Raw genomic sequence first — 56,932 nt, 5'->3', positions numbered from 1 at the left:
GTACAAATGATTTCTTTAGACACGACAACATCTCACTGACCATAAATGACATTAATGACAAAACTGCAGATATCTCATATAGTATTGCAAGTGAGCCTGCTTCGAGTTCAAGTAGTGCCAAATCCATCAATTTAAGTGGTAGGAAAACAGCAACCATAAAGGCTCAACGTGGTGGCAATATTTCGATTGAGCTTAACGATGCTGATAACGGTGTAACTATTACTATCAATGGCGGTGAAAAAAAGCGCGTTGCAGGCCGTGGTGAAGTTGACGCCTTGGTTGTATCTATTGAAACACAAAGCGATGATGGGACTATATTTGGTGGCAAATATTCCAAGCATTGTGTGATGATAGAAAAAGCTCAATAGAGCTTGCATAACCAGACATTAAACGTTTGCTAAGCTTAAATTGTGTGCCGATGTTGTCAGATGTAGCTATGTAACAAGTTTGTCAAATGGAGCTAACAAGTTGTCTTATGTGTTTCGGTGCATTGTGTAACATGGGTGTACTCTAATATTTGCAAAGACGTATCTTTGAAAGTGAGGAACTATGGGAAATACAGTTTTTAGTTGTCCAAAGTGTGGTACTGGTTTAGGTGTTGGCGATGCTCAATGTCCAGGCTGTGGTGTAAAAATCAACACATCCGCATATGCTGCGTATCAGGCAGCGCCAAAGCAGTCTGCGGCTGAGCAAAATCAAGCGACATCTTCAAGTTCTTCTGCTGCAGCTAACCCAGCAAATAATGCCAACCAAGGTCAGACAAATTCCCAGGCTACCGATTTTTCGCATGATTTTGAAAACGCTGCCAATCAAGCGGCTGCCAAATTTAACGATGTGATGTCTTCGCAAGAAATGCAGCAGGCAAAAGCTCGTGCAAACCACTTTTTAGGCTGGCTTGTTGCATCATGGAAGCGCCCAACGCAAGAGCTCAACGCACCCCATATGTATGGTGTTGTTTCATTTGCACTGCAGGCATTTATTGTTTCGCTTATGCATTTTATTTCGGTTTCTTCGGCTATCAATAACCAGTCAAGAGCTGTATCGGGTATTCTTCCCGAGTTTGGTGGGGCTGCTCATACGGTAGCTGGCGTAGCAAATAACTTTTTCTTTGATGTGTTTGTCAAAATGTTTTTTGTGACGCTTATATGCGAGCTTATTTTCCTAGCATGTTCATATGGAGCATATAAGATGACGCACAGCAAGTCTATAAGCTTTTTTGCGTACATTACTAAGGTTGCACAATATTGTAATTTGAACTTCTTATTCGTTTGTATTGCTTTTGTTTGCAATCTTATTTCGCTTTCATTTTTCAGCGGAATTCTGTTGTGTGTCATGGGACCGCTGTTCTTTATAGCCACTATTGTGGTAACAGCTAAAGATGCAGAACCCGCTCAAAAAGACATTATGCACGTTTCATTTTTAGTGATGCTTGGCTCTTTTGTGTCGTTTGTTATCTACTGCATTTTTGTTCTAAGCGTGCTCTTTGCTGGAATAAGTTCCGTAGCAAATAAGTTTATGCATCTATAAAACGGCTAAAGTCTGGGCTATTGCGGTTTGGCGTGCTCGTTGAATTGCTTTTAGATTCTTTTGCATTGGTGATTAGTAAAGCGTGTTACGCCCGTTGGGTGTAACACGCTTTTTTCTTGTTCAGCTACACGCAAGTGTCGCTATGTTATGTGCAAGGAGCGCTCGGTTTACGCAAGTGGGGAGCACTTATTTTGTGCACAAACCTTTATTTAATCAAGCTGGCTAAAATACGCATCTGCTTTTTGCGCAATTTCCTTCATAAGCTTGTTGGCATTGCCTGCTCCAATATCACATAACGCGACAATGACATAGGGATGCTTACCTAAAACGATGCCCCCATCGTGACGCATTGAGCGCAAAGAACCTGTTTTATGTGCAAATGCGCCACTTGATATGCCTTCGGCCATTCCTTCGTTGTCTGTTTGTTTGCTTAAGTACTCCAAAGCCTTGGCGCACATGGCACTGCTTGCAGCCGTACCATTTTTAATTTTATACAAAATGGTAGCTGCGTCACGTGCACTTATCCAGTTTTCGGTATTAGTATTAAGCGCCATAAGTTGTCTATTCAGCGAAGTATTCTTGCGCCCCAAAGCTTGAACGCGCTCGTTTATAGCGTCTTGCCCCAGCTTGTTGATAAGTACGTTTGTTGCTGTGTTATCGCTGTACATAATCATGTAGCGACACAATTCGTCATACGTGTATGATGCGTGGCGCTCTGTTTGTATAAGGCCGGTTCCTCCAACTACGTTCATGTTTTTAAGCGCAACTCGGTCCGCAGGGTCCAGTTGTCCATTGTCAACTGCATGCATATATTCGCATAATACTGCTAGTTTAATCATTGAAGCAGATACAAGCGCTTTATCTGAGTTTACGTGGCAATAGTTTCCGTTAGAAGCGTCGATAATACACACCGAAACGGATGAGCCGTATGGTTGTGTAAGCTCCTCAATTTGTTGCTGAAGCTCTTTGATTTCTTGAGGCGCACTTTGCTCGGCTGAATTCTCATTTGTTTTGGCGGCATTCGCGCTGTCTGTGTTGTCTGCGTTTTCTGCAATTCTATCTTGTACGATTTGTGCTTTTGGAGCAACGTCTGAAGCGTTTTGCACCAATCTGGCTGATTGTTCTGCATTACAAGAAAATACATATACGAGGATAAGCACCAAAAGTACAATTGCTAAAACTGTAACCGCTAACGCGTGCTTGTGAGTAGTGCACCAGGTTTTCAGTTGGTTTGGCTTGTTTGTCTTTGTCCTTGCACTCGCGCTTGTATCTGTGCTCACGCCTGCGTTCAGGCTTGCATCTGCACCAGCACTGGTTTCACCTGAGCCCACACCTACGCTCGTCGGTTGATTTTGTTTCTCAGTCATACAAGAGCCTATCTACCTGCTTGGAGTGTCAAACATATGCGGCAAAGAGAAATTAAACAAGGTGACTAGTCTCTTTGCCGGCATATCTTTCTTAACATATTTTTTATAGCGTTACTTTTACCGTTATGTTTTAACGATTTCGCCAATTGCGCATGCCCAAAGCTAAACCTTTAAATACAACCAAGGGCTGTAGTCGCCGCGACCTTTAGCGTAGGACTTGAATAGCTCGTTGTTAGCAGCCTCTACGCCCTGAAGAGATACGCTGGCATGTGTGCACTTGTACCACGGGCAGTTACGCTCAAAGTAGGTCTGTAGCCCTGCGTTTGAAAACGCATAGCCCTTGCGAGCAAATGGCTCGTTCCAAGCAATACAGAGCTCTGCTGGAGTCAGGTTTTTAGCTGTAATTTCTTCCGCGGTGTATGTGTGAGTATCTGAATCGGCGAGTACGTAACCATTTGCGTCGCGTCTTACCGAACCCGAAAGTGTTGTCCCCGTTGAGCTTACACACTCAAGAGTTACGCTGGCAGCTGACGATGACGAGCTAATTTTTCCGCTATACGTGGGCTTAAATGTTCCATATCCTGCATCTTTGAGCGCTTGTATCGCGTCTTTGGTGGAAGCTTCGTCTTTCCATGTGCCGACGGTAACGGCGTATTTCTTGGTAAACTTTGCTTCGGGAATGGTTGCGGTATCAACGGTTATAGCGGTAAAGCCGTGAGAGGTAAAATCGTGCGCGTGATCATCTGCGTCTTTTTTGTCGTCGCTTTCGTAAACCCATATGCCCCAGAAAGGCTTGGAAGGATTGCACGAGATAGAAAGCGTGGCAGTGGCTTTACTTGAGCTGTTGTCCGACTGATCTGCGCTGCTGTCTTTCGAGGTTGCGTCTTGGTTAGCTTGTTCTTGTTGTTGATTTTGCTCTTGCTGAGTGTGAAGATACCAAAATGTACCAGCGGCAATCGCAGCAATACAAACAAGCGCAACGATAAGCGAAATGATAATAATCTTTTTCTTATTTTTTTGCGCTGGAGTTTGTTGTTTGGGTGCGTGAGTATTGGCGGCCTGCACGTAACCTATGGTATGAGGCTGTGCGGTTGTCGAGTCGTTGGAAAGCGCGTCTGTTTGCGCTGTTAAACCTTGGTTGTTGTCTGCGAGATTGTTAGCAGAAGGCATTACCATGGTGGGCATCACGTCTGCTGTTGGGTTAACAGTTGGCTCAACAGCCGGCTCGGGCATTACACCAGCGTCGGGCATCACACCAGCCGCAGGATTAACAGCTTCGGGCATCACACCAGCCGCAGGGTTAACAGCTGGCTCAATCGCATCAGACTCTAAGGAATTGACCTCATGAGCATCCGCATTTTGCCATATATATACATCTGCGCTCGCAACATCTTGAACCGAGATCTCAAGCGGCTCCATTTCAAACGAAGCGTGTGCGTCAAGCGAAAGTGCAAGAGGCTCTTGTGGAAACACATAGTCTTGGCCATTGTGCGCATGCAAGGTAATGCTAGCCGCACATGAAGTTTGTGACACATCAAGCGGATTTGAAATCTTAAGCTGCAAAAACGTTTTGTGCGTTTGCGTATTGTTAAGAATTTGGAGTGCGTCACAAGTTAGTTTACATGGACTGTTTACATGAATATGATCCTGCATATTTGCCTGAGTTGCATCTAAACGATAGAGAACTTGCCACGGTGTACTCATGGGCTAGCCAAGCCTTTCTTTTGGTGTACAACAAACTTTCGTTGCACAATATGGTTCGATACTAATTTTGCTTCTTTAAGCAAGCAAAAGCACAGTAATCATTTGTGGCAGCACGGTTTGTCTGTGATAACCGTTTTGCCCACACAAATTACTATAGATAATACAACAAAACGATCAAAAATATGAGTTATTCGTGAAAGTTTGCGTTCAGTCCTCAAAGTTAGTAGACTAATAAAGCTGCATTTTTATGGATATTTAGCATTTTGTTGCTTGTCTTATCCTGTGTTAAAGACAACTGCTCGCAACAAATGCCAAGTTCAAGCAGCATATATACGTTGTGGTCCGCTGAGGAAAGTGTAGGGTGCACTTGTTAGCAGGCGTAAGGTTTTTTAGGCCTTATTATGTGCGTTTAATGCACGCATAAGCACGCAAAAACACGCATAACGCGCGCATGCTAACGAAACGTCTCATGACCACCGAAGGTTAGGAAAACACATGGTCACAACGATTCTTGGTCGCAAGATCGGTATGACACAAGTATGGGACGAGAACGATAACATCGTTCCCGTAACGGTAATTCAAGCCGGTCCCTGCACGGTGTCACAAGTTAAGACCAAAGCTACAGACGGCTATGACGCTGTTCAAATTGGCTTTGGTGACATTAAAGCTAAGCACGTTAACAAACCCTTGGCTGGTCACTTTAAAGCTCACAACGTTGAGCCTGCTCGTTATTTGGCAGAAGTTCGCGTTGAAAACGGCGAAGATCACAAATGCGGCGACGTTGTCACCGTTAAAGATTTTGCAGACGTAGCTGCTGTAGATGTAATTGGTACCTCAAAGGGTAAAGGTTTCCAGGGAACCATTAAGCGCTGGAACTTCTCTTGTGGTCCTAAAGCTCACGGTTCACGCAACCAACGCGAGCCGGGTTCCATTGGTCAGTGTTCATATCCTGCACGCGTTCGTAAAGGATTGCACATGGCTGGTCACATGGGCGATGAGCGTGTAACTGTAAAAAATCTTAAGCTTGTTCGTATCGACGAAGAGCAAAATCTTATGCTCGTTAAAGGTGCTGTACCTGGCGGCAAAAATGCTCTTGTCTCGATCCGTATGGCCTAAGGCCCAAAGCAAACCCTAGGCTACCAAGGAGATTAAGATGTCAAAGATTGAAGTAAAAAACGTAGAAGGGAAAAGCGCAGATACACTTGAGCTTTCTTCCGACGTTTTTGGTATTGAGCCCAATATCCCTGTTGTGCATCAAGTTGTTGTTGCTTACGAAGCATGCCTTCGTCAGGGTACGCACTCAACTAAAAATCGTTCTGCCGTTTCTGGTGGTGGTGTAAAGCCGTTCCGCCAAAAAGGTACTGGACGCGCACGTCAAGGTACAATTCGTGCGCCTCAATGGGTAGGCGGTGGCGTTGTATTTGGCCCCACTCCTCACTCACATGCACTTCGTAGCAACAACAAAGAGAAAAAACTTGCTATGAAAAGCGTTCTTTCTGGCAAACTTGCCGACGGCGAACTTATTGTTCTTGATAAATTCGCTTTTGAAAAAGCTTCTACTAAACAAGCTGCTGCTATTATCAAGGCTCTTGAGCTTCAAAATAAGCGCGTTACGCTTGTTGTAGACGATGATGATGTTGAAACCTACCTTTCGTTTAGAAACCTTCCTAAGGTAGTTATCTATGCTTCATCCGAAGTTAACACTCGTATTCTTGTCGATAATGCTGCTCTTGTTATGACTGTTGATGTAGCTAAACAACTTGAGGAGGCGCTCAGCTAATGACTTGTGCCTATGAAGTAATTATTCGTCCAGTTGTATCAGAGCGTTCGTTCGATTTGATGAGTTCTGGAAAGTATACATTTGAAGTTGCTGCAAGCGCTCCTAAAGAAGAGATTGCAAGCGCTGTAGAAAAACTTTTTAATGTACACGTTACCAAAGTAAACACAATGTGGGTTCAGCCTAAGACAAAACGCGTTCGTTATGTTGCTGGCAAAACCCGTAAGTGGAAAAAAGCTGTTGTAACGCTTGCCGAAGGCGAGCAAATTGAGGTATTTGCAAATTCCTCTGCAGCTTCTGAAGAGTAAACAAGCGCCCGCTTTTTAACAAAGCGGGTACTTAGTCGCGCGTTATGGATACGCGCGGCAACGTGGTAGTCCGGTGTCGATAAGATAATCCCTAGGCTTATCGGCCAACGGAAAGAAGGGAAGAAAAGTATGGCAGTAAAGCACCTCAAGCCTACGAGTGCTGGTAGACGTTGGCAAACCGTCTCTGACTTTGCAGAGATTACAGCCACCGAGCCCGAGAAGTCACTTCTTGAGCCACTTTCGTCTAAAGGTGGTCGTAACAACAACGGTCGCATTACTACTCGTCACCAAGGTGGCGGGAACAAACGCAAGTACAGAAGAATAGACTTCAAGCGTCGTAAAGACGATGTACCTGCAAAAGTTGCTACTATCGAGTACGATCCAAACCGCTCTGCTCGCATTGCACTTCTTCACTATGTAGATGGTGAAAAGGCATATATCTTATGCCCCGAAGGCTTGCACGTTGGAGATCAGGTTCTTTCTGGATCAAAAGATGTAGATATTAAACCTGGTAACACGATGCCTCTGTCCGAGATTCCAGTAGGTACGCTCATCCATGCTGTTGAGTTCCAACCTGGTAAAGGCGCAGCTATGGCACGTGCAGCTGGAACCTCAATTCAGCTCATGGGTAAAGATAACGGTTATGCAGTTTTGCGTATGCCGTCATCTGAGCTTCGCCGCGTTTTACTTACTTGTCGTGCAACTATCGGCGAAGTTGGCAATGCCGATCACTCCAACATTGTTGTTGGTAAAGCTGGTCGTCGTCGCTGGGCAGGCGTTCGTCCTACCGTTCGTGGTACGGTTATGAACCCTGTAGACCACCCACACGGTGGTGGTGAAGGTAAGAACCACACTTCTGGTCGTCCATCTGTTACACCTTGGGGTAAACCAACCAAGGGTTACAAGACTCGTGACCCGAAGAAGGCTTCAAACCGCCTCATCATTCGTCGTCGTCGTTCTAAATAGTTGGATACCTAAGTAAGAGGAGATTTACAAAATGAGCAGAAGTCTCAAGAAGGGCCCGTTTGTGGAGACTCGCCTCCTTGCGCGCGTAGCCGCTATGAACGAGGCAGGAAAAAAAGACGTCATTAAAACGTGGTCACGTTCTTCAACCATCTTTCCCGAGATGGTAGGACACACCATTGCTGTCCATGATGGTCGTAAGCATGTCCCTGTATATCTTACCGAGTCTATGGTTGGTCATAAGTTGGGCGAATTTGCTCCAACTCGTACCTTCCGCGGCCACAAGGCATAAAGGGGGTAAACGTTTATGGCTAACACTCAAGTTCAAGAGGTAAAAGCAACAGCTAAGTTTGTTCGCATGGCACCTCGTAAAGCACGTATGGTTGTTGATTTAATTCGCAACAAGTCTATTGACCGTGCTTTGGAAGCACTTCAATTCTCTACACGCGCTGCTGCAGAGCCTGTTACTAAGGTTTTAAAATCTGCTGTAGCAAATGCCGAGAACAATCACAACCTGCGCGCTCGTACGCTCGTTGTTAAAGCAGCTTATGTAAACGAAGGACCTACGCTTAAGCGTATTCGTCCTCGCGCTAAAGGTTCAGCTTCTCGTATTAACAAGCGCACGAGCCACATTACGGTCGTCGTCGCACCTGGAAAGGAGGCGTAGAGATAGTATGGGTCAGAAAGTACAACCAACCGGTTTTCGTTTGGGCATAACCGAGCAATGGCGTTCTCGCTGGTATGCAGGCAAAAATAACTATGCTCAAAATGTCGGTAGCGATCTTGAAATTCGTAAGTATCTCAAGAAGCGTCTTGCTTCTGCAGCTCTCTCTCGCGTTGAAATTGAGCGTGCCGGCGACAAGGTTAAAGTCGTCATCTTAACATCGCGCCCTGGTATTGTAATTGGTAAAAAAGGTACCGAGATCGATGATCTGCGCAAAGATGTTCAAAAAATTGCCAAGGTTGGCAAAGGCGACGTTAATGTCGAAGTTGTAGAAATTAAACAACCCGATCTCGACGCACAACTTACTGCTGACCGTATTGCAGAGCAGTTGGAAGGCCGTGTTGCATTCCGCCGTGCTGTAAGAAAAGCAGTTCAAGGTGCCACCAAGGCTGGCGCTAAGGGTATTCGTATTCAATGCTCTGGTCGTCTGAACGGTGCCGAGATGGGTCGTGTTGAGTGGTCGCGTGAAGGCCGCGTGCCTCTGCACACTCTTCGTGCCAAGATTGATTATGCACAAGCTACTGCAAGCACCACTATGGGCGCAGTAGGCATTAAGGTTTGGATTTATTTAGGCGAGAAACTTCCAGGACAAAGTGCTCCTAACCCTGCATTAGAGGGAACAAGCCGTCCTCGTCGTCGCAATGAGAGGAGGAGTCGCTAATGCTGGCACCTAAGCGCGTTCTTCACCGTAAAGTACAGCGCGGCTCCATGAAGGGCCATGCAAAGGGTAATACTGAGTTGCATTTTGGTTCCTATGGACTTCAAGCTCTTGAAGCTCATTGGATTACCAATCGTCAAATTGAGGCAGCTCGTATTGCAATCACCCGTTACATGAAACGTGGTGGTAGAGTTTGGATTACAATTTTCCCGGACAAGCCGATTTCTAAGAAACCTGCAGAAACTCGTATGGGTTCTGGTAAAGGTAACCCAGAGGAATGGGTAGCGGTCGTTAAACCTGGTCGTATCATGTTTGAAATCGACGGCGTGTCTGAAGAAGTGGCTAAAGAAGCATTGCGTCTTGCACAGCACAAGATGCCTATCAAGACCAAGGTTGTTGCCCGTGCCACGTCGGATGTGGAGGAGTAGACAACATGAAATACACCGAAATTCGTGAGCTGACCGATGAGCAGCTCGCTCAAAAACTCGAAGACGGTCGTTCTGAGCTTTTTAATCTGCGTTTTCAGATGGCAACCAGCCAGCTCGACAACACCGCTCGTGTAAAAGCTGTTAAGCGCGACATTGCGCGCGTTCAAACAGAGTTACGTGCTCGTCAACTTGCAGCATCTAAAGCTGCAAATAACTAGTTGCAGGAGAGATAAGTTATGGCAGATACCGAAAGCAGGAATGCACGTAAGGTCCGCACCGGTGAGGTCATCTCGCTTTCCGGCGACAAGACCATCACGGTGCAAATTACGTATCGTAAACACCATCCTAAGTATGGCAAAATGATGACTATCAGTAAGAAGCTTCATGTTCACGACGAGAACAACGAAAGTGCTGTTGGTGATAAAGTTCGCGTTATGGAAACTCGTCCTTTATCTAAAACTAAGCACTGGCGTCTTGTCGAAATTGTGGAGCGCGCTAAATAACGATTTGTGATGCCCATCTCGTTTTAGTGTGTACGTGCTACATACTAAGCGAGGAGGGGTTGGAGGAACAGCAATGATTCAGATGGAGACCATGCTCAACGTCGCTGATAACAGCGGTGCTAAGCGCGTCAAATGCATCAAAGTCTTGGGTGGCTCAAAGCGCCGCTATGCTGGCCTTGCCGACGTCATTATGTGCGCCGTGCAGGAGGCTACCCCAGGTGGTTCAGTAAAGAAGGGTGACGTTGTTCGCTGCGTTGTCGTTCGTACTGTAAAAGAAACTCGTCGTAAAGACGGCAGCTATATTAAGTTCGATCAGAATGCTTGCGTTTTGGTTGACAAGCAAGGTGAGCCTAAAGGTACGCGTATCTTTGGACCCGTTGCTCGTGAGCTGCGTGATCACAAGTACATGAAGATCGTCTCGCTTGCTCCTGAGACGCTTTAGAAAGTGAGATGCTCATGGCTAAATTGAAATTCAAAAAGGGAGACCAAGTTCAGGTCATCTCGGGTAAGGACAAAGGTAAGCGCGGCGAAATTCTTCGCGCTCTGCCTTCCGAAAACAAAGTTGTTGTTGCAGGCGTTGCAGTGGTTAAAAAAGCTCAAAAGCCAACGCAGGCAAATCAACAGGGCGGTATTGTTGAGAAAGAGGCTGCAATCGACGCTTCTAACGTTGCGTTAATTGATCCTTCTACCGACAAGCCTTGCCGCTGCGGATTTAAGGTTCTTGAAGACGGTACAAAGGTGAGAATTTCTCGTCAAACTGGTACCGAGATCAAATAACTTTATCTGCATATATGCATGTGAAAGCTCCGAAGCAATACGCGCTTCGGAGCTTTTTTGTTGATGGTAGTTGTTGTGGTTCTAGCTCTGCGGTACGTTGCCTAATTTTCGTATGTATGTCGCGAAAGTATATCTGTTCGAGTGAATGTTACACGAAACAATGCGGTGGAACGTATGCAGTGGAAACGTATGTCGTGTGGACGTATTCCGTGTGAAAGTACATATCGCCTGAACATATGACGTGTGAACACGCATTGTACAAACGTTTGTCTCAAGCATTACATTGCTTTGAACCTTGATTATCCTTCTACCAAAGGAGCGTTCATCAAGTGGTCGTATACAAAGTAGGCTATCCCCAATAAAATTGCAGCTCCCAACAGAGTACAGGTAACATAGGTGGTATCGCCACCAAAAAACTCGCCTAAGGGGTTGAAACAAACAAGAGCCGTAATTCCAATGCAAATATAACACAGGACAAAAAGTAGCAACGTCCATTTTTGTTTTTTGAACGCGTGCGCAATTTCGTGAGTATCATCCCAGCTAAAATTGGGATCGCCAGCATCAATTGCCAGAGCGCACACAGAAAGAAATACAATTGAGGCACACGGCATTATCAGCAACGCAAAACGTTCGGCCAAGGTCAGCGGCAGAAAAATGTTATACAGCACTTCTTCTATCGCAAGCGTAATTCCTATAGGAGTAGTTGCCGCAATAAGCTTTGCGCGCATAATGTCGCGCGCGTGCACAGGCATCGTTTGAAGGTGCCACCATTTGTTGCCCTCCAACGTGATAGCATACAAGCTAGCCGGTGCTAAGTTGGTATAAATGGGAATACACGCTACCACCGCGCACAATATGTGGCCTTCCATGTGGTTTATATAGGGAAATACACAGAGAAAGCTTGCTGCTACTAAACCAAAAAGCGGACCTATGAGTGCGTTCATTGCAACTGTCGAGCTGCGGCGCAGCAAGAGTCCGTCTTTTTTTATGAGTGCAACCATGCTTCGATGTTTCATTACAATTGCGTGTAGCAAGTTGTCCGCTTGCTTGTTTGCTTGCGTGTACGTATCGTTTGTGCCAGCTTCCTCAAAAGCAAATGAGCGCGTTTGCACCCTTACATCTTTAAGCGCAATGAGTGAGTCAAGATTTCTAGCAAGCCATGTAGAAAAAATCGTGTAGATAACCATAATTGGTACAGCAAGTTTGGCAAGGGCTAATATGTCACCCATGCAAGCTGCGGCAAAGATATCAACAAACGAAAGCACCGTGGTAATAGAGTCAAGATAAGGAAGGATAAAGCTTTGTAATTCGGGAATAGCAAGGCTGTATCCAATAATAATAGCTGGTACGATAACTATGCATGTTACCAATGCCATCACAAAAATGTGTCCACCGCGAAACTTGCGTTTAAGTGCGTATCCAGCGCAAAAACACAAGATAGAAAAAATTGAGGTATAAAGCGGCGTGAGAATGGTGCCAAAAACGGCAAGCCGTATAAGACTTAGTATGTCGACGTGAGCACTCCAAGCAATAACGCCGCATAACATAAAGATAAGTGCAGAAATAAATGATCCGCTTAATGCGTCTATAAGCCGCGCCCAAGCAATGGTCAGCTGCGATATGGGCATAGTTTTAAGCTGCTGGTAACGTCCTGTTTCAAAAAGGGCGGAACCAAGGCTCAAAAAGTCGGTTATCAATATAGAAAGAAAAGCGCATATAAAAGCCGCGCTTGGGAGTATCTGTGGGCCCATGAGTTCTATAAGGTTATTAAAGAAGCCGATGAAGGCTTGCATAAGCAGCACAAGGACAACAACAGCCACAATTATGCCTCGTATGGCAGGGTTGATGAATGCCTTTGTATTGCCTCTTCTTTTTGAGCTAAAAGCTTTAGTCCAATTCTCAATAAGGCCCATCTTAATGATGGAATATATTTGTTTTAACGTGTGTGGCATCATGATCACATCTATTCTGCACTGGTGTTCGAGGTTGCTGCGTCAGATAAATCACCGTGCTCCTCTGTGCTTGCGTTTTCGCGTGTAGATACAGCGGATTTATCTGCTATGGGGCTGGCGGAATTGTCTGTTACAAGGCTTGCGGAATCATCTGCGAGCTCGTTCATAAAAAGCGTCTCAAGCGATGTATTGTGAGTAAGCTCGGACATAGTTCCTTGCGCCACAAGGCGACCATTTTTAATCATGGCAGCTTTGTTGCAGAGTTTTTCGGCAACCTCCAAAACGTGCGTAGAGTAAAATACTGCGCCACCTGCTTGGCAAATCTCGTGCATGATTTCCTTAAAGTGAAGCGTTGCTTCGGGGTCAAGGCCTACAAAAGGCTCGTCGAGCACAAGCAAGCGAGGGTTATGCAAAAGCGATGCAATAATAGCAATTTTTTGTTTCATACCGTGAGAATAATCGGCGCAACGCATATTAAGTTTTGAGGTGAGCTCAAAGATATCGGCATACTTATGCATGCGCTCGCGTGCAAGGCGCGGGTCAACCCCATACATATCGGCAACAAAGCGCAGATATTGAATACCGCTTACATAGTTATAAATCTCGGGGTTATCGGGCAAATACGAAAAAATTTGCTTGGCGGCAAGAGGCTCATCCACAATAGAATGGCCGTCGATTGTAATGGTGCCACTGTCAAAGGAGTGGATACCCACGATACTTTTGATAGTGGTTGTTTTACCTGCGCCGTTAGGACCAATAAAGGCAAAAATATCGCCCGATTCAACATTTAAAGAAAGGTCACGCACTGCAAACGTCTCGAGATTGCGCGCGGATTCTGCAGCGTCCTTTACAGTTTGTTTTGTAAACTTGCGCGCAAATTTTTTAAGAAAACCCTGTTGTGCTGGCTTGTATGATTTAGTGAGATGTTCTATCTGTAGCATGGTTTCCCCCTCTTAAACATCATAGTGGATAGATTCTATCTAAAAAGAATGCGTGTGTCTACACTGTATGTACGAAGTGGGGGGGGGTATAAGAATCTGCTGATATTGGCTAGATTTATAAATATTTTGTGGAAACTAAATTTGTAAACCGTCCAAAAAGGACGAAATATGTAAAAGATGTGAAGGCGGGGGGGGTCATGGGTGAAGCTTGTGAATTGCTTAAAATAAAGGCAGAGAAAAAGCTTTGGAGCACGTATGAACTTGCAGTGTAAATACAATATTCAAGTACAACTGGCTGCAACGTTTGTATTGCAAAAGAAGCATATGTTGAATCACTGTCAGAACTTATATCAGGTAGAAAAAACATCAGAAGATAATACTCGTTCACGCAATCAAAGGCTGCATCTTTAAAAAGATGTCTCGTGGAAGGAAGTTATGCCATGAAACCTAAACACTATAACAAGACATCGCGCATACACAACATGCTCAGTACTTCTCGTGCGTATGTGTGGGGAGGGGCTGTTGCGTCTGTTTTAATTGCTTCAAGTTCCGTAGTTGCACAAGCTCAGAATCTTGAACCTGCAGCTAACAAAACTCCTGCACTAGAACAAAAAGCACCCGCAGCAGGCGTAGCCACGCCTATCGCAAAAGATCAAATGGCGCAAAAACATGTACCTACTGCACAAAAGTCTACTGATAGCACGTTAGCTACATCTTCGGCACAATCCGCGTTTACTAATTTAGCCGCGGCGGAAGTAAGAAGCTCAAAACCAGATCCTAATGTGCCTGCACAAGTCCAAACGACAGAGCTTAAAGTGAGTTTATGCTGGGAAACCATGAATGGCGACAACAAAAAAGGACTCGTTAAAGGCGATAGTGATTTTGGCCAATTAAATTTTGAGAACTGGGATTTTGGTTCTACGCTCGATGCTTCTAGGAAAGATGTAAAGGAAGCGTTTGGAAAAATCCAGTTTCAGATAAAAGATTTAACTGATGATAAGGTAGTAGCAACGACTGCTGGTACCTATGATCCCAACACTGCTACGAGCGCAACAAAAAGCCTGGGTAGTTATGATGCGACTCATACGTATGAGGTATCCGTGGTAAATAGCACTATTCCAAGCCCGTATTATGTAACGTATAACAACGTTTCGGCTAATGAAGGTGATGAGTTTACTCCAGATACTACTTCCTTTACCTGGACGCCATTCAAAGCAAAAGACAAGCAATCTCAAAATAAATATTTTCGTCTGGGTGTTATGGAAATTGTCTATGCCAAGGATGAGTCGGTGGCGGACAAATGTTTTTCATATACTCAGCCACAAAAAGATAATGGTGACTATCGCTCCGATGGCAATTGGAAGTTTACCTACAATGCCGACAATGTTTTTGCACGTCTTCGTGTGAAAGATAATAAAATTCAGTTCCCTGAGACCAATCCTGTTAAATCGGGCTATAAGTTTGATGGCTGGCAGTTCTATGTTGCTAGAAGAAACGATACCAGCCGTCCATACACATCATACGACCGTATGTTTGACGACGACCAAAAGATAATAAAGAACACAACCGTTGCGTACGTACCATTTAACGAACAAACTACTACTTACCCATATTTGTTTGCTGTGCTTCGGGACAGCAAAGGCGTAAATACGTTTGGTAGCAAGCTCGGAACTCAATATTGCTCTACTAACCATACGTTTGTTGTATTCCCCAAGTGGGAGGCCTCGGGTTATAAAGTTACCTTTATGAATGGCGACGCCCAGCTTGCACAAGTAAAGGTGCAAGAGAACAAGGCTATTGAAACAGACGAATGGACAGATCAGTCGATGCCTGCCCAGCCTACTAAAGCAGGTTTTACCTTTAAGGAATGGAATACAAAGCCCGATGGAACAGGACAAGCATTTAGTGGTACAACGCTCGTGCAAAGCGATATGAATGTGTATGCCATCTATACTCCAAATCCAGCAAAGATAGAAACCGCTCCCGTTCTTACTCTTCAAGATAAAACCATTACCGAAGGCACTCCTTTTACGGTGCGTGATTTAATTGTTTCTGCAACCGATGCAAAAGACGGCGATCTTATAGATAAAGTAGCTGTGGTAGATACTCAAGGCTTTGATGCTGCCAAGGTAGGTACATATACCATTACCTTTAAGGTTGCTAATAAACTTGGCATAAGCGTAACTAAATCTGCTGTTGTCAATGTGGTTAAAAAGGATGAACAAAAGCCAACAGATAAGAATGAGGGTAAACAAGAAAAGACTCAACACCCAAGCCACCTAAAAACAGCCACACCCCAAACTGGCGATGGGTTGCTCTTACCAATAAGCGCTTTGGCTACTTCGTTGGGCTTTGCCGCAGGACTTATGGGTGCTCGTTTGCGTCGCAAGCACTAAAGGTAACACTGACGGCTTAATTTTAGAGTTGTAACAAACGCTGTGAAAACTCAAGCTACGCATGTTGTAGCTTGAGTTTTTATTTGTACGCTCAATGTGGGGCCTCAATGCATGGTCTACGTGCGCCTCTGTTGGCAAGATATGGAATATTTGTGAGGGGGGGGGTAGAACTTGCCTTCATTGCGTTAAAGTTAATGCTATGAACCATTGAGAGGAGCACTATGAAAACACAGGTTAAACGCAGAAGCTACGGGCAATTCTCAAATAATAATGCGGCACTCGCCCTCGTATGTGCGCTCGGTGTTATATCGTGTATAGTTTCTCCCACTATGGCATATGCTGTTGCAGACCCAGTTGTTGAAAGTTCAACCGTTAAACCGGATGCCGCTGGAATTTATGATTTTACCAATGATAAGAATGTACAAAATCCCTTCCCCAATGTCATTACGCCTGATGAAGTCAGGGAACTGCAGAATACAGCGAAATCTGTGAGGCCTCTGCCCTCCATTCAAAAGATTTTTTATACGCCGTATGGCAAGAAGTTTTCTGTAGAGAATGGCCAAGCATTTGGCGATACTAAAAGCATTAATGAGACTATCAATACATATAATGGCAGGCTTGGAAGAGTTGACATTTTCATATTTTTCCCGCGGGTTGATAAAGAAAGCGTATATACCGGTGATGGTCAATTTTATCCATACAGATCATCCCGCGAGCTAAAAAACCCAGACGGGTCAGCAGATTTTGACTTTAATAAAGCTCCCGACAATAAGATTCCATATAGGCTCGAGGTAAATGGAAAGCTTATTGGATCAAATTTGGCTGATAAGACGAATATCAAAGTTTATATGAGAAAGAACCAAACGTTTATTCATGTTGTTATGGAGGGCGACAACACTCATGAAGCTATTTTTGGCTATGAAGGATTTAATCATGAAGATTCATCTGGAATTTTTGGATATGTCGCCTTTTTACCCGAATGCAGCGCGCAATTTCATTTTGTAGATGATTTGCAATATCGCAAGGTAGCAAACATTAATGGCTCGGATGAGCTCTCTCAACGGAGTGCTGGTGAAACTGACAGGTTCTCTACCAAGCCGTTTACCAAGTTAGATTTGCCCGATTTGTCTGGCATGAAAAATATTACTGGTGTAAGGTTTGGTAATAATCAGGTTGTCAGAAATATGTATACGCCACTTTTGAGTTATGACGGCGACCCAAAGAAAGATTCTGTTAAGCGCCCAACGATGGAGGAGCTGACCAGTACAAACATTCCTGGCTATCTTTACTACAGCAACGATATAGACACGCCCGAAGGTGGTACATTTACCAAGGATAATACTGAAAAGTTTGGCAACTATGATTATGGTATCGTGCGTGATAAAGACGACAATCAGGTAAATACTAAGCACTATTACGTGACCTATCGCCCGATTCCAACGCAGCTTGTCGTGCAGTACAAAAATACAGAAAATAAGGTAGAAGGCGGCAAGCCATACGGTATCTATGCAGGTAAAAATCCGCTCAATGTTTCGCTTACATCTTCTGAGCAAATTCCAGCAGCTCCTACTAAACCAGAATTACAGAAGATGATAACGGATAAAAACACTGCTTTGCTTCCCGAGGCTGCGGGCTATCTCTCTCAAGGGGTTACGTATCTAGCTCCAGGTACCTATGTCGTAAAGCCCACCACACCTGCTCCTGAAGGCTATGAATGGGTGGCTGAATCGGCTGATAGTAACACTTCTTCAACCGAGGAAACACTTCGTGTTTCTGCACATAAAGACACAGATCCCACTCAAAAAGTAGTTACGTTTGTTCCTCGCATGATAACACATACAGTTACCTTCATGAATGACGGCAAACAATATAAGCAAGTTAAAGTGCAGCATGGCAAAGCAATAGATACCGATCTGCTTAAAGAGCAATCTATGCCCGCAGAGCCTACAAAAGATGGGTATGTCTTTAAGGAATGGAATACCGATAGTTCTGGTAAAGACAAATCTGGCGCGTTTACCGGCAAGACTATGGTAAATCAGGACATAACGGTGCATGCGGTATATGCTTTGAAAGCATCCGTTTTGAACGAGGCTCCCGTCCTTACTCTTCGCGACGCAACTATTACCGAAGGCGATTCTTTTAACCTCACAAGTCTTGTTGTATCCGCACATGATACAGAAGATGGTGATATAACAAGTAAGGTATCTATCAGCGATAATGGCGGGTTTGATAATACCAAAGCTGGAACTTATAAGATTACCTTCACGGTTACTGATAAAGACGGCGCCTCTACCACAAAACAAGCTCGTGTAACCGTCCAGAAAAAACCTATGCCGCCTGTGCCTGCGCGCCAACATACCCGCACGGTTCCTCAAACTGGAGATACAAGCGCGCTTCCACAATTTTCAGGGCTCATAAGTGCTTTTGGCGTAGCGCTTGTCTCTGTTATGGGATTCATTTCGCACAAGCGTCGTCGTAGGCAGCACTAGCAGCGCATACCTTTAACGCCAAATCCCGCCCGCACTCACACCACATGGCTTTTTGCCACCGCGCGTGTCTCTGCGGGCATGCTTTTACAAAACCTTTAGCCTAATATTCGAAAAATACCTTATTTGACACGAGTTTTTGTGACGCCATGCCATAGAACCAAAAAAACGTATTTTGCATTTACCAAGGTAAGCGTGTTGGTACTATTTTAAGAACCTCTCAAAAGTGACGCAAAGGGCAATTTTTTGCTTCAGAACTCGTGTCAAACGTGATATTTTTGCAATTTTGCTCAAAACTTTTTGTATGACCCAAGGCTACATTTTCCAAAGTATATATTCAGCTGATATTTCACTGGTAAGTCCATTAGAACACGTTTCAAAACATTTCTAATCGCCTACGTTTGCGCCTTACAACGCTTTTCCCAAGAAGAGACACCTGTTTTAACCGCTCGTTGATAAAATTTTCCGCTAAACCGCTCTCTCATATGAATTTTTACCAATTTGTGATATTACAAGTACATGGAAATCGTTTTAGGCTACATAGAATCTCTCGCATTTTGGCGCGCGCACCGCATCGCCAACAATCCCATAGCTATGTCTCGAAACCCTATTCTTAGAGATGTATATCCGTCGTTAGAATATCGCGACCGTGCAATTCATGCTGAGGCAAGTCCGCACAGATCGGTTCCCCCGATATCGTTTAATGAGCATAATCGTATTCCGCTTACGGCAATCAAAAACTATATAGCCAACAAGCTCAATCCGTATACATTATGTGAGGAATACCTCAACCGTGCACAAAATATGAGCGATTACACCATTGGATCTATGCTGGTGTACAACAGATATAAGCGTATTTCATGTGAGCATTCTAGTGGCTTTGCAAACTTTTCAGCCAATCGTGCCTCTCGACTTCTTTGCGGCTCCCACACACTTGCTACGACCGCGTCTTACGAGCGTCTGCATGCAGTTAGATTTGTCCCAGACATCACGCACGCGTCTGCTCTTCACATCATTGTTCCGCGCTCACAACGCGGATTATCTCAGACAAAAAAGCAGATTACGTATATTAACTCCGCGCTTCCTCATGATTCGCTGTACAAATTGTTTATCAGAGCAGACGAGCGAAACAGCTTTGGACTACCCGAGTCGCTTAGTCTCTACATTATCTCTCCTGAACTTGTGGTACTTCTTGCCGCACAGAATTTAAGAAAGCTGTGTCTGGAAAACGCGTGCTCAGCGCCTAGATGTTTTATGCGCAACCACGCAAAACTTCTGTTCACGCATAATGTAGCGTCGTTGGTTAATGAACTCTGTGGCAGATATGGCCTGGATCCGCTTACTGCTTTAGGGTCTACCTATGGCTTGGATCCCCTTACCTCCGTGCAAAAAATTAAGCGTTATGCCGACAAAATGAAAGGTATACACGGGCGCAGTAATCTGCTTGCCGCGCTTGACTGCTGCTATGATAATCTGGCGTCGACATTTGAGGGCGTGGTTGCAAGCGCGCTTATGCTACCTGCGGCAATGGGGGGAATTAAATTCCCTTCCCTAGAGATAAATAAAACACGCAAGCTTAGTGCCAGCGCACTTCTTACGCCTCACCATCACAGTATCACTCCTGATCTAAGCTCAAAAAAGCATAAATTGGTAATTGAATGCAACGGTCTTGAGTTTCATAGATCGGACGAGGCAATTAAGGAAGATCACCGCAGGTTAAGGGATTACGTTTCACATAATGAACGTCATATTCCTCTTACCGTTAGTGATATAAAAAATCCCTTGGCGCTCTGTCGTGTTCTTGAGGAAATTGTTGCCGCGTGCCACGATACGCTTGGCGCGTCTAAAGCTTTTCACTTGCGGCAGACTATCCATAATGCAAAGTATCAAAAAGCCAGACAAATCATGCTTGATCTGCAGATGTTCTAAAATTGTATGTGTAAAAAATACCTTCTTTTCTGTATGAAAGGTGTGCGTTAACAAAACATTTAGCCCAATATCCCAAAAATACCCCGTTTGACACGAGTTTGGATGGAAGTGCTGCGCTTACATAAAATATGTGTTTTGCATTTTGCCAGTTAGAAGAGTTGATGCATTTTTTCACGATGCTCAAATTTGCTCAGAAAGATGAGTTGTGAGTTAAAAACTCGTGTCAAACGGGTTATTTTTCGAATTTTTCTAAAAACTTTTGTTTTGACTAAAGAAAGTATCGCCATCAGAAGCAAACTCCTGCCCGAAATATGGAATTATCCTGATGTTTTTGTAAATGCGCCCAACAGCACGCAAATGCTACAAGAGAAACAGGTATCATTTACCGTTGCAACTTTATAGGGGATACGTAGGTGTCTTTTACAAAATTGCAGGTAGGCTCCCGATAAGGTGTCGGGAGGTGCGAGGCGATCCCCGCACTTAAAACCCCAAGAGTTTAGGAGTGTCCTATGGCAAAGAAGTCAACCGAAGCCATGCCTCGATTAAAGGCAAAATACTTCGACGAAGTACGCGATGTGCTTCAAAAGGAATTTGAGTACAAAAATGTTAACCAAATTCCAAAGATCGAGAAAATCGTCGTAAACATGGGTGTTGGCGAAGCCGCTGGCGACCACAAAGCAATTGAGGGCGCTGTATCAGACCTTCGTGACATTACTGGTCAACAACCAATGGTTACCCACGCTCGTAAATCTATCGCTACTTTCCACCTTCGCGCTGGTATGCCTATTGGCGCTAAAGTAACACTTCGTGGCGATCGTATGTACGAGTTCTTTGATCGTCTTATTTCTATTGCTATTCCACGTATCCGCGACTTTCGTGGTATTTCATCTAAGAGCTTTGACGGCCACGGTAATTTCTCCATGGGCGTAACCGAGCAGCTTATCTTTGCGGAAATTGACTTCGACAAAGTCGATCACACACGTGGTATGGACATTACCGTTGTAACTACAGCATCTACCGACGAAGAAGGTCGTGCACTTTTAGCTGCATTTAACTTCCCGTTCAAAAAATAGTATTTGGTAGATGATGGAGTGGCTGTGCCGAGCACAGCAATCGTAAGGCTTTGGTAATAAAGCCAAGGTAAAAGGAGGATTTGTGGCTAAGACATCGATGATCGTCAAGGCAAACCGTGAGCCGAAGTTTTCATCACGCACACAAAACCGTTGCCAACGTTGTGGACGTCCTCACAGCGTATATCGCAAGTTTGGTTTATGCCGTGTTTGCTTCCGCGAAATGGCTTGTATAGGCGAGCTCCCTGGCGTGCGCAAAGCAAGCTGGTAGGAAGCTCTGGTGTGTAGGCATCTTTGCTACGGGCAAAGTGTGAACCACATGCACAGTTTCATCACGAACGAAGGAGAAGGAATCTATGAAGGTTACCGATCCCATAGCGGACATGTTAACGCGTATTCGTAACGCTAACTCCGCAGGTAAACCTGAGGTCTCTTTACCCTCCAGCAAGGTACTTGCTGAGGTAGCTCGCGTAATCTGCGAGGAAGGGTATATTGAGTCCTTTGAGATTGAAGATAGTAAACCTCAAAAAACTTTACACATTACACTTAAGTATGGAGAAAAGCGCACACGCGTGATTCGCGGTATTCGCCGTATTTCTAAATGCGGTTTGCGTATTTACTCCTCAGCAGATAAGCTGCCGCGCGTTCTTGGCGGTCTTGGCACTGCTGTAATCTCAACTTCTAAAGGCATGATGTGCGATCGTGACGCTCGTAAATTGGGCGTTGGCGGCGAGGTCATTGCCTATATTTGGTAATCGTTACTCATCTGGATAGGAGCAGACAATGTCTCGTATTGGTAAGAAGCCTGTCTTGGTTCCAGCCGGTGTAACGGTGACCATTGACGGAACTCACGTTGTTGCTAAGGGCAGCAAAGGCGAGCTTGAGCGCACATTTTCTGAGCTCGTTGTAATTAAAGAAGAGGGTCAAGAGCTTTTGGTTGAGCTCGCTGAGCCAACGGTAGAAGCCAACGCTCAACAAGGTTTAACACGTACCCTGCTTCACAACATGGTAATCGGTGTTTCGGAAGGCTTTGAGAAGCGTCTTGAGCTTGCTGGTGTTGGTTATCGTGCTTCACTTAAAGGTAAAGACTTGGATTTATCTCTGGGTTACTCGCACCCTGTTATTTATCCTTGCCCAGCCGAAATGTCATTTGAGGTTCCCGATAACACTCACATTGTAGTTAAGGGAATTTCTAAGGAGCAAGTTGGTCAAGTTGCTGCTGAAATTCGTTCTAAGCGTCCTCCTGAGCCTTACAAAGGTAAAGGTATTCACTACGAAGGCGAACACATTCGCAGAAAACTTGGTAAGGCTGCTAAGTAGTTTTACTTCACCTAGGAAGTCTGTTACCCCGTTAGGTAGCGGCATGTTGAAGGAGAAAGTATGAACAAGAACCAGGCTAAGCTTGCGGGTCTTAAACGCCGCAAACGCCGTGTTCGTTCCAAGGTATTTGGAACAGCTGAGCGTCCTCGTTTGAGCGTGCATCGTACAAACGCTCATATTTACGCTCAAGTTATTGATGACTGTGACGCTAAGGTAATCTGCGCTGTTTCTACCTTAACCGCAGAAATTAAAAGTCAAGTAAAAGTTGGTTCAAATAAAGAAGCTGCAGAGCTTGTAGGTAAACTTGTTGCTGAGCGTGCATTAAGCGCTGGCGTAAAAGAAGTTACCTTTGATCGTGGTGGACACATTTACCATGGTCGCATTAAGGCTTTGGCAGAAGGTGCCCGCGAAGCGGGTCTGAAGTTCTAGGAGGAATTTGAATGCCACGTGATCGTAAGCGCCAGGATGACTCCGAGCTTCAGGAGCGCGTAGTTTACATCCATCGCGTATCTAAAACTGTAAAAGGTGGACGTCGTATGTCCTTACTTGCACTTGTTGTTGTAGGAGACGGCAAGGGTAATGTAGGAATTGGTATGGGTAAGTCTGCCGAGGTTCCACAAGCAATTCAAAAAGCTGTGGACGATGCAAAAAAGAACATGTTCCATGTGCCTATCACAGAAAATGGTTCAGTTCCTCATGCTGTTAAAGAGCACTATGGTGCTGGTTGTGTATTGATTCAACCTGCTGTACCTGGTACTGGTGTTATTGCTGGAGGTCCTGTTCGTCCTCTGTTCGAAATGGCAGGAATTACCAATGTACTGTCTAAGTCATTGGGTACCGGCAATGCTCTTAACATGATTAAAGCTGCTGCAAAAGGCTTGCAATCCTTAACAAGCCCCGAGGAAGCAGCTGCTCGTCGTGGTATGAGCGTAAAAGAGATGTTTAATGGAAAGGAGGCCTAAGCACCATGGCTGATAAAAAAGTAAGCGTTAAGCTTGTTCGCAGTGCTGTTGCATCTGTGAAAAAAGATCAAACATTGACCTGTCGTGCAATGGGTCTTCGTAAAATTGGTGACGTTTCGGTTCTCCCTGATAACCCAAGCGTCCGTGGAATGATCTTCAAGGTAAAGCACCTTGTTGAGGTTGAAGAGAACTAGGAGCAAGACATATGCAACTCAATGATCTTCGTCCTGCACAAGGTTCCAAGAAATCACGTAAGCGCATTGGTCGCGGAAACTCTTCTGGTTTTGGAACAACTGCTGGCCGCGGTACTAAAGGTCAGCTTTCACGTGCTGGTGGCGGTAAAGGAGCCGGATTTGAAGGTGGACAGCAGCCTTTAGCTATGCGTTTGCCTAAGCTTCCCGGTTTTACTAATCACAATCGTGTAGCATACACACCTGTTAATGTTGATCGTCTGAACACCTTGTTTGCCGATGGCGAAACCGTAAACGACGAAACATTAGTACAAAAAGGTGTAATTAAACACACCTATATTCCTGTTAAGGTTTTGGGTAACGGTGAACTTTCTAAGAAACTTACCGTATCTGTTGATAAGGTTTCTGCTTCTGCTAAAGCAAAAATTGAGGCAGCCGGAGGAAAGGTCGAGTAAGCGTGTTTAAGGGCATCTCGAGCGCATTTCGCATCAAGGAGTTAAGAAACAAGATTTTCATTACGGTGGCAATCCTGTTGCTTTATCGTTTTGGCGCATATTTACCTGCACCTGGTGTGCCGTTTGCTCGCATGCTCCAGGCATTTCAAGAGGCTTCCGCTGGTAGTGGTGCAGTAGCTGTACTCAATCTTTTTTCTGGTGGAGCTCTTTCTCGCGTTTCCGTTTTTAGTTTAGGAATTATGCCGTATATCACGGCTCAGATTATTTTGCAGATGTTCCAAGCGGTTATACCTTCACTTGGAGAGCTTGCAAAAGAAGGCGAATCAGGACAACGTAAGATTACGCAGTACACGCGTTATCTTACGGTTGTTCTGGCGTTGGTAAATGCGGTTGGATATTACTTTTTATTCAAGAGTTATGGAATTAGTTTTTCAAACCTTGGTTTTCCTGAATATATCGAAGCGTTTATCATCGTAGGAGTCTTGCTTGTTGGCGCTATGATTATTATGTGGCTTGGTGAAGTTATCACGCAACGCGGTGTTGGTAACGGAATGTCACTTATCATCTTCGCAAACATTATGGCTGGTCTTCCTTCTGCGCTCACCTCCTCGGTTAATACCTCTACCTTTGGTATGGTAACAACACTTGTTACGCTCCTTGTTATTTTGGCTATTATCCCCATTATTATCTTCATTGAGCGTGGCCAGCGTCGTATTCCTGTTCAATACGCTAAGCGCGTGATGGGAAGACGAATTATGGGTGGTCAGTCTACCTACCTTCCTATTAAGGTTAATACGGCAGGCGTTGTTCCTATTATCTTTGCTTCTGCTTTGTTATATATGCCTGCTCAGGTTGCAGTATTTTTCCCGCGTGTTGACTGGATTCAGGCTTTTGCTAACTCCCTTTCTACGGGCTGGGTAAACTGGGTATTATCGGTTGTACTTATCGTATTTTTTGCCTATTTCTATACTGCTATGGTATTTAACCCTGATGAAACTGCAGATCAGCTAAAAAAAGCGGGCGGATTTGTGCCTGGTGTTCGCCCTGGTGGCGCAACGGCCGCTTATATTAAAGATGTGTTGGATCACATTACGTTACCTGGTGCACTGTTTATGGCTGCAATTGCTGTTATTCCTTCTATTATGTTTAGGTTTACGGGGAATACGTTGTTGCAAGCGTTTGGCGGTACTTCAGTGCTTATTATGGTTGGCGTTGCTATGGATACAATTTCTCAGCTTGAAAGCCAGCTCAAAATGCACAATTACGAGGGACTTTTCCATTAGAGCTGCTGGGTACCATAGAGTGCATTTCTATTGGCACACTTATAAGATTATAAAGCGGAGCTTATGGCTCCGCTTTTTTGTTGGCTGAGTACATGATGGTGCCTATTATCCGAGATTTTTAACCTTAATGCCTGTATTTTGCGCAGGGCGATCACGCTAGATTCCATAAACTGATAGTGAGGTTGTACGCTTTTGAAAAATCTCAATCTTCGTGTGTTTAAGTTAAAAAACGTGTTACATTAGTCATATCTGTTTAACAATCGAAAGGTGTTGAATCCTATGAATTTAGTACTTCTCGGTGCACCTGGTGCAGGAAAAGGTACACAAGCGCAAAAACTTGTTGCTGAATTTGGTTTTGTTCATATTTCTACAGGAGACCTACTTAGAAGTGCGGTTTCGGCTCATACAGAATTGGGGAGTCAAGCCGAGTCTTATATGAAGGCGGGAAAGCTTGTACCCGATGAGCTTGTAATTGGGCTGGTTAAAGAGCGCCTTTCGCATGATGATGTAGAAAAGGGATTCTTGCTTGATGGGTTCCCACGCAATTGCGACCAGGCTCAAGTTTTGGACGCCGAGCTTGCAACACTTGGCAAAACCCTTGATGGTGCGCTTTATGTAAATGTGTCTAAAGACTTAATTGTTAAGCGCCTGAGCTCGCGTAGAACTTGCCGCGATTGTGCTTATACTGCCCCTGCTGGCTGTGATGTTTGCCCTGCTTGTGGCGGTCAGATGTATCAACGCGATGATGATAAGCCCGAAACTATTCAAAAGCGCCTTGAAACTTATGAAACCCAAACTGCTCCTTTAGTTGATTATTACAAAGCTCAGTCTAAACTCAAGGAGGTGGACGGAGCCGCTGACCCCGATGAGGTATTTACACGTGTCAAAGAGCTCCTTTCCTTATGATCCATATTAAAAGTCCGCAAGAAATTGAAGAGATGAAGCGCGCGGGAAAGCTTTCCAAAGAAGCTTTGCGCTTTGCAGGAACCCTGGTAAAACCTGGTGTTACTACCAAAGAAATTGACAGCGCAGTAGAAAACTTTATTCGTCTTCACGGTGGAATTCCTACGTTTAAGGGTTACTACGGATATCCGGCTTCGCTTTGTTCTTCTATTAACGATCAAATTGTTCACGGCATTCCTTCTCCTAGCACGGTACTTAAAGAAGGTGACATCATCTCCATTGACACAGGCGCTACTGTTGATGGTTGGGTTGGTGACAACGCTTGGACATTTTATGTAGGTGCAGTAAGCGACGAAGCAAAAGCGCTGTGTGAAATTACGCGCGACTGTCTTCATGATGCTATTGAACAGGCTCTCCCTGGAAATCATTTGGGCGATATTGGATTTGCTGCACAAAGTTTGGCAGAAAAGCATGGTTATGGTGTTGTGCGCGATTATGTTGGCCACGGTGTTGGACACGACATGCATGAAGATCCCAATGTTCCTAATTACGGTAAAAAGGGACGTGGTGTAAGACTGCAGGTAGGTATGGTTATTGCTATTGAACCTATGATTACGCTGGGAGATTATGCAAGCCATACGTTGCCCGATGGGTGGGGCGTTGTAACCGATGATGGTCAAATTGCTGCCCACTATGAAAACACGCTTGCCATTACCAAAGATGGTCCCGTTGTTTTAACGGCAGATGATCTTGGTGCCGATTGTATTATGCAAGGTGGCGAATCTGACTCATAAAAGTTGTGGGTCAAAAGACAAGTGCGCGCGCGATTGAGATGCATGCGGAGTAACATAGGAAGAAAGTTTGTAGGACTTTTGTGTAATTGTGTACAATACGTGTTGCTATTTCCATTCGTGCTGATTTTATGTATGATAAATGATCGCTGTGATTTGTAAGAAGAAAGTAGGTACGGTGAGTAAACAAGACGGAATCGAGCTTGAAGGCACAGTGCTGGAGCCTTTACCAAACGCAATGTTTAATGTAGAGCTCGAAAACGGTAAAACCATTCTCTGTACTATTTCCGGTAAGATACGCATGAATTATATTCGTATTTTGCCTGGCGATAAGGTAACGGTAGAAATATCTCCGTATGACCTCACCAGAGGTCGTATTACCTATCGCTACAAATAACCCCGTTACATCACGGCAGTTGTTTCGCCTGCGGCTGGGCGTTTATAAACAGATGCTTGTACTAAGCGCATCTGTTGCTACCAGTTTATTCGTACTACTGGGAGGAAGTTTAAGATGAAGGTACGCCCTTCGGTAAAGAAGATGTGCGACAAATGCAAAGTCATTCGTCGTCATGGCAAGGTTTACGTGATCTGCGAGAACCCTCGCCACAAGCAGCGTCAGGGCTAAGAGAGGAGCTCGAAGTTGGCACGTATTAACGGTGTCGATCTTCCACGCGACAAGCGTGTAGAAGTCGGTCTAACGTATTTATACGGTGTTGGGCAAACAAGAGCTACTAAAGTTTGTGCCGAGACCGGTATTAATCCAGATACTCGCGTTAAGGATCTTACAGAGGATGAAGTTACCAAGCTTCGTGACTATATCGATGCAAACTTCACCACTGAAGGTGACTTACGACGTGAAGTAAGGCAAAACACTGCTCGCCTGATGGAGATTGGTTGCTATCGCGGCCTTCGCCATCGTAAGGGTCTTCCTGTACGCGGTCAGCGCACCCATACAAACGCTCGTACCCGTAAAGGTAAGAGACGTCAAATTGGTGCTAAGAAGAAGGCCTAGGAGTAGATTATGCCAAAGAAAAATCAAAAGACCCAGCATATTCGTCGCTCTGAGCGTAAGAATATCGCAGTTGGTCAAGCTCATATCAAGAGCACATTTAATAACACAACTATTTCTATTACTGATCCCCAAGGCAACGTTATTGCTTGGCAATCAGGCGGAACTGTTGGCTTTAAAGGCTCTCGTAAGTCAACTCCATTTGCTGCTCAAGTTGCTGCTGAAGCATGCGCAAAGGCTGCTATGGAGCACGGTCTTCATAAAGTAGCAGTATTCGTCAAAGGACCGGGTTCTGGTCGCGAGACCGCAATCCGTTCTCTTCAGGCAGCCGGACTTGAAGTTTCTGGTATTCAGGATAAAACACCTGTACCGCACAACGGTTGCCGTCCATGCAAACGTCGTCGCGTGTAATAAGGAAGGACAGTAACTATGGCAATTGATAGGACCCCTGTCCTCAAGAGATGCCGTCAACTCGAGATTGAACCAGTTGTTATGGGAATTAACAAGAAGTCCAATCGTCAACCAAGACAACGTCGTCGTCAGTTGAGCGAGTATGGTACTCAGCTTCGTGAAAAACAAAAAGCTAAATTTATTTACGGTATTCTTGAGAAACAGTTTCGCGGTTATTACACCAAAGCTATGAAGGCTGAGGGTATTACTGGTGATAACCTTATGAGTTTGTTAGAAACCCGTTTGGATAATGTTGTTTTCCGTCTTGGTTTTGCTCGTACTCGTAAAGAGTCTCGTCAAACAATTCGTCACGGACACATTACCGTTAACGGTAAACGTGTAGACATTCCTTCTTATCAGGTAAAGGCTGACGATGTTATTGCTGTTAGCTCTAAAGCAAAAGATTTGCTTCCTATTAAGGAGTCTCTTATCGTTTCTGAGCGTATGGCAGTTCCTGCTTGGCTTGAGGTTGATGTAGAAAAGCTTCAAGGTAAAGTTCTTCAAATTCCTGTACGCGATCAAATTGACCTTGATATCGATGCTCAGCTCATCGTTGAGCTCTATTCTAAGTAACCTGATTGGCAGGAGGTATTCATGTCAGAATTCATCCGTCCACAGGTTAGTGTGGTGGATATATCCGAAAACCTTGCTCGAGTCAATGTTGAACCATTGGAGCGTGGCTATGGTGACACATTGGGTAACTCCATGCGTCGTGTGCTGCTTTCTTCGCTTGAAGGTGCAGCTGTAGAAGCTATTTCCATTGATGGTGTTCAGCACGAATTCTCAACTGTTGATGGCGTATATGAAGACGTTACCGACATTGTACTTAACGTAAAAGGCTTGGTATTTCACGCTAACGGTTCAGGTGAAACGGCAGAAGCTTCGATCTCTATCGACGGTCCTTGCACTGTTACCGGTGGAGATTTTAAGATTCCTGCTGAATTTGAGCTTATTAACAAAGATCATGTTATTTGCACGTTGGGCGAGGGTGGCCACCTGGCTATGCGTATGCGCATCGGCGTAGGTCGCGGTTATGTTTCAGGTGACGACAACGAGCGCGATGAAGATCCCATTGGTGTTATTCATGTTGACTCGCTTTACTCTCCTGTTCGTCGCTGTGCAAAGACTGTCGAGCCTTGTCGTGTTGGTCAACACACCAATTATGACCGTCTGATTCTTGAGATCGAAACAAACGGTTCAATAAGTCCTCGTGATGCAGTTATCGAAGCTGCAGACATTATTAACCAACACATGGCAGCGTTCATGGATTTGGCCGAAGACGAAGAAGAGCCACAAGAGGATGTTTCGATTTTCTCTAACGAAGAGGAAGAAGAGAACACCGAGCTTGATAAGCAGATTGAGGATCTTGATTTGTCCGTACGCTCATACAACTGTCTTAAGCGCGCAGGCATCCATAATGTTCGTCAACTTGTAGAATTCTCTGAGAATGATTTACTTAACATTCGCAACTTTGGCGTAAAAAGTATTGAAGAGGTTCGCGACAAGCTTGAGGACGCAGGATTGGGACTTAAGCCTTAAGCCACAATAATGTGCTATTGAGGAGAAACTAGACCATGAGACACAATAAAAAAAGAGGTATGAAGCTTGGCACTGATGCCAGCCATACCAAAGCAATGAAAAGGAGCTTGATTGCGTCCCTGCTTGCGAATGACCGTATTAAGACGCTCGAAGCACGCGCAAAAGCTATTCGTCCTGAGGTAGATAAGGTTATCACTTGGGCAAAGAAGGGTGACGTTCATGCACGTCGTCTGGCTATTGCCAAAGTTGGTGACAAAGAAGTTGTACGTCAGGTATTCGAAAAGGCTGCTCAAGGCCTTTGGGCTGATCGCCAAGGCGGATATACACGTATTATGAAGCTTGGTCCTCGTAAGGGTGACGCTGCAGAAGTTGTTATCATTGAGGTTGTTACCGAAAGTGTTGCCAGTGCAGCTCCTGCAACCAAGGTAGAAAAGGTTGCTAAGCCTGCCAAGGCTCAAGAGGCTGAGAAAGCGCAAGACACCAAAGAATCAGCTGATTCAAAGGATGAGAACGCACAAGCTTAAGGACAGCTAAAAAACTGAGGCATAATGTATGTCTCACGTTAAAACGCCTTTAAAGACCTCGTTTTTGCGAGGTCTTTTTTATTTTGCTAGACTTCATTTTTTGGCTAGACTTTATTTTCCAGTGGCTTTTTAATTGGCTCATTTATTCGTATAATCAGATAGCATAATATATGCCCTTGGTTTTTATATGCGAAAGGTTCTTCTGTGGCGCTCTGTTGTTCTCATATTACTTGTAGCTACCAGCACGATAGCGCCTTTGTTTTACATGAACTTTCGCTTACGTGTAAATCGGGTATGCGTATAGCACTTGTGGGTTCTAACGGTGCAGGTAAATCTACGCTTGTTAAAGTTCTTGCAGGTCATATGCCTTGTCAAGCAGGGCATGTAACATTTGATAATTATACAATTACTCCAAACGAATCGCTTGATGTTCTGACACGCGCGCGTCTTTGCGGTTTTGTTCATCAAGACCCCTATACGCAGTGCGTAAGTCCTTCTGTTTTTGATACGCTTGCGTTTGGCCCTCTTAATTTAGGACTTTCAGTGCAAGATGTACACGCTCGTGTAAAAGAGGTGCTGGAGTTTGCACATATTTCGCACCTTGCAGGGCGCATGCTCGATACACTTTCGGGTGGTGAAATGCAGCGTGTAGCGTTTGCAGCTACGCTGGCACTTCATCCGCGCTACCTTGTTTTAGACGAAGCATTTTCACAGCTTGATCCCATCTCATCGCAGCAACTTCATGCAACAATTGAGCATTTGGTTAAGACGGGCTTTGATGGAGCGCCTTTGGGCGTGATAGAAATAACGCATAATGCTCAAGATCTAACATATGTTGATAAGGTTGCGGTACTTCATCAGGGAAAGATAGCCGCAGAAGTAAGCCCTTCCGAGTTTTTATCCAATCCTACATTGCAAGAATACGCCGATTTTATAGATGAATCCGCATATATGCGTGCTATGAATATGCAGAATGAGGCTCTGTTGGCAGCTGACGCGTGTGAGAGGCGGTCTCAGGCCACAGAAGCGCGCAACGAGCACGAAAGGTGCGCAAAGTCTATAGGAGCGAGCTACGAACGTCCAATGCGGCCTCATTCCACAGGCGCGTGCTTACAGCCCACAGGCACGCCCGAGGGGCACGAAACGCGCATACAGCCCACAGGAGCACACAACGAGGGTACACAGCACCCACAGCCCACACAGCACCCACAGCCCACACTGGTTGTATCTAAGCTTGTGCCGCGGCTTTTAGGAGACGCGCCATCCTCTCGTAGCGCTCAAAGCGCCGTGTCGTATAATTTTTCGTTGTATCCAGGAGAATTAACAGTTGTTGTGGGTAGTTCGGGATCGGGTAAAACCACTCTTGCGCTTAACCTTATTGGTGCGTGTAAACCACAGCAGGGAAGTGTAACGCTTAACGGCCTGCCTGTTGTGCTGGGCGATTGCGCTTTTATGTTTCAGCGTGTTGAGGACCAGCTATTTTGTCCAACGGTGCTTGATGAGGTCACTTTTGGACTAAAAAATCAGGGACTTTCTTGTAACGATGCCACGCGTAAGGCAAAAAAGATGCTGTCGCTGTTGGGCGTTCCCGCGGACACATTTGAGTGCAATCCATATCAGCTGTCTGGTGGTATGCGAAAACGCGTGGGTATCGCCGCTATTTTGGCGTTGGATAAGCCGGTGTATATTTTAGATGAGTGCACAAGTGGATTAGATGGCGCAGGTAGACGCCTTGTTCGTCGTGCGATTCGCATGCTGTTAGATCAGCATAAAAGCGTTATGGTGATTACTCATCATATGAGCGAGTGGGAAGAGATTCCTCATAAGCTCCTTGTGGTTCGCGATTCGGTAAGTTTATAAACGAAAGCGCTTGTACGCGCGGGCCTACCATGTAAGCGTTTTGCTCAAAACACTGAAGAAATGTCGGTTTTGGACATAAAAAACTTTGAAGAAATGTCGATAATTCGCTAAAATAACCTTGAAGAAATGTCGGTTTTGGGCATAAAAGACTTTGAAGAAACGTAAATGAAACGAGAAAAACTATGTATATGCAGCGAAAAGCTTACAACAAATTACTTGAGTGGAAAAACTCATACGCTGCGCGTTATGCCGCTCTTTTGGAAGGGCCACGCCGCGTGGGTAAATCTACCATTGCCGAGCAATTTGCCAGCCACGAGTATCGCTCCTACGTTCTCATTGACTTTTCTCAAGTATCGCGTGAAGTGCTCGCTTGTTTTGATGACATTGCTGATTTGGATATGTTTTTTATTCGTCTGCAAGCCGCAACGGGCACGACGCTTTATGAACATGCATCTGTACTGATTTTTGATGAAGTGCAACTTTTTCCGCGTGCGCGTCAGGCCGTTAAACACCTTGTTAAAAATGGTCGCTATCATGTGATAGAAACGGGTTCGTTAATTTCTATACAAAAAAATGTAAAGGATATCCTTATTCCATCAGAAGAGATGAAGATTCCTGTATATCCTATGGATTACGAGGAGTTTTGTTGGGCAACACAGCAGAACTTTGAGGTAATTAGGACGCTCTATGCACAAGACAAGCACGTGGGCAGTGATATTACGCGCAAGCTTATGCGTGACCTACGTATTTATATGGCTGTAGGCGGTATGCCGCAAGCTGTTGAAGCATATGTGAATGGAAAGAATTTTCAAACAATTGACCACATAAAACGACAAATTATTGAACTCTATGAAGCTGATTTTAGAAAAATTGATGCGTCAGGTAAACTATCTGCGCTTTTTCACTCCATTCCAGCCCAGTTAGCTAGAGGCACAAGGAAATATCGGATATCTTCTGCAACGGGTAAAAGGCGCTTAAACTCTGATAACCGTCTGATATCTGATCTCATAGATTCGCGTACGGTCCTTGCCTGTTATAATTCCTCTGACCCAAGTGTTGCCCTCTCGCAAACTAAGGATTTAGATAGCTATAAGCTTTACCTGGCAGATACGGGTTTATTTGTAACACTCATGTTTTCAGATAGGTCGCAGGCAGAAAACGAGATATACACAAAGCTGCTCTCAGATAAATTACCAGCAAATTTGGGCTATTTGTATGAAAATCTTGTAGCACAAATTATCGCTTCAACAGGAAGAGAGCTCTTTTATCATACGTGGGATAGGGATCAGAGCTCGCATTATTATGAGGTTGATTTTTTGATCACGTGTGGAACAAAAGTGCATGCGTTTGAGGTTAAGTCTTCTGGTTTGGGAAAGTATGAATCTCTGAGGGCGTTTTGTAAAAAATACTCAAGCATAATTGCGCGTGCATATGTTCTTTCCCAAAAAGATTTTGCACATGTGGGCGAGGTAAATCTGGTGCCTCTTTATGCGATCCCTGCTTTGTTGGAGAAGTGCTGACGGGTACACTCATTGCCGTTTCTTTTCTCATCTTTTAACTATGCACAGCATAACACCTATTGACTAAGATATACTATGCGGTACAATGTATATAGAATAACTGCGAATATGCATATACACCAAGCGCGTGTGCATCTGTACTAACACTAAGAATACATGTACAGAACGCATTTACTAAGAGGCACGACAACATGCGGCGGGCTTAAAACAGGATGGTTTTGCAATGAATGAGGAATGGGTATCGCAAATCAAACGAGGAACATTGGAATATGTCCTCATGCTTTTAATACTTCAAAAAGATCGCTATGGCTATGACTTGATCCAGATGCTTAATACCTACCCCATGCTTAAGACCAAGGAAAGCACGATTTATCCGCTGCTCAGAAGATTATTAAAAAACGGTTATCTTGAGTCCTATTGGCAACATATAGATGAAGGAACTCCTGCTAGAAAGTATTATCGGATAACGCCAGCAGGCACTTTGTATGTAAATCAATTAGATAGTGATTGGAACGTACTTACTCAAAGCATTTCTAAACTAAAGACAAGTAATACCAATAGTTAGAGGTGGTCTCGATGAACAAGGAGTTGACCCCACCAAACAAAACAGCACTGTTGCCGACAATTAGACAGATGATTGCAGGGCGCTCGCTATTACGTAACTTCACTTAAAAGATAGTTTAGTTGTCAGCATGCATAGAAAGGCGGACATCATGAATAAAAAACTTGGCAAGCGCCTCGAAAAATACCTGTCGCAGGTAGATCGATATTTAATACATATGCCTGTTTCAGAAAAAACGGATATATTAAGCGAGCTTAAAAGCTCTTTTTACGAGCGTTTGAATAATGGGCAGCGTGAGGAAGACATACTTGCCGAAATGGAGCCGGCAAAAGTTGTTGCCTTGAATTACATGGGGGCGTCTATTGTCCAAAATAAAGAATTTTCTCTTTCACAATTCATGAAAGTATTAGGATTTTATTCGTTTGCCTCGATGCTTTGGATTTCGATTATTCCAACGCTTGCAGTTTTAGCGGTATCATTTAGCTTTGCAAGTGCGATGAGCATTTTGTGTGCCGCATTAGGTTTTATAAAGGGGATTTGGCCAAGCCCTTTGCTTAATGACATGGTGTTTGTATTTTTTGACCATGAAGTTTCGGGTGTGTACGCATTACTAGCAGGATTACTCCTAGCAATAGTTTTTGCCGCACTGGCAATGCTGTGTTGGAACGTAACCGTTAAAATAGTGCAATATCTGCAAGAGAAATCGTGGCGGCTTAAATTTCGACGCGAGAAGTGCTAAAGGGGAGAGAGCTGGCGCTGCAGCCAAAACGGTTTTGCTTGCAGCACGGAACAGCCAGCAGCAAGCAAAACGGTGCTTCTTACAGCACGGCACAACCAGTAGCAAGCAAAACGCACATGATGAGACAGACCATGACACAAGACACTACCATAGTTTCTAAACCCTACACAAACGAACATCCTGCTTGTCCTTCGGGTTTTTGGGCATACGTTTGCGCGCCCTGGAGCGATATACGCTTTGTCGTCTGCGTGTCACTTCTATTTTTTGTGCTGCTGTGGTGCGTTCACACATGGTATGGTCTTGCGATTTGTGTTGTTCTAGCGTTTATATATGCGTATACATCAAAAATTTTTACGCGGCAAACAACTATCTTTTTTCTGCCGTTTGTTTGGTTTACGGTGCTATCTCTGCTCTTTAACGGCTTAGTTTTTGGCAGTCCCGATATGGTTATACTGGGTAACTTTGGGTTTAGAATATCGGGCATTATACGAACTGCAATGGTTGGAAGCCGTATTTTATGCATGATTATGATTTGCACAAGCATTGCAACACGGTTCACGGTTCTTGATACAGTGATTTGTATACGAAGTTTGCTATCGCCATTCAGATTTTTACATATCCCTGTTGACCATATTGAACTCATTATGTCTATGACGTTATGTTCTTTTCCTCCCGTTATGCGCGAGGTGCGCATGCTGATGATTTCTCAGCAAATTCGAGGTGTTGCGTTTCATAACGTATCTCTTAAAAAGCGCCTGAACGCATGGATAAGTGTCTTTGTACCACTGGTTATTCGTTTTTTTAGGATGTCAGCCTTTCAAGCGTTGTCAATGAAGGAACACGGATATAACGGTCAGGCGCGACGTTTGCCGCAGCCTCTTGCGCGTGGTGCATGGGCATGTAACCTCTGTGTTTTTGTGATCGGCTGTGTCATACTGATGGTGTTCTAACTGCATAAGCAGAGATGTACAAGCGAAAATACGTAAGCGAAAATGCATAAGTGAGGTTTTATGAACGATAAGCATAAAGCAGACGCCTCGCGCGAAACGAGTGTCTCATCTGCCATCGAGCGCGCGAGCGCTGATGGTCACGCAACATGCACTGCACGCACATCTGAATTTGATCCTTTTGTCGCAACCCTTGTTATACGTTTTGGCTATGTAGGTACTCATTTTTGTGGATATGCAGCTCAAAACGAGTCAGTTCGAAGCGTTGAGGGTTGCCTTACGCGCGCTCTTTCTACATTTTTGAGACGAAACATTACGCTTACCTGTGCAGGGAGAACCGATGCTGGTGTGCACGCACACGCTCAGTATGTGAGTTTTCCAATCACCCAAAGTGAGCTCGGCATGTCTAAGCATAAAATTATGAGCGCACTTAGTGGCTTATGCCCCGATGATATTTCAATTAGAACGCTTTATCGTGCACCGCTCGACTTTTCTGCTCGTTTTAGCGCACGCGAGCGAAGCTACACATACCGCATTGCGCTCGGTCCGCTTAAGCCTATTCTTACTCATGAATTTGTATGGTGGGTAAAAAATATTCCTCATGTTTGTATGGACGATATGAACGCAGCGGGGGAGTATCTCACGGGTGAGCATAATTTCAAAAGTTTTTGTAAAGCCAGTTCTGCTCAGCTCTTAGAGGAGCAAGGTTTATCGCTTAACCGCTGCTTAACAAGCATTAAGGTTTCTCGCGATTATATCGTGGGCGAGCAGATTTTGCGCCTGGATATAACGGGTAATGCATTTTTGCATAATATGGTGCGCATTATAACCGCCTCGCTTTTAGAAGTGGGTCGAGGCGCGCGCCAACCCGATTGGATCCAAGATGTGTTAAGACAACAAACCAGAACCGCCGCGGCAATGACTGCACCTGCGCAAGGTCTTACGCTTGAGCACGTGGGTTATCCTGCCGGCTTGCTGGTACCGTGGAGCAATGAATAAAGTTTGGAGCATGCATATACGCGCTGAAGCGCGCGACACAACACAGGACACAACACAGGAAATAACACACATGCGCAAGACACGTACTTAACGTCTGTTGCTGCAACGCACACACATTTTCGTGCGCCATTTTCACACGCTCATCGAATTTTGTATTTGTCTTGTAATTCGCGTGCTGTTCACTGCTTCAACACAACTTTATGGCGTAAGTATTCCATACTAGATGTGCAATAAGGGATAGAGCTTGTGTATAGGAGTACGAAATATGGCTCCAAAAGCGCCTAAAATTTCAGTTATCATGCCTGCATACAATGTAGAGGGGTATGTTCAGCGTGCCGTTGAATCTTTGCAGCAGCAAACGCTTACCAACTTTGAGCTGCTTGTTGTAGATGATGGTTCTACCGATAGAACGGGCGCCATTTTAGATGCCCTTGAAATGCGAGACACACGTATTACCGTTTTTCATACACCTAATGCTGGTGCGCCTGCGGCTCGTAATTTTGCGTTGGACAAAGCACGCGGATCATACGTTATGTTTATGGATGCCGATGACTGGGCAGACAATCACATGCTAGAAGATATGTATGTCTACGCCGTAAAGCATGGTCTTGAGCTGGTAATCTCTGGTTTTTATATTGATACGTATTATGGACGCGATAATCAGTTTACAACCGAAATCAAGCATTGCAAAACAAAGGTTTTTTCTTCTAGAGACGAGTTTAGGCTGTTGGCATATCGACTTTTTGATGAAAATCAGCTCTATACGCCGTGGAATAAGCTCTTTTTGCGCGAGCGCATAGAGGCAATACATGCACGTTTTCGTAATACGTTTTGGGATGATTTTCCTTTTGTGCTTGATTATATTCGCGATTGTGAAAAAGTGGGCGTATTGTCGCAGCCGTACTACCATTTTATTCGCGCACGTAAAGAGTCTGAAACCGCGCGTTGGCGCAAAGACATGTACCAAAAGCGCGAAGAAGAGCACGCGTGGATGTGCGATTTATATCAACACTGGAATTTGCACGACGAACCTCATGCCTTTGAGATGATTCAAAGACGCTATATTGAGCGGCTTATTGGATGTATCGAAAATGTTTGCAATCCTGCTTGTACGCTTTCGGTACCCCAAAAGCTGCAGCACATTAAAGATATGATTTCTACGTCGCAGGCTCAAAAAGCTGTTATGTTTGCGCATCCTCGTTCTAAAATGATGGAGCTTATGCTTGTTCCTATCAGGCGCAAAAATGCACGTCTTTGCTATCAAGAAGGTAAATTTATTTCGTTTGTTAAACGTCACAATGCACATTTGTTTGCTTTGCTTAAAGCACGGCGATAAGTTATGAGGAGATAAACTATGGCATCGGTTACACTTGCAACAAAACAAGAAATTGCTCATGCGCTGTTGGCGGAGAAGGCCGTGTTCCTTAATCCTTCGCATCCGTTTACATGGGCAAGTGGAATTATTAGCCCTATTTATTGCGACAATCGTTTAACTTTAAGCTATCCTGCTACCAGAACGCTGGTTGATGAGTCACTTGCTGCGCTGGTTAAGCAGCTGTACCCTCAGACAGAGATCCTTATGGGAACTTCTACGGCAGGCATTGCGCATGCGGCAATTGCAGCAGATAGGCTTGGGCTTCCTATGGGATATGTTCGCGGTTCTGCCAAAGATCACGGCCGCAAAAACCAAATTGAAGGTCATCTTGAGCCTCAACAAAAATGTGTGGTTATCGAAGATCTTATTTCTACAGGTGGTAGCGTTTTGGATTGCGTTAATCCATTACGCGAGTTTGGTGCCGATGTTTTGGGTATTGTAAGCATATTTACCTATGGTATGCAAAAAGGTATTGAACGTTTGGCAGCAGCTCATGTTACCAACACAAGTTTGTGTGATTTAGACACCTTGGTTAAAGTTGCTGTTGAGGAAGGCTATATTCAACCGTCCGACGAGGCTCGTCTTTTGGCGTTTAGAGATAATCCTGCTGATGAGTCGTGGCGCACTGCATAGTGCAGGCACCACAACGTTTGTCTTGTTCAAAACATAACGAGCTTGTGTTCGCGCTTTTTCTACTATTTTTTGTTAATTACGTATGCATAAGCGCAATATCCCATGGCACATGGCAGAATGTAGCCTGGAACGGTCCATATACTATCTACAAGATGTGCAAGTACCGATAGGATTATAAGCACGGGAAGCATTACCAAAAGGCGTTTTGCTTTGGTATGTATATACGTTTTGTTATACCTTTCGCAGGATAGTTTATACCAGCTGTAAAGTGCATAAGCACTTATTGCAAGTATATACATCACGTGGAGTAAATCACTGTAAATTTCCGCGCTTGTAAGAAAAACTAACGGACTTAAATATCCTATCAATAAACGGGAGTCAAAGCCCTCAATGAGTTTAGTCTTGGTTTTCATAGCATCACCATGTACCTACAACGGGATTGGGGTATGCAGCGCCCCAATCGGCTTCAATGTATCAGAAAACTTTATGCATAAGATTAAGCCGATATATCAATGAGCGTGATGTCATATAAACTCCTTTTCTATTTTATACAGGAGCAATTTATATATGTCAAGAAAAAAATCACCTTGATGCACGATGTATCAAGGTGATTATGAAGCGTTAAACTACACAAGATAAAGCAGCAAACACGCTACCATGTAGTAGTTTTACACAAGCCTGCAACGAGTGGTTAAATTTATACAAGGTTACCGCAAATGCCCAAAAGGCGTGTTTATGAGGCAAGAAGAGTCTTAGTTATGCTGGCGGCAGCGCGTTTACCAGCACCCATCGCCAAAATAACCGTAGCTGCACCAGTTACAATGTCGCCACCTGCCCATATGCGCGGATTGGATGTGCGCCCGTCTTCGTCGGCGGTAATATAGCCCCATTTATTAAGCTCCATGCCGCCAATAAGTTTTGCAAATGGATTAGCGTTAGTACCAATAGCTGATATGGCAACATCACACGCTATGGTTTCAAGTGCGCCCTCAATAGGAATAGGGCGCCTACGTCCCGATTCATCGGGCTCGCCCAATTGCATTTTTTGAACCTTTACCCCACAAACACAGCCATCATCACCTGCAATAAATTCTACAGGCGCAACAAGAGGCATTACTTCAACGCCCTCTGCTTTGGCATGGTGGAGCTCTGCTTTACGAGCAGGCATTTCTTCTTCACTACGACGATAGGCAATAATCGCACGTTTTGCACCTAAACGTTTAGCCGTGCGAACTGCATCCATAGCAACGTTTCCGCCACCAAACACAACTACATTGCGGCCGTGTTTGGTAGGCGTGTCAAAGGTAGGAAAATTGTTTGCTTGCATAAGATTTGCACGTGTTAAATATTCATTAGCAAAAAAGACGTTTGGTAAGTTTTCTCCTGGGATGTTAAGAAACTTGGGCAAACCTGCACCAGTTCCTACAAATATCGCATCAAAACCTTTTTCGTCCAAAAGTTCTTGCGCATTTGCCAAACGACCCATAACCGAGTTGTATTCAAACGTTACGCCCAGTTTTTTAAGGCCATCTATCTCTCGTTTTACAATCTTTTTAGGAAGACGAAATTCGGGAATACCATACACCAACACACCGCCAGCAGTAAAAAAGGCTTCAAAAATGGTGACATCAAAGCCGTTACGGGCAAGCTCGCCAGCGCATGCTATACCTGCAGGACCCGATCCAATGATGGCGACTTTTTTACCATTTTTTGCCTTCATTTTGGGTGCACCAGCAAGCTCACTTCGGTCACCTAAAAAGCGCTCAAGCTGACCAATGGCAACCGGTTTGCCTCTGCGTCCTCGTACACAAACGCCTTCACACTGTGTTTCTTGAGGACACACGCGCCCACAAATTGCAGGGAGCAAAGATTGTTCATGGATAATATCTAAGCCTTCGCCATATTTTCCTTCGTAAATCTTTTGTATAAATGCAGGTATATTGATATTTACGGGGCAGCCTTCTACGCACAGCGGCCTTTTACAACGAAGACAACGCTGCGCTTCAGCATGAGCCATTTCAACCGTAAAACCCTTATCAACAGGGCGAAAATCTTTTGCGCGAAGTTCTGCAGGCTCTTCGTTATCGGCCACACGATCGGCTTTCATGTTGGGAATCCAACGATCTTTTACTTCGGGCATGACCGACTCTTTTCCTCGTATGCTTCAAGCGATTCGGCTTCTTCTTGTCGGTAGGCGCCAAGTCGTGCGCGCAGGTCATCCCAGTCGACAAGCGTTGCATCAAAATCAGGGCCGTCTACGCATGCAAACTTTGTTTGTCCACCCACTTCAACACGACAACAGCCACACATTCCGGTTCCATCTACCATAATGGGGTTAAGGGAGGCAATAATAGGAACGTTGTATTTTTGTGCGGTCATGGTCGAAAAGCGCATCATAGGAACAGGGCCTACGCAAAAAACGCGGTCGATAGCGCCTTGGCTGCAAAGACGCTCAAGCGGAGCGGTAACTACGCCTTGCTCGCCATATGAGCCATCATCGGTGGTAATGTGAATATGGTCTTGAGGTAATAGCTCTTTGAACTGCGGCTCTAACAATAAAAGTTCTTTAGAGCGCGCGCCCATAATAGCATGTACCTCGCATCCAGCTTTGGATAACAGCTTTGCAACGGGGAAAGCAATTGCCAATCCTACGCCGCCGCCAATGACTGCCCAGCGGCCTTCATGCATTTCTGTTGGTTTGCCTAAAGGGCCTGTTACATCAAGGAGTTCCTGACCTGCCTCAAATTGTGAAAGCAGGTAGGTTGTTTTCCCAATGCACATAAAAATGAATTCGATCCAGCCTTCTTGCGCATTCCAGTTGGCAAGCGTAAACGGCACGCGCTCTCCCGTTTCGTCGGCACGAACCATTAAAAATTGGCCAGCATGAGCGTGTTTGGCAATTTCGGGAGCGTACACGCGAAATTGAAACACTTTTTCTGAGTATTGTTTTTTCTCGAGAATTTTATACATTGCACATGATCCTCTCCTTGATGACAACACACATCCCCCAATGTATGCGCATCACATGTGGCACAACGTTCCCCTTTAACGATGTACCGAATGCAAATCTTTATACCAATACTAGCAATATTTTTATGAATTATCGGCAAGAGTTTTTTGGAAGCCGTTTGCCAGACATTTTTGACAAGTCACCGACGCTGCATCTACCGCAACGTCAAAAAGTTCTTGCTGCTTGCCGCGCACGGGCGTAAGAACATAGGTGGCTAAGCTCATACGCCCCGATGGCCTGCCAATTCCGCATTTAAGGCGCGCAAAATCAGAAGTTTGAAGCTTCTGCGCAAGCGAGCGTAAACCGTTGTGCCCGTTGAGTCCGCCGCCCCATTTGAGCTTTACGTTTCCTAAATCCATGTCACAGTCATCGTGGAGCACAAGAATATCACGTGTAGTGAGTTTAAGTTCACGCAAAAGTTTTGAAACAGGTCCTCCAGAAGTATTCATATAACCCTGTGGTTTTGCGATATATACCATCGAGCCATCAGCGCGTGAAGCTGCTGCTACTAAGCATCCTGCTTGAGATTTCCAATAGCTGGCATGCAAGTTGCGCGCGAGCGCGTCGCACGCCTCAAAGCCAATATTATGAGGCGTGCGCGCATATTCTGCTCCAGGATTTCCCAAACCAATAATGCATGATATCTGTGTTGGGATATGTTTTGGTGTAAAAAGATTGTCGCGGGACATCAAACGAGCTACATCTCTGAGTTTCCAGCACCTGATTCAGAAACTGAATGGTTGGTATAAACGTTGTAAATACAATTTGCCACAGTATCTGCAACGGTTATTGATTTAATCTTAGAACCAGGTGTGTTGGCTACAGGACAAGGAATTGCGTCTGTTACCACGCATTCAACAATAGGAGCGTTTTCAAGACGAGAAATGGCCTCTCCCGAGAACACACCATGTGTTGCCGAAACGTAAATATCTCCTGCGCCCATTTCTTTAAGCTTGGTGATAGAACCTACTAAAGTACCTGCGGTATCAATCATGTCGTCGTTAATAATGCACGTTTTGCCTTTAATGTTACCAATAATGCCCATAACTTCGGCGGCGTTATGCTTTGGACGACTTTTATGCGCAATGGCAACTTCGCAGCCCAGATAATCAGACAGTTTTTTGGCAACTTTAGCGCGTCCCATATCTGGCGATACAACTACGGTGTTATCCCAGTCAAAATCTTTTTTCTTAAAGTAATCACCAAACAGATAAAGAGCCGTTAGGTGCGTTACAGGAATATCAAAGAATCCTTGAATTTGGCCAGAGTGCAAATCAACCGTGATAATACGATCTACTCCTGCAGCTTCAAGCAGGTTAGCAACCAAACGTGCGGTAATAGGCTCGCGTGAGGAAGCTTTACGATCTTGGCGTGCATATCCGTAGTGGGGGATAACCGCGGTAAAGCTTGCAGCTGATGCGCGTGAAGCGGCATCTGCAACAATAAGGGTTTCCATCAGCAAATCATTAACATTTTTACCTGCAATACTTTGAATGAAGAATACTTCATCGCCGCGAACGGATTCCATAAAACGTGCGTAAATTTCACCGTTTGCAAATTGGTTAAGCGTCAAACCTTGAAGCTGAAGATGTAAAACATTTGCAATGCGCTCAGAAAGCTCGGTTGCACCATGACCGGCATACAACTTGATCTCTTTTTGATACGCAGTTGGCTCGCATAGTTTTTCGTACATGCTTAGTCCTCTTTCTTAAGCTTATCCCAATACTGATTTGCCCAATCCTTTTTTATGAGCTGTGAAGAACGCTCTATTGCAAGTGATCCTGCAGGAACGTCCTTGGTAATACAAGAACTTGCACCAATAAGTGCATTGTCTCCAATAGTAACAGGGGCTACCATCATAGTATCGCTTCCGATAAATACGTGGTTGCCAATTTCGGTATGGCTTTTGTGCTTGCCGTCGTAATTGCAGGTAATAGAGCCGCCACCAATATTAACGTCAGATCCTAAACGAGCATCGCCGATATAGGACAAGTGAGGAACTTTTGAGCGCTCCCCAATTTCTGAGCCTTTAATTTCTACATGAGTTCCTGCTTTAGCATTATGTTTTAGATGAGCATTGCCACGAATATATGCACGCGGTCCGCAAACCACACCATCGTCAATGCATGAGTCCACAATAACTGTTTCGTCTACCACGCACCCGTTTCCTACGGTTGCATTTGTCAGCCTGCTTTGAGGGCCAATAACGCAGTCTGATCCTATATGTGTTGAGCCCCATAAAAACGTTTGAGGTAAAAGTTCGCAGTCTTGGCCAATGCACACTTCGGGACCAACCCATACTTGTTGCGGATCAAGCATGCTTACACCTTGTTCCATAAGGCGTTCGTTGATACGCATTTGCATAATTTTAGTTAATTGCGCCAGCTGTATGCGACTGTTGACTCCTAAAGCTTCACGATAATCTTTGATATGAAGTGCGGCTACTGGTTGTTTAAGCTTGCGATAAAGCCCAATCATATCGGTGATATAGTATTCGTGCTGGGCATTGTCGCAGGTGAGCTCATCTATGTGTTGAGAAAGACGTCCACCGCAAAAACAGTACACACCCGAATTACATTCAGTAAGTTGTTCGCGTTGCTGCGGGGTGCAATCTTTATCTTCTATAATCTGTGAAATTTGGTCGTTTTCAAAGGTAAGGCGACCGTATCCCGTGCAGTCGGGAGGTGTCATGCTTATAACAGAGCAGGCATTATGGTGCTCTTTATTAAATGAAACAAGATTTTGTATAGTTTGAGGAGTAATTAAAGGCGAATCGCCGTAAAGTACGACAACAGGACCTTGAAAGCCGCCTAATTGCTCCTTTACACAAAGAACAGCGTGACCTGTTCCTCGTTGTTCGCGCTGTTCTACAAAAGTAAGTTGTTGCACCTGGTCTTTAAAGTTAATTTTGTCAAAATACGAACGTATTTCTTCTCCTTTATGACCAACTACTATGATGATGTGAGTAGCTCCTGCTTGTTGTGCTGCTTGAGCCGTCCACCAAATAAGTGGCTTATCAAGTAATTTATGCATAACTTTGGAGTGGTGAGATTTCATGCGTTTACCCTCGCCAGCAGCAAGGATGATTGCAGTCATGGGCATACGACGTGCCTTTCAATACATTGTGTATAGAAACATCATTAGTATCTCACATTTTATGATTTATAAAAGAGTGATATAAAAGAGAAGAAAATAAAACAAAAAAGTCAAGAGTGACGCGGAATATAAAGCGGTGTATAAAGCGGCATAAAAGCAAACCTAATAAAAAACCTCATAAAAAAATTGAGAGTGGAGGCTTTGTAGCAACAAAGCTAATAAAAAAGCCAAGCAAAAGCTTGACTATTCATAAACAATGGCTGGAGCAGCAGGGATCGAACCTACATTCCAGGTACCAAAAACCTGTGTCCTACCATTGGACGATGCTCCATTGTGCGCTTTAGTAGACTATCATATTTCTGTATAGCGTGCAAGTAGGAAGTAGCGACATTTCTATATCTCAAGAGGCGCACACAAAAGGGTCGTATGTTGTGCGCTCCTTCGTTTATAATCATGCACTTTGTATGTTGTTAGAGCTGCTTTGCAAGCCTTGTTAGTTTGTTACAAAGCATACGTTGCACAGAGCGCGTCAAGAAGCATAACAGCAATAGTTTGTGCATCCGAAGTGGTAAACGTTCCGTCATAGCTTAAACCTTCGGGCAGCTCCAGCCTAACAACGTGCGCGTTTGTGCATTCATCGCAACAAACCGCTTGAAGGCGTTGCGGAAGCGTTTCGATATTATCGCACGAAAGTGTTGGCACGCTTTGCACATGAGAATCTTTTGCAGGGGTTTCGGTGGAGAGCACAAAGATGCTCGTTAAATTTTGAGGAGCGTTATCAATAGTTTCAAGCAGGGTAATACCACTTTTCTCGCTTGTTGCTGAAGCAAGATTCCATATTCTACCAGCAATATTTCTTGAGATGGGATCCTGTGCGGTAAGACCTATGTGTATACGCTCGAGCACATCGGCTGCGCGAGAAAATGTCATCTTTCCCATCACTTGTACCGATGAGGTTTTTTGCCCTTCCCATACGTGATGAAGACGTTCTATTGCATCAAAGGTATCCTGAAATGCCATGCCATCACCAAGAGAGCCTTGACTTTCCTGAAATTCTTTAACTGCAGCTTCGGTATGGACACCATAATATCCGTCGGCTTCTCCGCAGGAAAAACCTAAGATATTCAAGCATGTTTGTAGCTGTTTAACATCGTTTCCGTGAAAGTTGGGTAAACGCAAGTAAAGCGTGCGATCGCCCATGGTATATGATGCGTCTACAAGCTCTGACCACATTTGCTCGTCTACGTCTGAGCTCAGCGAAAGATTATGATCTAGGCGAAATTTTCCCACGGCGCGTGCAGTTGACGCGCCAAAGTGCTGTTGTTTAATTTCAGATGAATCGATAGCGTAATCCAGGCGTGTTAGCCGGCTTTGAATATCCTCAACAGCCGCTCCCGTTGACCCTTCACGAATCGGGTTCATAGATCCTCCTTGTAACATGCTATTATGAGCTCAATGCTACTTTATAGACGCAGGCATTCAGCTTGGTAGTGTTCATGCGAGCAATAGTGTGGGTTATAGTTCAACATAACCAATTCGTATTGTATAAAAAAACTCCATGATATATTCGAAAGTTTTAGAATTTGCGAACGTTTTCACGAACAAACAACGAAACAAGCTCCAAGTGTACGCGTGTTCATATGTGATTGTGAACGTGTACATGTTTTGCTTGAGCAATTTGGCACGGTTGAATACGAGCTTACGACTAAACCTCCCTTTATGCATCCCTTATGCATTCCCTATGCATTCCCTATGCATTCCGCTGAATAAAAAATGCGGTCATTGCATGCAAAATAGCAACGGTGTCTTTAGAGAAAAGATTTTCATCTATACATGCATCAGCTTGTTGTGCTAAAGAACGCGCAAGGTTATGACTGTGCGTGCGCGCGCCTGATGCTTCTATGAGGGCGCATGCCTCGTCTAGTTCATCTGGCGAATTATGGGGCTTGGTTAAAATTTCTTTGAGCTGCGCACTTTGTAGTGCGTTCAAGTGCGAAAGTGCATACAGCGTGAGATAGGTTCGTTTACCTTCAACGATGTCACTTCGGAGGTCTTTTCCAAGTTTGTTTGCATCGCCAAAAAGGTTAAGCTCATCATCTTTCAACTGAAATGCTAAGCCTGCTTGTAGTCCATAAGCTCGCAGAGCCTCGCTGCGCTCTTGGTTTGCGCCAGCAAAGAGTGCTCCTATAACAAGGGGCGTGCTTGCGGAGTAATATGCTGTTTTTGATGTTGCCATATAGAGATAATCATCAAGCGAAATATCCCAACGATTCTCGTTTGACCAGCCCACATCAAGCGCTTGGCCTTCTATGGTGTGCTTCTCCATAGTTATAAATTCTTTTATGAGCCGAACTCGCAATTCATCAGAAATGCCCGAAAGCGAATTTATGCATTCTAGTGCATGTACAAGTGCGCTGTCACCCATATTGGTGGCAAGACCTGTTCCATGTACTCGATACAAACATGGCTCACCACGGCGCAGAAGACTCTCATCAGCTATATCATCATGAATAAGCGCTGCCGCTTGAAAATGCTCAAACGCGCAACTTATCTGAAGGAGTGTATCTGATACAGACTTTTGTATACTGCAGTTGTCTTTAAGCATACCTTCATATCCACATGCATAAGCTCCCAATACACACAGCGCTGGGCGAATTAATTTTCCGCCGTTCACGGTAAAGTGTGCAAGAGGCTGGTAGAGGTATGCTTTCAAATCTGACTGTGCTTGAGAGCCTAAGGGCTCTTGCAGACTCTGTGTAAGCGCGTGCACAATATAAGGCAGCGTTTCCTGCAAAAACGTAGTAAACGCTAAGCTTTCATGTGCACTTTTTTCATACTGAGTATTTAACATTCGTAACCCGATGGATTGCTTGATTGCCATTTCCAACCGTCGCGACACATGTCCATAATATCGTATTGCGCTTTCCAGCCCATTTCTTTATACGCCTTGCTACAATCTGCATAATTAGTTGCAACATCACCTGGTCGACGGGGTTCAATTTTATAGGGAAGCTCTTTGCCGCACGCCTCGGAAAATGCATGAATAATTTCGAGCACGGACGTTCCCTTACCGGTGCCCAAATTGAACACCTCGCAGCCTTGTTTGCCCTGCATCCAACGAAGTGCTGCAAGATGACCTGTTGCAAGATCCATAACGTGAATGTAATCACGAACACCTGTTCCATCGGGCGTTGGATAATCGTTGCCAAAAACATGCACGTATTCGCGTTTACCAACAGCAACTTGAGCTACATAAGGCAACAAATTATTGGGAATGCCGCGTGGGTCTTCGCCTATAAGTCCTGATGGGTGAGCGCCAATGGGGTTAAAGTAACGAAGCAGTACAACATTATACGTAGGATCGGCTACAACGATGTCGCTCAGAATTTGCTCGATCATCCATTTTGTCCAGCCGTAAGGATTGGTTGCATTTTTCTTTGGGCTTTCTTCGGTAAGAGGAAGCGAATCAGGATCGCCGTAGACCGTTGCCGAGCTTGAGAAAATAATAGAGCGACAGCCATGTTTTTTCATTACCTGGGTAAGCACCAGCGTGGACATAAGGTTGTTTGAATAATATTCAACTGGTTTAGAAACCGATTCGCCAACAGCTTTAAATCCTGCAAAATGAATAACACTTGAGATGGGATGTTTGCTAAATACCGAATCAAGTGCGCTTGCATCACAAACATTTGCCTGGTAAAACGTAAGATGTGTAAATGCTTCATCGCCTACAATGGTGTGAATACGGTCAAGAACATGTATGTTGGCGTTTGATAAGTCATCTACAATAACTACATCATATCCCGCACTTAAAAGGACAACGCAGGTATGACTTCCAATAAATCCTGCTCCGCCTGTTACTAGAACACATTGATGCTGTTCCATAGTCACACCGCTTTCTGTACGTTAAGACGTTAGTAAACAATCATTTTGTATAGTATACGCCCGTGCTGTGAGTAATAAGAAATTGGATTGTGTAAGCGGTAAGAAAACCCACAAACCGCACTGGGCAGTTTGTGGGCATTATGGCCTTAAATGGTGCAAAGCTTGTCTGTTTTAGTCTTCCAAAACAACAACAGGCTTAATGAGGTCTACTGGTTTTTCACGCATAGTAAAGATTGCCTCTTCGAGATGTTCCCAACCATGATAAAGGTGCGTTATCTCGGGGTGAAGGTCTAATCTACCTGCAGAAACAAGTGAGCTTAACTTCTCCATGCGCAAACGACCTCCAGGCATAAGACCACCGCGAATATCTTTGTGGCCCATGCCAACGCCCCATTCAACACGAGGAATGGTAACAAATTCACCTGAACCAAGATAGTTTACGTTGCCAATTTTTCCACCAGGCTTTAAGGCTTTGACAGCCTCTTCAAAGGTGGAGCAATTTCCGCCTGCAATACAAACGCGATCCACGCCTTTACCTTGGGTCATTTTGAGAACTTGTTCAGAGATAGAGCCGTCTTTATAATTGATAAATTCGTTGGCGCCATAACCTTTAGCAACTTCAACACATTTTGGACGAGTTCCAACAGCAATAATACGCGATGCTCCGCGAAGGGCAGCACCTGCTACACTCATAAGGCCTACTGGACCAATACCAATAACTAAAACTGTGTCGCCAAATTGGACGTCTGCAAGTTCGACTGCATGAAAACCTGTGGGAACCATGTCTGACAGAATGCACGCGTCAGCAGGAGAAATGTTTGAAGGAAGATGTGCAAGGTTGCCATCTGCATCGTTAACATGGAATAGCTCTCCAAAAACACCATCTTTAAAGTTAGAGAATTTCCAACCTGCAAGCATGCCTCCCGAATGCATAGCATAACCTGCTTGTGCTTCAAGGGAGTTCCAGTCGGGCGTAATTGCAGGAACCAAGACGCGATCACCAGGCTTAAAGTCTTTTACCAGTTCACCAACTTCTACAACCTCGCCGCAGCATTCGTGACCCAAGATCATGTTGTGACGATCGCCAATAGCGCCTTCCCAAAGCGTATGCACGTCGGACGTACATATCGCAACAGCTAATGGCTTACAAATTGCGTCAAGCGGACCGCATTTGGGAGCGTCTTTTTCGATCCATCCAGACTCTCCAATTTTGAGCATAGCATAACCCTTCATGGGTACCCCTCCTTCTTTATGCCCTTTGTATACGAGATTAATTATATTTTTGTGCCAACAAGATATACGTGCATTTAGGTAAACGATACGCTGTATTCCGTTAATGGTATGGGTTTGTATGTGCATGTGTGAGCGCTTTCACCAACGACATGGGAAGAGTTCATTCGTGCGTAGCAATTCAAAAAAGCGAGCAGTTCAAAGTTATATGAACAAGCATTGCGTTACGTATTTGTGCGCTTAGCGTAGCTACGAAGAGGCTACAGAGGAAATATATTCATGAATATGCAAGCAATGCGCAAGGAAATGAAAACTATCAGAAATACGGCACATTGTATATCAAGTTGTGCGAAATGTAGAGGGTGCCATTGTGTTCGTGCAGCGCTCGCGCGATAATTACGCGCATCTAATGCTTGTGATAAGCCTTGTGCATGTTGATACGTTTTAGCCAGTAAAGCTGTTAACGTAGAGCTCATGATATGAAACTGGCTTTTGAGAGTGTTTTTTTGGCAGCGCGCACCGCGAATAAGTTGAGCTTCGCTCAGAGAAGTGGCTTCAAATGCAATAAGCGGAATAAAGCGCAGCATGAGCGAAAACACCATGGCAATCTCGCGCGCGGGAAGACCAATGCGTGCAAGTGGTGTCAAAAAGGCTTCAAATGCATTGCATATCTGCACGGTAGATGTGGTGCGAATGAGAACTGCACCTAGAGTGAGCGCGCATAGTATACGTAGCGAATACAAGCACGAAAGTGCAATTCCGCCGCGCGTAAGCGTAAAAAATCCCAAGGATACCAGAACTTCTCCTTGTTGTATAAAAATCATGTTACATATACCAACAGCGATAATAATTCCTAGGAAGTGTTTGCAAGAGCGCGCAAGTTCTAACAGTGAAATATGTGCCAACAAAGTGATAACAACAATGAGTGCGCCATGTATAAGCAAATCGGTAAAGGTTGATATGCTAAAAATTGAAAACGTGAGTATAACCAGCGCAAGAATTTTAGTGCGTGGATCCAAGCGGTGTATACATGAGAACGTGTCTGGTTGGTGATTATCGTTAATATGCGTCATGACATGCTCGTTTCGTTGGGTATCGCATGGGCGCATGTAGATGAATCTGTATTTGTTTGATTGCTTTCACAGGATGTGGCTGCTCTGCTCAAAAGAGACTTGAGCACGTGCATAAAGCCTGCGGTGGTGCGTAGGTGCTCTCTTTCATTGCCAAGTATAGTAAGGCAAGGCTTCGCCCAGATCATGGAATCTGGTAATCCAAGCCCCCACGCTTTCAACATGTCTTCTTTTTCATAGGTAAAGATTTCTGAGGGTGCGCCCTGTGCCACTATACGACCCTGATGAAGCACCAAAACATAGTCACATTGTGCGGCTTCATTCATATCGTGCGTGGCCTCCAAAAGAGTAAACGAACCTTTAAGTTGAGCTAATAAATCGTTAATATCTGCGCACGAACGGGGATCTAAACCACTTGTTGGCTCATCCATAAGTATGAGCTTAGGCTTCATTGCCAACATGCCAGCAATTGCACATCTACGCTGCTCGCCGCGCGAAAGCTCGTCAGGCGCAGCATCTTTTTTGTGCGCCATTCCTACCGCTTCAAGCGCTTCGTTTGTCCGACTTGCACTATCAGCCGCGCAAAGTGCTTGATTGCGCGGGCCTTGTGCCACATCGTCATATACCGTTTGACCAAAAAGCTGTAATTCGGGATTTTGCATAACATACCCAACGCGTCCTAGAATATATCGACGCTCACGTGCTAACTTAAGCGATCGGGTGCCTACGAACAAATTTCCCTGTGTTGGTTTTTCAAGACCGCTTATCAAACGGAGCAGCGTTGACTTTCCCGAGCCTGTTTGTCCTATAAATGCAACGCGTGTTCCGTATCTAATCTTAAAGTTAAGGTTACATAGTGCCGCTTTACTTGTTTGCTGATAAGAAAAGCCAAGTGATTGTGCCTCTACGGCATATGCTTGCGCTTCTAAAGAACTATGCGTCAGATGAGTTTGTGTATTTGTTTCCTGCATGTTTGCGGCTGCATGCTGGTATGTATGCACATCTCCACATTCCGCCGTGTCTCTTTGAGCATTGGTATTTATGCATGTATGCAGCAGTTTTGCCAGGTCATCAGGCGTCATGTCAACAGCGCTTGGATAGCCAAAAGCATGACACAGGTTAGAAATTTGTGCTGACAAGGGAAGGTCAAGACCTATATCGCGAAGAAGCTTGTCACGGCAAAATACCTTCCGCGGTGTATTATCTGCAACAATGTGGCCGTGGTCTAAGACCACAACCCTGTCAGCCTCAAGTGCTTCGTCCATAAAATGCGTGATATGAATGATGGTTGTTTTTTCACATGAAAGCTGTTTTAGCAGGCTATTGAGTGTTTTTCTGCTTGCCACATCCAGCTGCGCGCTTGGCTCATCCAAGATAAGAACGTAAGGATCCATAGCGAGTGCGCCTGCGAGGGCGAGTCTTTGTTTTTGTCCGCCTGAGAGTTGATGAGGATTTTTAAGTCGCAAATCACCGAGGTTAAAACGAGAAAGCTCCCGTTGTACACGACGATCAATCTCATGAGGGGAAACGCCTAAATTTTCTGGACCAAACGCAATGTCATCTTCAACAACGTTGTTAATAATCTGTTCATCGGGGTTTTGAAACACATACCCCAAACGTTCTTGTGCGTGCGCATAGGCAAACAAGTTTTTGGCTCCTTGCGCAAAAACACAATGGTCAAGCAGGCAAACATGCCCTTGGTCAGGTGCCATAAGTCCAGCGATAACGCGCACAAGCGTTGATTTTCCCGAACCATTTGCACCCAAAATGCATACACGTTCTCCTGCATTGATTGACAAATTGATGTTTTTTAGTGCATAAAACGTTTTGTTATAACAAACAGACACATGTTCAAGCTGAATGATTGGTGCGTTCATATTATTTTGTTTGGCATGATGATAAGTTTGCATGTGTACACGCTTAGCCTTTAGTGTTTGGTACTGCGTGTAAACGCACGCGACACAGGGACAAAAAGAGCCAGCGCCAGTGCACTATTAAGCACAGATTTTATAACATTAAAGGGGATAATAAGGGGAACGATAAGACCTGTAACTGCTGCTATGGGCATACCTGTATAGAGTGGTGTTATAAGCAGATTACCTACAATGCATACAATAATTGAACAGATGCTTCCCACAAGTAATCCAACTATCAGGCTATGCTGCGTTTTGTGCCAACGATAGAGTAAAACTGGCGGCATGACATATGAAACCGCAGCTATAATTGCCATGATTGTTCCGTATATGCCCGATGAAGTTGCAACGTGTACAAGATAGGGAATAATGCTTATAGTTAAGCCAACAACGGGGTCAAATAATAAGCCTCCAAGCACGGCAATAACGCACGATGGATCGTATTTAAGATACGTGATTCCAGGCATAATAGGAAATTCTAAAACAAGCGTAGAAATTGCCGAAACAGCACATAAAAGAGCCGTAATTGCAATGCGCTGCGTCGACCAACCTTGACCTCTATAGGTGCTGTTGTGTATCGATTCAGCGTATGCAGATTTTGATAAATTTGAATTGCAATATGCCTGTTGTGTGTCTTGGACAGGTTGTTTGTTGTTCGCGGTATCTTGAGATGGTGTTATAAGATCTTGCATAGCGCTATCCTCGTTTCTTTCATCCGGACTATAACCGTTGGCCTTGGAATTTCACCAAGTCAGCCACAAAGGCTCGCGGGCTTTGTGCTTTGTGCACTATACCGCCAGTGGGGATTTGCACCCCGCCCTGAAACTTACGGTCTTACCCTATCACGGATATCATGAGTTTGTAAAGTCACGGGAACGCTCCATGTAAATACATCCATAAACCTGCTGTCAAACTGTTGTAAGAAATGCAATCACGCAACCACAAAGGTTTTATGCGTGTTTATCGTCACAAAGCAGCATGGTGTACCGCGCGGTTAGCGCGTTTTACAAGGCTTCAGAACATGTTTTATCGGTATAAGCATTTACCCAGGATTATATTTATACTAAAATTTAATGAAATATGTGTCGCGTCCGAGGCTGTGTTTGCTCTTATACGGCAAGCGCCTGTTGCCTTGTGAAGATGCATATAACTGTATATCCGATGGTGAAAACCACCAAAGATAGGAGTGTGACAAAGGCATGTCTGACAGTGCCGATCATTTGCAGGCTTTAGCTGCAAAATTTCAAGCTATTGTAGGCGAGGACAACGTTGTATGTAATGAGCCCATGAGTGAGCATACAACTTTTAAAATAGGTGGTCCTGCTGATATTTTTGTTATTCCCGATACGCCCGAAGATGTTCAATCACTCGTTAAGATTTGTAAAGACGAACAAGTTCCCTATTTTATTTTAGGTCGTGGATCAGATCTGCTTGTTGGAGATGCTGGTTATCGCGGCGTTATTATTGCAATTGCAGATGGTTTAGTTAATGTTTCTATTAACGAATGTCAAATGACTTGTCAGGCAGGCGTAAGTTTGCGCGAAGCGTCAGAAATGGCATGTGAGTTAGGGCTCACTGGCTTTGAGTTTGCCTGTGGCATTCCAGGCTCTATTGGTGGTGCCTGTTTTATGAATGCAGGTGCATATGATGGGTGTATTGCCGATATTTTAACTTCTGTACGAGTACTTATGCCCGATGGAACTCTTTGCGTTATTCCAGCAGAAGAGCTTAATTTAGGTTATCGTCAGTCACGCGTAAAAGATGATGGATTAGTGGTTGTGTCGGCAACATTTACCCTACGCGAAGGCGATCCGTCTGAAATTCGTGCAAAAATGGACGATTTAACAGCAAAACGAGAAGAAAAACAACCACTTGAGTACCCCAGTGCTGGCTCAACGTTTAAGCGCCCTGTTGGCCATTTTGTAGGTCCTTTAATAACCAAGGCAGGGTTGCGTGGCTATCAATCGGGAAATGCAGCAATTTCAACTAAGCATGCTGGCTTTGTTATTAATTTAGGCGGCGCAACCGCGCGTGATGTTCATAATGTTATTGAGCATGTTCAAGCCGAAATTAAACGTCAATTTGATGTTGACCTTGAGCCCGAAGTGCGCTTTTTAGGCGAATAAGTCTACATAGTAGATATCTAATTAGAGTCTCCCAATCCTAGATAAGATTGGGAGTTTTTTTAAATATACTTCCTAAATCGTTTATATAGCAATTGAGTTCAAAAATCGCAAAAATATTTGTCCGGCAATTTATTAAAAAGCACTTGACCAAATCTGTTGGGGGGGGGGTAGGATTTTGGTCAGTGAGGCATTGAGCTAAGCATTTTTGTTGTATGTGACTTGCTTTTTCTTGTTGTCAATGCTGACTTATTGCAGAAAGGATTTAATATGGCACAGGAACTTGATCTTAAACATGAGAATAACTCATTTGCAGTTAGCCTCGTTTTCCCATGGATAAAGGGTAATATGAGTGTGGACAAGAATTTCATTCGCGTTTCTATTCCGAATACTATTCTTGGTTTCATACCAGCTGGCAAGCACGTTGACAACTCTCCCTTACAAACAGTATCAAATGTAAGTGTTGGTACCTCTTATAAGCTTGCTCCTATGGTGATTGGTCTTCTGCTGGTTTTAAATGGTATTGGCTCTATTTCTAAAGGTCTCAGCGCAAGTATTTTGATTGTTATAGGTGCTCTTTTGTTTTTTAGTGGAATTAAAACAAGTTTCGCTTACGAACGTTCAGGAATCGGTCAAGTTGTTGAATTTCCCTTTTTTGAGTCTAATCATGTGCATGAGTTTGAGTCTCAGATTATTGATGCGCTTACAAAATATCAAGACGCTCGCGATGCGATGGCGGCAAATATGGCAAGTGCAGCTACCATTGTTGATGCAATAAAACAAAATCGCATGTAACTTGGTATCTAAATCCTAACTTTATTTGTGGGAATAGCAAATAGTAACTGGAATTGTCTAACAAACAAAAGCTATTGAATTATTCAATAGCTTTTGTTTTCTAATTTTTAAGTGAGTTTAAAGGCGCAGGGAATTGACCTTTTCGATGCGCAAAAACATTTCCTGCAAACGTGTTGAGTTTCATAACAGGAGCTGAACCAAATAATCCACCAAATTCCAGCATGTCGCCCACCTTTTT

The 56,932-nt window shown here is 44.5% G+C and carries 62 protein-coding genes, 1 tRNA gene and 1 riboswitch (1 of these 64 cut by a window edge); of the genes, 45 read left to right on the top strand and 18 right to left on the bottom strand.

Features of this window, described 5'->3' with window-relative positions:
• On the top strand, positions 1-368 hold the end of the coding sequence (locus AC5GD6_RS02345) for a zinc ribbon domain-containing protein (RefSeq protein ID WP_491846144.1). Its footprint begins 1,120 nt before the window's first position; the window shows 368 of its 1,488 coding nt (coding positions 1,121-1,488); the start codon falls outside the window, past its left edge; the stop codon is at positions 366-368.
• Positions 369-549: 181 nt separating this feature from the next.
• The gene (locus AC5GD6_RS02340; protein WP_061103270.1) at positions 550-1,527 is read left to right on the top strand and encodes a DUF6574 domain-containing protein; all 978 of its coding nucleotides are present in this window, start codon (positions 550-552) and stop codon (positions 1,525-1,527) included.
• Positions 1,528-1,736: 209 nt separating this feature from the next.
• On the opposite strand, the gene AC5GD6_RS02335 is transcribed toward AC5GD6_RS02340, so the two are convergent.
• Together AC5GD6_RS02335 and AC5GD6_RS02330 are read right to left on the bottom strand one after the other, a co-directional pair.
• Positions 1,737-2,894, bottom strand: coding sequence for a serine hydrolase (locus AC5GD6_RS02335; RefSeq protein WP_491846143.1), 1,158 nt, complete (start codon positions 2,892-2,894; stop codon positions 1,737-1,739).
• A 162-nt stretch (positions 2,895-3,056) separates the two neighbouring features.
• Entirely contained in the window at positions 3,057-4,598 is a 1,542-nt protein-coding gene (locus AC5GD6_RS02330) for a YARHG domain-containing protein (protein ID WP_311431179.1), read from the bottom strand.
• A gap of 495 nt (positions 4,599-5,093) precedes the next feature.
• Here AC5GD6_RS02330 and rplC point away from each other — a divergent pair, with 495 nt between their 5' ends.
• The 12 genes from rplC to rplX all read left to right on the top strand — a co-directional run bounded on the left by rplC (position 5,094) and on the right by rplX (position 10,736).
• Positions 5,094-5,714: a 50S ribosomal protein L3 gene (gene rplC, locus AC5GD6_RS02325; protein ID WP_006302371.1), complete on the top strand. Its 621-nt coding sequence runs from the start codon at positions 5,094-5,096 to the stop codon at positions 5,712-5,714.
• A gap of 37 nt (positions 5,715-5,751) precedes the next feature.
• A complete protein-coding gene (gene rplD, locus AC5GD6_RS02320) occupies positions 5,752-6,378 on the top strand; it encodes a 50S ribosomal protein L4 (RefSeq protein WP_006302372.1) in 627 nt (208 codons plus the stop codon).
• Entirely contained in the window at positions 6,378-6,683 is a 306-nt protein-coding gene (rplW, locus tag AC5GD6_RS02315; RefSeq protein ID WP_006302373.1) for a 50S ribosomal protein L23, read from the top strand. The genes rplD and rplW overlap by 1 nt, the downstream gene beginning before the upstream one ends.
• A 129-nt stretch (positions 6,684-6,812) precedes the next feature.
• Complete coding sequence (gene rplB, locus AC5GD6_RS02310) at positions 6,813-7,649, top strand: 50S ribosomal protein L2 (RefSeq protein WP_006302374.1); 837 nt, start codon at positions 6,813-6,815, stop codon at positions 7,647-7,649.
• Positions 7,650-7,680: 31 nt separating this feature from the next.
• Positions 7,681-7,938 (top strand): 30S ribosomal protein S19, encoded by a 258-nt coding sequence (rpsS, locus tag AC5GD6_RS02305; protein WP_006302375.1) that lies wholly within the window; start codon positions 7,681-7,683, stop codon positions 7,936-7,938.
• A gap of 15 nt (positions 7,939-7,953) precedes the next feature.
• Positions 7,954-8,313, top strand: a complete 360-nt coding sequence (gene rplV / locus AC5GD6_RS02300; protein ID WP_006302376.1) for a 50S ribosomal protein L22 — start codon at positions 7,954-7,956, stop codon at positions 8,311-8,313.
• A gap of 7 nt (positions 8,314-8,320) precedes the next feature.
• Complete coding sequence (rpsC, locus tag AC5GD6_RS02295) at positions 8,321-9,031, top strand: 30S ribosomal protein S3 (RefSeq protein ID WP_006302377.1); 711 nt, start codon at positions 8,321-8,323, stop codon at positions 9,029-9,031.
• On the top strand, positions 9,031-9,456 hold the full coding sequence (rplP, locus tag AC5GD6_RS02290; protein WP_006302378.1) for a 50S ribosomal protein L16: 426 nt from the start codon (positions 9,031-9,033) through the stop codon (positions 9,454-9,456). Before rpsC ends, rplP begins: the two co-directional genes overlap by 1 nt.
• A 5-nt stretch (positions 9,457-9,461) precedes the next feature.
• Complete coding sequence (rpmC, locus tag AC5GD6_RS02285) at positions 9,462-9,674, top strand: 50S ribosomal protein L29 (protein WP_006302379.1); 213 nt, start codon at positions 9,462-9,464, stop codon at positions 9,672-9,674.
• An 18-nt stretch (positions 9,675-9,692) separates the two neighbouring features.
• On the top strand, positions 9,693-9,959 hold the full coding sequence (gene rpsQ, locus AC5GD6_RS02280) for a 30S ribosomal protein S17 (protein WP_491846142.1): 267 nt from the start codon (positions 9,693-9,695) through the stop codon (positions 9,957-9,959).
• A 73-nt stretch (positions 9,960-10,032) separates the two neighbouring features.
• Entirely contained in the window at positions 10,033-10,401 is a 369-nt protein-coding gene (gene rplN, locus AC5GD6_RS02275; RefSeq protein WP_010241540.1) for a 50S ribosomal protein L14, read from the top strand.
• 14 nt (positions 10,402-10,415) lie between these two features.
• Complete coding sequence (gene rplX / locus AC5GD6_RS02270) at positions 10,416-10,736, top strand: 50S ribosomal protein L24 (RefSeq protein WP_010241542.1); 321 nt, start codon at positions 10,416-10,418, stop codon at positions 10,734-10,736.
• A 299-nt stretch (positions 10,737-11,035) separates the two neighbouring features.
• Here rplX and AC5GD6_RS02265 read toward each other — a convergent pair whose 3' ends face one another.
• Together AC5GD6_RS02265 and AC5GD6_RS02260 are read right to left on the bottom strand one after the other, a co-directional pair.
• Positions 11,036-12,556, bottom strand: coding sequence for a lantibiotic ABC transporter permease (locus AC5GD6_RS02265; RefSeq protein WP_491846141.1), 1,521 nt, complete (start codon positions 12,554-12,556; stop codon positions 11,036-11,038).
• Positions 12,557-12,699: 143 nt separating this feature from the next.
• Positions 12,700-13,629: an ABC transporter ATP-binding protein gene (locus tag AC5GD6_RS02260; RefSeq protein ID WP_420027565.1), complete on the bottom strand. Its 930-nt coding sequence runs from the start codon at positions 13,627-13,629 to the stop codon at positions 12,700-12,702.
• 440 nt (positions 13,630-14,069) lie between these two features.
• Between AC5GD6_RS02260 and AC5GD6_RS02255 the strand changes: the two genes are divergently transcribed.
• The 29 genes from AC5GD6_RS02255 (at position 14,070) to pyrE (ending at position 39,572) form a co-directional block, all read left to right on the top strand.
• Entirely contained in the window at positions 14,070-16,025 is a 1,956-nt protein-coding gene (locus tag AC5GD6_RS02255; protein ID WP_491846140.1) for an InlB B-repeat-containing protein, read from the top strand.
• A gap of 221 nt (positions 16,026-16,246) precedes the next feature.
• Positions 16,247-18,514, top strand: a complete 2,268-nt coding sequence (locus tag AC5GD6_RS02250) for an InlB B-repeat-containing protein (protein ID WP_491846139.1) — start codon at positions 16,247-16,249, stop codon at positions 18,512-18,514.
• Between the two features lie 591 nt (positions 18,515-19,105).
• Positions 19,106-20,440 (top strand): putative endonuclease domain-containing protein, encoded by a 1,335-nt coding sequence (locus AC5GD6_RS02245; RefSeq protein ID WP_491846138.1) that lies wholly within the window; start codon positions 19,106-19,108, stop codon positions 20,438-20,440.
• Between the two features lie 509 nt (positions 20,441-20,949).
• The gene (rplE, locus tag AC5GD6_RS02240) at positions 20,950-21,513 is read left to right on the top strand and encodes a 50S ribosomal protein L5 (RefSeq protein ID WP_006302390.1); all 564 of its coding nucleotides are present in this window, start codon (positions 20,950-20,952) and stop codon (positions 21,511-21,513) included.
• Between the two features lie 82 nt (positions 21,514-21,595).
• Entirely contained in the window at positions 21,596-21,781 is a 186-nt protein-coding gene (locus tag AC5GD6_RS02235; protein WP_006302391.1) for a type Z 30S ribosomal protein S14, read from the top strand.
• 85 nt (positions 21,782-21,866) lie between these two features.
• Positions 21,867-22,265 carry a 30S ribosomal protein S8 gene (rpsH, locus tag AC5GD6_RS02230; protein ID WP_061103262.1) on the top strand — a complete coding sequence of 133 codons (399 nt, stop codon included), beginning with the start codon at positions 21,867-21,869 and terminating at the stop codon, positions 22,263-22,265.
• Positions 22,266-22,293: 28 nt separating this feature from the next.
• Positions 22,294-22,830, top strand: a complete 537-nt coding sequence (rplF, locus tag AC5GD6_RS02225; protein ID WP_061103261.1) for a 50S ribosomal protein L6 — start codon at positions 22,294-22,296, stop codon at positions 22,828-22,830.
• 60 nt (positions 22,831-22,890) lie between these two features.
• Positions 22,891-23,259: a 50S ribosomal protein L18 gene (gene rplR, locus AC5GD6_RS02220; RefSeq protein WP_006302394.1), complete on the top strand. Its 369-nt coding sequence runs from the start codon at positions 22,891-22,893 to the stop codon at positions 23,257-23,259.
• 11 nt (positions 23,260-23,270) lie between these two features.
• Entirely contained in the window at positions 23,271-23,792 is a 522-nt protein-coding gene (gene rpsE / locus AC5GD6_RS02215; protein WP_006302395.1) for a 30S ribosomal protein S5, read from the top strand.
• Between the two features lie 5 nt (positions 23,793-23,797).
• Positions 23,798-23,986, top strand: a complete 189-nt coding sequence (gene rpmD, locus AC5GD6_RS02210; RefSeq protein WP_006302396.1) for a 50S ribosomal protein L30 — start codon at positions 23,798-23,800, stop codon at positions 23,984-23,986.
• 11 nt (positions 23,987-23,997) lie between these two features.
• Entirely contained in the window at positions 23,998-24,438 is a 441-nt protein-coding gene (rplO, locus tag AC5GD6_RS02205) for a 50S ribosomal protein L15 (RefSeq protein ID WP_006302397.1), read from the top strand.
• Between the two features lie 2 nt (positions 24,439-24,440).
• Positions 24,441-25,721: a preprotein translocase subunit SecY gene (gene secY / locus AC5GD6_RS02200; protein ID WP_061103260.1), complete on the top strand. Its 1,281-nt coding sequence runs from the start codon at positions 24,441-24,443 to the stop codon at positions 25,719-25,721.
• A 279-nt stretch (positions 25,722-26,000) separates the two neighbouring features.
• Positions 26,001-26,627: an adenylate kinase gene (locus AC5GD6_RS02195; RefSeq protein ID WP_061103259.1), complete on the top strand. Its 627-nt coding sequence runs from the start codon at positions 26,001-26,003 to the stop codon at positions 26,625-26,627.
• Positions 26,624-27,418, top strand: coding sequence for a type I methionyl aminopeptidase (gene map / locus AC5GD6_RS02190; protein WP_048596365.1), 795 nt, complete (start codon positions 26,624-26,626; stop codon positions 27,416-27,418). The genes AC5GD6_RS02195 and map overlap by 4 nt, the downstream gene beginning before the upstream one ends.
• Before the next feature lie 175 nt (positions 27,419-27,593).
• Positions 27,594-27,812 carry a translation initiation factor IF-1 gene (gene infA / locus AC5GD6_RS02185; RefSeq protein WP_010241555.1) on the top strand — a complete coding sequence of 73 codons (219 nt, stop codon included), beginning with the start codon at positions 27,594-27,596 and terminating at the stop codon, positions 27,810-27,812.
• Between the two features lie 114 nt (positions 27,813-27,926).
• Positions 27,927-28,040 carry a 50S ribosomal protein L36 gene (rpmJ, locus tag AC5GD6_RS02180; protein WP_002563183.1) on the top strand — a complete coding sequence of 38 codons (114 nt, stop codon included), beginning with the start codon at positions 27,927-27,929 and terminating at the stop codon, positions 28,038-28,040.
• A gap of 15 nt (positions 28,041-28,055) precedes the next feature.
• Positions 28,056-28,427 (top strand): 30S ribosomal protein S13, encoded by a 372-nt coding sequence (gene rpsM, locus AC5GD6_RS02175; RefSeq protein WP_006302402.1) that lies wholly within the window; start codon positions 28,056-28,058, stop codon positions 28,425-28,427.
• 9 nt (positions 28,428-28,436) lie between these two features.
• Positions 28,437-28,835: a 30S ribosomal protein S11 gene (gene rpsK, locus AC5GD6_RS02170; protein WP_006302403.1), complete on the top strand. Its 399-nt coding sequence runs from the start codon at positions 28,437-28,439 to the stop codon at positions 28,833-28,835.
• Between the two features lie 18 nt (positions 28,836-28,853).
• Positions 28,854-29,447 carry a 30S ribosomal protein S4 gene (gene rpsD / locus AC5GD6_RS02165; protein WP_006302404.1) on the top strand — a complete coding sequence of 198 codons (594 nt, stop codon included), beginning with the start codon at positions 28,854-28,856 and terminating at the stop codon, positions 29,445-29,447.
• A 21-nt stretch (positions 29,448-29,468) separates the two neighbouring features.
• The gene (locus AC5GD6_RS02160) at positions 29,469-30,413 is read left to right on the top strand and encodes a DNA-directed RNA polymerase subunit alpha (RefSeq protein ID WP_006302405.1); all 945 of its coding nucleotides are present in this window, start codon (positions 29,469-29,471) and stop codon (positions 30,411-30,413) included.
• Positions 30,414-30,448: 35 nt separating this feature from the next.
• On the top strand, positions 30,449-30,937 hold the full coding sequence (gene rplQ / locus AC5GD6_RS02155; protein WP_006302406.1) for a 50S ribosomal protein L17: 489 nt from the start codon (positions 30,449-30,451) through the stop codon (positions 30,935-30,937).
• A gap of 204 nt (positions 30,938-31,141) precedes the next feature.
• The gene (locus AC5GD6_RS02150; protein WP_491846137.1) at positions 31,142-32,797 is read left to right on the top strand and encodes an ABC transporter ATP-binding protein; all 1,656 of its coding nucleotides are present in this window, start codon (positions 31,142-31,144) and stop codon (positions 32,795-32,797) included.
• Positions 32,798-32,979: 182 nt separating this feature from the next.
• Positions 32,980-34,317, top strand: coding sequence for an ATP-binding protein (locus tag AC5GD6_RS02145; RefSeq protein WP_464360890.1), 1,338 nt, complete (start codon positions 32,980-32,982; stop codon positions 34,315-34,317).
• Between the two features lie 223 nt (positions 34,318-34,540).
• Complete coding sequence (locus tag AC5GD6_RS02140; protein ID WP_491846136.1) at positions 34,541-34,882, top strand: PadR family transcriptional regulator; 342 nt, start codon at positions 34,541-34,543, stop codon at positions 34,880-34,882.
• A gap of 148 nt (positions 34,883-35,030) precedes the next feature.
• A complete protein-coding gene (locus AC5GD6_RS02135; RefSeq protein ID WP_491846135.1) occupies positions 35,031-35,618 on the top strand; it encodes an HAAS signaling domain-containing protein in 588 nt (195 codons plus the stop codon).
• A 131-nt stretch (positions 35,619-35,749) separates the two neighbouring features.
• Positions 35,750-36,568, top strand: coding sequence for an energy-coupling factor transporter transmembrane component T (locus AC5GD6_RS02130; RefSeq protein ID WP_491846134.1), 819 nt, complete (start codon positions 35,750-35,752; stop codon positions 36,566-36,568).
• Positions 36,569-36,628: 60 nt separating this feature from the next.
• Entirely contained in the window at positions 36,629-37,564 is a 936-nt protein-coding gene (truA, locus tag AC5GD6_RS02125; protein WP_491846133.1) for a tRNA pseudouridine(38-40) synthase TruA, read from the top strand.
• A gap of 265 nt (positions 37,565-37,829) precedes the next feature.
• A complete protein-coding gene (locus AC5GD6_RS02120; protein WP_061103253.1) occupies positions 37,830-38,900 on the top strand; it encodes a glycosyltransferase family 2 protein in 1,071 nt (356 codons plus the stop codon).
• Between the two features lie 18 nt (positions 38,901-38,918).
• Positions 38,919-39,572, top strand: coding sequence for an orotate phosphoribosyltransferase (gene pyrE / locus AC5GD6_RS02115; RefSeq protein ID WP_416432225.1), 654 nt, complete (start codon positions 38,919-38,921; stop codon positions 39,570-39,572).
• Between the two features lie 62 nt (positions 39,573-39,634).
• Here pyrE and AC5GD6_RS02110 read toward each other — a convergent pair whose 3' ends face one another.
• The 14 genes from AC5GD6_RS02110 to AC5GD6_RS02045 all read right to left on the bottom strand — a co-directional run bounded on the left by AC5GD6_RS02110 (position 39,635) and on the right by AC5GD6_RS02045 (position 54,468).
• Positions 39,635-39,985, bottom strand: coding sequence for a hypothetical protein (locus tag AC5GD6_RS02110; protein WP_491846132.1), 351 nt, complete (start codon positions 39,983-39,985; stop codon positions 39,635-39,637).
• 320 nt (positions 39,986-40,305) lie between these two features.
• Positions 40,306-41,712, bottom strand: a complete 1,407-nt coding sequence (gene gltA / locus AC5GD6_RS02105) for an NADPH-dependent glutamate synthase (protein ID WP_311439008.1) — start codon at positions 41,710-41,712, stop codon at positions 40,306-40,308.
• Positions 41,700-42,542 carry a sulfide/dihydroorotate dehydrogenase-like FAD/NAD-binding protein gene (locus AC5GD6_RS02100; RefSeq protein ID WP_491846131.1) on the bottom strand — a complete coding sequence of 281 codons (843 nt, stop codon included), beginning with the start codon at positions 42,540-42,542 and terminating at the stop codon, positions 41,700-41,702. Before AC5GD6_RS02100 ends, gltA begins: the two co-directional genes overlap by 13 nt.
• A gap of 123 nt (positions 42,543-42,665) precedes the next feature.
• On the bottom strand, positions 42,666-43,271 hold the full coding sequence (gene pth, locus AC5GD6_RS02095) for an aminoacyl-tRNA hydrolase (protein ID WP_061103249.1): 606 nt from the start codon (positions 43,269-43,271) through the stop codon (positions 42,666-42,668).
• An 8-nt stretch (positions 43,272-43,279) separates the two neighbouring features.
• Entirely contained in the window at positions 43,280-44,275 is a 996-nt protein-coding gene (locus AC5GD6_RS02090; RefSeq protein WP_276799053.1) for a ribose-phosphate diphosphokinase, read from the bottom strand.
• Between the two features lie 2 nt (positions 44,276-44,277).
• On the bottom strand, positions 44,278-45,684 hold the full coding sequence (gene glmU / locus AC5GD6_RS02085) for a bifunctional UDP-N-acetylglucosamine diphosphorylase/glucosamine-1-phosphate N-acetyltransferase GlmU (protein ID WP_491846130.1): 1,407 nt from the start codon (positions 45,682-45,684) through the stop codon (positions 44,278-44,280).
• A gap of 251 nt (positions 45,685-45,935) precedes the next feature.
• Positions 45,936-46,009, bottom strand: a tRNA-Gln gene (locus tag AC5GD6_RS02080).
• A 170-nt stretch (positions 46,010-46,179) separates the two neighbouring features.
• Positions 46,180-47,100: a peptidoglycan-binding domain-containing protein gene (locus AC5GD6_RS02075; protein WP_491846129.1), complete on the bottom strand. Its 921-nt coding sequence runs from the start codon at positions 47,098-47,100 to the stop codon at positions 46,180-46,182.
• 328 nt (positions 47,101-47,428) lie between these two features.
• On the bottom strand, positions 47,429-48,529 hold the full coding sequence (locus AC5GD6_RS02070) for a polyprenyl synthetase family protein (protein ID WP_491846128.1): 1,101 nt from the start codon (positions 48,527-48,529) through the stop codon (positions 47,429-47,431).
• Positions 48,523-49,563: a UDP-glucose 4-epimerase GalE gene (gene galE / locus AC5GD6_RS02065; protein ID WP_491846127.1), complete on the bottom strand. Its 1,041-nt coding sequence runs from the start codon at positions 49,561-49,563 to the stop codon at positions 48,523-48,525. The genes AC5GD6_RS02070 and galE overlap by 7 nt, the downstream gene beginning before the upstream one ends.
• Before the next feature lie 171 nt (positions 49,564-49,734).
• Positions 49,735-50,796, bottom strand: coding sequence for an NAD(P)-dependent alcohol dehydrogenase (locus AC5GD6_RS02060; RefSeq protein WP_010241304.1), 1,062 nt, complete (start codon positions 50,794-50,796; stop codon positions 49,735-49,737).
• A gap of 257 nt (positions 50,797-51,053) precedes the next feature.
• Complete coding sequence (locus AC5GD6_RS02055) at positions 51,054-51,866, bottom strand: energy-coupling factor transporter transmembrane component T family protein (protein WP_491846126.1); 813 nt, start codon at positions 51,864-51,866, stop codon at positions 51,054-51,056.
• Complete coding sequence (locus AC5GD6_RS02050) at positions 51,863-53,773, bottom strand: ABC transporter ATP-binding protein (protein WP_491846125.1); 1,911 nt, start codon at positions 53,771-53,773, stop codon at positions 51,863-51,865. Before AC5GD6_RS02050 ends, AC5GD6_RS02055 begins: the two co-directional genes overlap by 4 nt.
• 17 nt (positions 53,774-53,790) lie before the next feature.
• On the bottom strand, positions 53,791-54,468 hold the full coding sequence (locus tag AC5GD6_RS02045) for an ECF transporter S component (protein ID WP_311439001.1): 678 nt from the start codon (positions 54,466-54,468) through the stop codon (positions 53,791-53,793).
• Positions 54,469-54,475: 7 nt separating this feature from the next.
• Positions 54,476-54,607: riboswitch (FMN riboswitch) on the bottom strand.
• A gap of 368 nt (positions 54,608-54,975) precedes the next feature.
• Here AC5GD6_RS02045 and murB point away from each other — a divergent pair.
• Positions 54,976-55,902, top strand: a complete 927-nt coding sequence (murB, locus tag AC5GD6_RS02040) for a UDP-N-acetylmuramate dehydrogenase (protein WP_048596348.1) — start codon at positions 54,976-54,978, stop codon at positions 55,900-55,902.
• Positions 55,903-56,169: 267 nt separating this feature from the next.
• On the top strand, positions 56,170-56,694 hold the full coding sequence (locus AC5GD6_RS02035) for a DUF2892 domain-containing protein (protein ID WP_276770211.1): 525 nt from the start codon (positions 56,170-56,172) through the stop codon (positions 56,692-56,694).
• Positions 56,695-56,932: the final 238 nt, after the last annotated feature.

The sequence above is a fragment of the Fannyhessea sp. genome, from assembly GCF_986145555.1.
This window is presented reverse-complemented; position numbering and strand designations above follow the sequence as displayed.

Excerpts from the sequence above, each read along its gene's own strand:
- AC5GD6_RS02340 (WP_061103270.1), top strand. The coding sequence starts at position 550 with ATGGGAAATACAGTTTTTAGTTGTCCAAAGTGTGGTACTGGTTTAGGT.
- AC5GD6_RS02335 (WP_491846143.1), bottom strand. The coding sequence starts at position 2,894 with ATGACTGAGAAACAAAATCAACCGACGAGCGTAGGTGTGGGCTCAGGT.
- AC5GD6_RS02330 (WP_311431179.1), bottom strand. The coding sequence starts at position 4,598 with ATGAGTACACCGTGGCAAGTTCTCTATCGTTTAGATGCAACTCAGGCA.
- rplC (WP_006302371.1), top strand. The coding sequence starts at position 5,094 with ATGGTCACAACGATTCTTGGTCGCAAGATCGGTATGACACAAGTATGG.
- rplD (WP_006302372.1), top strand. The coding sequence starts at position 5,752 with ATGTCAAAGATTGAAGTAAAAAACGTAGAAGGGAAAAGCGCAGATACA.
- rplW (WP_006302373.1), top strand. The coding sequence starts at position 6,378 with ATGACTTGTGCCTATGAAGTAATTATTCGTCCAGTTGTATCAGAGCGT.
- rplB (WP_006302374.1), top strand. The coding sequence starts at position 6,813 with ATGGCAGTAAAGCACCTCAAGCCTACGAGTGCTGGTAGACGTTGGCAA.
- rpsS (WP_006302375.1), top strand. The coding sequence starts at position 7,681 with ATGAGCAGAAGTCTCAAGAAGGGCCCGTTTGTGGAGACTCGCCTCCTT.
- rplV (WP_006302376.1), top strand. The coding sequence starts at position 7,954 with ATGGCTAACACTCAAGTTCAAGAGGTAAAAGCAACAGCTAAGTTTGTT.
- rpsC (WP_006302377.1), top strand. The coding sequence starts at position 8,321 with ATGGGTCAGAAAGTACAACCAACCGGTTTTCGTTTGGGCATAACCGAG.
- rplP (WP_006302378.1), top strand. The coding sequence starts at position 9,031 with ATGCTGGCACCTAAGCGCGTTCTTCACCGTAAAGTACAGCGCGGCTCC.
- rpmC (WP_006302379.1), top strand. The coding sequence starts at position 9,462 with ATGAAATACACCGAAATTCGTGAGCTGACCGATGAGCAGCTCGCTCAA.
- rpsQ (WP_491846142.1), top strand. The coding sequence starts at position 9,693 with ATGGCAGATACCGAAAGCAGGAATGCACGTAAGGTCCGCACCGGTGAG.
- rplN (WP_010241540.1), top strand. The coding sequence starts at position 10,033 with ATGATTCAGATGGAGACCATGCTCAACGTCGCTGATAACAGCGGTGCT.
- rplX (WP_010241542.1), top strand. The coding sequence starts at position 10,416 with ATGGCTAAATTGAAATTCAAAAAGGGAGACCAAGTTCAGGTCATCTCG.
- AC5GD6_RS02260 (WP_420027565.1), bottom strand. The coding sequence starts at position 13,629 with ATGCTACAGATAGAACATCTCACTAAATCATACAAGCCAGCACAACAG.
- AC5GD6_RS02255 (WP_491846140.1), top strand. The coding sequence starts at position 14,070 with ATGAAACCTAAACACTATAACAAGACATCGCGCATACACAACATGCTC.
- AC5GD6_RS02250 (WP_491846139.1), top strand. The coding sequence starts at position 16,247 with ATGAAAACACAGGTTAAACGCAGAAGCTACGGGCAATTCTCAAATAAT.
- AC5GD6_RS02245 (WP_491846138.1), top strand. The coding sequence starts at position 19,106 with ATGTCTCGAAACCCTATTCTTAGAGATGTATATCCGTCGTTAGAATAT.
- rplE (WP_006302390.1), top strand. The coding sequence starts at position 20,950 with ATGGCAAAGAAGTCAACCGAAGCCATGCCTCGATTAAAGGCAAAATAC.
- rpsH (WP_061103262.1), top strand. The coding sequence starts at position 21,867 with ATGAAGGTTACCGATCCCATAGCGGACATGTTAACGCGTATTCGTAAC.
- rplF (WP_061103261.1), top strand. The coding sequence starts at position 22,294 with ATGTCTCGTATTGGTAAGAAGCCTGTCTTGGTTCCAGCCGGTGTAACG.
- rplR (WP_006302394.1), top strand. The coding sequence starts at position 22,891 with ATGAACAAGAACCAGGCTAAGCTTGCGGGTCTTAAACGCCGCAAACGC.
- rpsE (WP_006302395.1), top strand. The coding sequence starts at position 23,271 with ATGCCACGTGATCGTAAGCGCCAGGATGACTCCGAGCTTCAGGAGCGC.
- rpmD (WP_006302396.1), top strand. The coding sequence starts at position 23,798 with ATGGCTGATAAAAAAGTAAGCGTTAAGCTTGTTCGCAGTGCTGTTGCA.
- rplO (WP_006302397.1), top strand. The coding sequence starts at position 23,998 with ATGCAACTCAATGATCTTCGTCCTGCACAAGGTTCCAAGAAATCACGT.
- AC5GD6_RS02195 (WP_061103259.1), top strand. The coding sequence starts at position 26,001 with ATGAATTTAGTACTTCTCGGTGCACCTGGTGCAGGAAAAGGTACACAA.
- map (WP_048596365.1), top strand. The coding sequence starts at position 26,624 with ATGATCCATATTAAAAGTCCGCAAGAAATTGAAGAGATGAAGCGCGCG.
- rpmJ (WP_002563183.1), top strand. The coding sequence starts at position 27,927 with ATGAAGGTACGCCCTTCGGTAAAGAAGATGTGCGACAAATGCAAAGTC.
- rpsK (WP_006302403.1), top strand. The coding sequence starts at position 28,437 with ATGCCAAAGAAAAATCAAAAGACCCAGCATATTCGTCGCTCTGAGCGT.
- rpsD (WP_006302404.1), top strand. The coding sequence starts at position 28,854 with ATGGCAATTGATAGGACCCCTGTCCTCAAGAGATGCCGTCAACTCGAG.
- AC5GD6_RS02160 (WP_006302405.1), top strand. The coding sequence starts at position 29,469 with ATGTCAGAATTCATCCGTCCACAGGTTAGTGTGGTGGATATATCCGAA.
- rplQ (WP_006302406.1), top strand. The coding sequence starts at position 30,449 with ATGAGACACAATAAAAAAAGAGGTATGAAGCTTGGCACTGATGCCAGC.
- AC5GD6_RS02145 (WP_464360890.1), top strand. The coding sequence starts at position 32,980 with ATGTATATGCAGCGAAAAGCTTACAACAAATTACTTGAGTGGAAAAAC.
- AC5GD6_RS02140 (WP_491846136.1), top strand. The coding sequence starts at position 34,541 with ATGAATGAGGAATGGGTATCGCAAATCAAACGAGGAACATTGGAATAT.
- AC5GD6_RS02135 (WP_491846135.1), top strand. The coding sequence starts at position 35,031 with ATGAATAAAAAACTTGGCAAGCGCCTCGAAAAATACCTGTCGCAGGTA.
- AC5GD6_RS02130 (WP_491846134.1), top strand. The coding sequence starts at position 35,750 with ATGACACAAGACACTACCATAGTTTCTAAACCCTACACAAACGAACAT.
- truA (WP_491846133.1), top strand. The coding sequence starts at position 36,629 with ATGAACGATAAGCATAAAGCAGACGCCTCGCGCGAAACGAGTGTCTCA.
- AC5GD6_RS02120 (WP_061103253.1), top strand. The coding sequence starts at position 37,830 with ATGGCTCCAAAAGCGCCTAAAATTTCAGTTATCATGCCTGCATACAAT.
- pyrE (WP_416432225.1), top strand. The coding sequence starts at position 38,919 with ATGGCATCGGTTACACTTGCAACAAAACAAGAAATTGCTCATGCGCTG.
- AC5GD6_RS02110 (WP_491846132.1), bottom strand. The coding sequence starts at position 39,985 with ATGAAAACCAAGACTAAACTCATTGAGGGCTTTGACTCCCGTTTATTG.
- gltA (WP_311439008.1), bottom strand. The coding sequence starts at position 41,712 with ATGCCCGAAGTAAAAGATCGTTGGATTCCCAACATGAAAGCCGATCGT.
- AC5GD6_RS02100 (WP_491846131.1), bottom strand. The coding sequence starts at position 42,542 with ATGTATAAAATTCTCGAGAAAAAACAATACTCAGAAAAAGTGTTTCAA.
- pth (WP_061103249.1), bottom strand. The coding sequence starts at position 43,271 with ATGTCCCGCGACAATCTTTTTACACCAAAACATATCCCAACACAGATA.
- AC5GD6_RS02090 (WP_276799053.1), bottom strand. The coding sequence starts at position 44,275 with ATGTACGAAAAACTATGCGAGCCAACTGCGTATCAAAAAGAGATCAAG.
- glmU (WP_491846130.1), bottom strand. The coding sequence starts at position 45,684 with ATGCCCATGACTGCAATCATCCTTGCTGCTGGCGAGGGTAAACGCATG.
- AC5GD6_RS02075 (WP_491846129.1), bottom strand. The coding sequence starts at position 47,100 with ATGAACCCGATTCGTGAAGGGTCAACGGGAGCGGCTGTTGAGGATATT.
- AC5GD6_RS02070 (WP_491846128.1), bottom strand. The coding sequence starts at position 48,529 with ATGTTAAATACTCAGTATGAAAAAAGTGCACATGAAAGCTTAGCGTTT.
- galE (WP_491846127.1), bottom strand. The coding sequence starts at position 49,563 with ATGGAACAGCATCAATGTGTTCTAGTAACAGGCGGAGCAGGATTTATT.
- AC5GD6_RS02060 (WP_010241304.1), bottom strand. The coding sequence starts at position 50,796 with ATGAAGGGTTATGCTATGCTCAAAATTGGAGAGTCTGGATGGATCGAA.
- AC5GD6_RS02055 (WP_491846126.1), bottom strand. The coding sequence starts at position 51,866 with ATGACGCATATTAACGATAATCACCAACCAGACACGTTCTCATGTATA.
- AC5GD6_RS02050 (WP_491846125.1), bottom strand. The coding sequence starts at position 53,773 with ATGCAAACTTATCATCATGCCAAACAAAATAATATGAACGCACCAATC.
- AC5GD6_RS02045 (WP_311439001.1), bottom strand. The coding sequence starts at position 54,468 with ATGCAAGATCTTATAACACCATCTCAAGATACCGCGAACAACAAACAA.
- murB (WP_048596348.1), top strand. The coding sequence starts at position 54,976 with ATGTCTGACAGTGCCGATCATTTGCAGGCTTTAGCTGCAAAATTTCAA.
- AC5GD6_RS02035 (WP_276770211.1), top strand. The coding sequence starts at position 56,170 with ATGGCACAGGAACTTGATCTTAAACATGAGAATAACTCATTTGCAGTT.